The organism is Arthrobacter sp. SE2, assembly GCF_058244265.1.
This window is the reverse complement of sequence record NZ_JBZAYA010000006.1, coordinates 222172-277738: the sequence shown is the minus strand read 5'-3', so window position 1 is coordinate 277738 and position 55567 is coordinate 222172. Positions and strand designations below refer to the sequence as shown.

At 63.3% G+C, this 55567-nt stretch carries 56 protein-coding genes (1 of these 56 cut by a window edge); 20 read left to right on the top strand and 36 right to left on the bottom strand.

Annotation, left to right across the window (positions count from 1 at the left end; all coding sequences use genetic code 11):
- Positions 1 to 122 precede the first annotated feature (122 nt).
- Complete coding sequence (locus tag AC4CS3_RS11280; RefSeq protein ID WP_236810890.1) at positions 123 to 416, bottom strand: HPr family phosphocarrier protein; 294 nt, start codon at positions 414 to 416, stop codon at positions 123 to 125.
- Between the two features lie 164 nt (positions 417 to 580).
- On the opposite strand from AC4CS3_RS11280, the gene AC4CS3_RS11275 reads away from it, so the two are divergent.
- Positions 581 to 1372, top strand: coding sequence for a GntR family transcriptional regulator (locus tag AC4CS3_RS11275; RefSeq protein ID WP_490783542.1), 792 nt, complete (start codon positions 581 to 583; stop codon positions 1370 to 1372).
- Between the two features lie 94 nt (positions 1373 to 1466).
- On the opposite strand, the gene qcrB is transcribed toward AC4CS3_RS11275, so the two are convergent.
- The 4 genes from qcrB to ctaE form a co-directional block, all read right to left on the bottom strand.
- Entirely contained in the window at positions 1467 to 3140 is a 1674-nt protein-coding gene (gene qcrB / locus AC4CS3_RS11270; protein WP_490783541.1) for a cytochrome bc1 complex cytochrome b subunit, read from the bottom strand.
- Positions 3118 to 4188 (bottom strand): cytochrome bc1 complex Rieske iron-sulfur subunit, encoded by a 1071-nt coding sequence (gene qcrA / locus AC4CS3_RS11265; RefSeq protein WP_437770034.1) that lies wholly within the window; start codon positions 4186 to 4188, stop codon positions 3118 to 3120. Before qcrA ends, qcrB begins: the two co-directional genes overlap by 23 nt.
- 99 nt (positions 4189 to 4287) lie before the next feature.
- Positions 4288 to 5076: a cytochrome bc1 complex diheme cytochrome c subunit gene (gene qcrC / locus AC4CS3_RS11260; protein ID WP_490783540.1), complete on the bottom strand. Its 789-nt coding sequence runs from the start codon at positions 5074 to 5076 to the stop codon at positions 4288 to 4290.
- Positions 5077 to 5164: 88 nt separating this feature from the next.
- Positions 5165 to 5803 carry an aa3-type cytochrome oxidase subunit III gene (gene ctaE / locus AC4CS3_RS11255; RefSeq protein WP_236810900.1) on the bottom strand — a complete coding sequence of 213 codons (639 nt, stop codon included), beginning with the start codon at positions 5801 to 5803 and terminating at the stop codon, positions 5165 to 5167.
- Between the two features lie 148 nt (positions 5804 to 5951).
- Between ctaE and trpD the strand changes: the two genes are divergently transcribed.
- Entirely contained in the window at positions 5952 to 7010 is a 1059-nt protein-coding gene (trpD, locus tag AC4CS3_RS11250) for an anthranilate phosphoribosyltransferase (RefSeq protein WP_490783539.1), read from the top strand.
- A gap of 23 nt (positions 7011 to 7033) precedes the next feature.
- On the opposite strand, the gene AC4CS3_RS11245 is transcribed toward trpD, so the two are convergent.
- Both AC4CS3_RS11245 and AC4CS3_RS11240 read right to left on the bottom strand, forming a co-directional pair.
- Positions 7034 to 7315, bottom strand: coding sequence for an Lrp/AsnC family transcriptional regulator (locus tag AC4CS3_RS11245; RefSeq protein ID WP_078108932.1), 282 nt, complete (start codon positions 7313 to 7315; stop codon positions 7034 to 7036).
- Between the two features lie 61 nt (positions 7316 to 7376).
- The gene (locus AC4CS3_RS11240; RefSeq protein ID WP_490783538.1) at positions 7377 to 7775 is read right to left on the bottom strand and encodes a DUF3054 domain-containing protein; all 399 of its coding nucleotides are present in this window, start codon (positions 7773 to 7775) and stop codon (positions 7377 to 7379) included.
- Between the two features lie 154 nt (positions 7776 to 7929).
- Here AC4CS3_RS11240 and AC4CS3_RS11235 point away from each other — a divergent pair, with 154 nt between their 5' ends.
- Together AC4CS3_RS11235 and AC4CS3_RS11230 are read left to right on the top strand one after the other, a co-directional pair.
- The gene (locus AC4CS3_RS11235; protein ID WP_490783537.1) at positions 7930 to 8304 is read left to right on the top strand and encodes a VOC family protein; all 375 of its coding nucleotides are present in this window, start codon (positions 7930 to 7932) and stop codon (positions 8302 to 8304) included.
- 133 nt (positions 8305 to 8437) lie between these two features.
- Complete coding sequence (locus tag AC4CS3_RS11230; RefSeq protein ID WP_441414357.1) at positions 8438 to 8857, top strand: VOC family protein; 420 nt, start codon at positions 8438 to 8440, stop codon at positions 8855 to 8857.
- 63 nt (positions 8858 to 8920) lie between these two features.
- Here AC4CS3_RS11230 and AC4CS3_RS11225 read toward each other — a convergent pair whose 3' ends face one another.
- Positions 8921 to 10447, bottom strand: a complete 1527-nt coding sequence (locus AC4CS3_RS11225) for an LCP family protein (RefSeq protein WP_490783536.1) — start codon at positions 10445 to 10447, stop codon at positions 8921 to 8923.
- A gap of 119 nt (positions 10448 to 10566) precedes the next feature.
- On the opposite strand from AC4CS3_RS11225, the gene AC4CS3_RS11220 reads away from it, so the two are divergent.
- The 3 genes from AC4CS3_RS11220 to AC4CS3_RS11210 all read left to right on the top strand — a co-directional run bounded on the left by AC4CS3_RS11220 (position 10567) and on the right by AC4CS3_RS11210 (position 16189).
- The gene (locus AC4CS3_RS11220) at positions 10567 to 11199 is read left to right on the top strand and encodes a LysE family translocator (protein WP_441414359.1); all 633 of its coding nucleotides are present in this window, start codon (positions 10567 to 10569) and stop codon (positions 11197 to 11199) included.
- Between the two features lie 119 nt (positions 11200 to 11318).
- On the top strand, positions 11319 to 13364 hold the full coding sequence (locus tag AC4CS3_RS11215) for an Ig-like domain-containing protein (RefSeq protein WP_490783535.1): 2046 nt from the start codon (positions 11319 to 11321) through the stop codon (positions 13362 to 13364).
- A gap of 20 nt (positions 13365 to 13384) precedes the next feature.
- Complete coding sequence (locus AC4CS3_RS11210; protein WP_490783534.1) at positions 13385 to 16189, top strand: LuxR C-terminal-related transcriptional regulator; 2805 nt, start codon at positions 13385 to 13387, stop codon at positions 16187 to 16189.
- On the opposite strand, the gene AC4CS3_RS11205 is transcribed toward AC4CS3_RS11210, so the two are convergent.
- From AC4CS3_RS11205 to AC4CS3_RS11175, 7 genes are all read right to left on the bottom strand, one after another.
- Positions 16177 to 16584 carry a GbsR/MarR family transcriptional regulator gene (locus AC4CS3_RS11205; protein ID WP_490783533.1) on the bottom strand — a complete coding sequence of 136 codons (408 nt, stop codon included), beginning with the start codon at positions 16582 to 16584 and terminating at the stop codon, positions 16177 to 16179. The two genes, AC4CS3_RS11210 and AC4CS3_RS11205, sit on opposite strands and share 13 nt — an antisense overlap.
- Before the next feature lie 114 nt (positions 16585 to 16698).
- Complete coding sequence (locus tag AC4CS3_RS11200; RefSeq protein WP_490783532.1) at positions 16699 to 17451, bottom strand: efflux permease Rv1217c-related protein; 753 nt, start codon at positions 17449 to 17451, stop codon at positions 16699 to 16701.
- Positions 17448 to 17618: a hypothetical protein gene (locus AC4CS3_RS11195; RefSeq protein WP_490783531.1), complete on the bottom strand. Its 171-nt coding sequence runs from the start codon at positions 17616 to 17618 to the stop codon at positions 17448 to 17450. The genes AC4CS3_RS11200 and AC4CS3_RS11195 overlap by 4 nt, the downstream gene beginning before the upstream one ends.
- A 97-nt stretch (positions 17619 to 17715) precedes the next feature.
- A complete protein-coding gene (locus AC4CS3_RS11190; protein ID WP_490783530.1) occupies positions 17716 to 19185 on the bottom strand; it encodes an MFS transporter in 1470 nt (489 codons plus the stop codon).
- Entirely contained in the window at positions 19182 to 19748 is a 567-nt protein-coding gene (locus tag AC4CS3_RS11185; protein WP_490783529.1) for a cysteine hydrolase family protein, read from the bottom strand. Before AC4CS3_RS11185 ends, AC4CS3_RS11190 begins: the two co-directional genes overlap by 4 nt.
- Positions 19749 to 19753: 5 nt before the next feature.
- On the bottom strand, positions 19754 to 20203 hold the full coding sequence (locus AC4CS3_RS11180; protein WP_490783528.1) for a MarR family winged helix-turn-helix transcriptional regulator: 450 nt from the start codon (positions 20201 to 20203) through the stop codon (positions 19754 to 19756).
- Between the two features lie 75 nt (positions 20204 to 20278).
- The gene (locus tag AC4CS3_RS11175) at positions 20279 to 21145 is read right to left on the bottom strand and encodes a PhzF family phenazine biosynthesis protein (RefSeq protein WP_490783527.1); all 867 of its coding nucleotides are present in this window, start codon (positions 21143 to 21145) and stop codon (positions 20279 to 20281) included.
- Positions 21146 to 21310: 165 nt separating this feature from the next.
- Here AC4CS3_RS11175 and AC4CS3_RS11170 point away from each other — a divergent pair, with 165 nt between their 5' ends.
- Entirely contained in the window at positions 21311 to 21952 is a 642-nt protein-coding gene (locus AC4CS3_RS11170; RefSeq protein ID WP_490783526.1) for a dihydrofolate reductase family protein, read from the top strand.
- 104 nt (positions 21953 to 22056) lie between these two features.
- Here AC4CS3_RS11170 and AC4CS3_RS11165 read toward each other — a convergent pair whose 3' ends face one another.
- On the bottom strand, positions 22057 to 22317 hold the full coding sequence (locus AC4CS3_RS11165) for an META domain-containing protein (protein WP_490783525.1): 261 nt from the start codon (positions 22315 to 22317) through the stop codon (positions 22057 to 22059).
- 513 nt (positions 22318 to 22830) lie between these two features.
- Between AC4CS3_RS11165 and AC4CS3_RS11160 the strand changes: the two genes are divergently transcribed.
- Complete coding sequence (locus tag AC4CS3_RS11160) at positions 22831 to 23418, top strand: SMI1/KNR4 family protein (RefSeq protein ID WP_490783524.1); 588 nt, start codon at positions 22831 to 22833, stop codon at positions 23416 to 23418.
- A gap of 44 nt (positions 23419 to 23462) precedes the next feature.
- Here AC4CS3_RS11160 and AC4CS3_RS11155 read toward each other — a convergent pair whose 3' ends face one another.
- Genes AC4CS3_RS11155 through AC4CS3_RS11140 form a run of 4 tightly spaced genes read right to left on the bottom strand, consistent with a single transcriptional unit; the run spans position 23463 to position 28226 of the window.
- Positions 23463 to 24341, bottom strand: a complete 879-nt coding sequence (locus AC4CS3_RS11155; RefSeq protein WP_490783523.1) for a TniQ family protein — start codon at positions 24339 to 24341, stop codon at positions 23463 to 23465.
- Positions 24338 to 25366 carry a TniB family NTP-binding protein gene (locus tag AC4CS3_RS11150; RefSeq protein WP_490783522.1) on the bottom strand — a complete coding sequence of 343 codons (1029 nt, stop codon included), beginning with the start codon at positions 25364 to 25366 and terminating at the stop codon, positions 24338 to 24340. Before AC4CS3_RS11150 ends, AC4CS3_RS11155 begins: the two co-directional genes overlap by 4 nt.
- On the bottom strand, positions 25357 to 27438 hold the full coding sequence (locus tag AC4CS3_RS11145; RefSeq protein WP_490783521.1) for a transposase: 2082 nt from the start codon (positions 27436 to 27438) through the stop codon (positions 25357 to 25359). Before AC4CS3_RS11145 ends, AC4CS3_RS11150 begins: the two co-directional genes overlap by 10 nt.
- 17 nt (positions 27439 to 27455) lie before the next feature.
- Positions 27456 to 28226, bottom strand: a complete 771-nt coding sequence (locus AC4CS3_RS11140; protein ID WP_345046066.1) for a TnsA-like heteromeric transposase endonuclease subunit — start codon at positions 28224 to 28226, stop codon at positions 27456 to 27458.
- Positions 28227 to 28474: 248 nt separating this feature from the next.
- Here AC4CS3_RS11140 and AC4CS3_RS11135 point away from each other — a divergent pair, with 248 nt between their 5' ends.
- On the top strand, positions 28475 to 28729 hold the full coding sequence (locus AC4CS3_RS11135) for a hypothetical protein (protein WP_490783520.1): 255 nt from the start codon (positions 28475 to 28477) through the stop codon (positions 28727 to 28729).
- Positions 28730 to 28786: 57 nt separating this feature from the next.
- Here AC4CS3_RS11135 and AC4CS3_RS11130 read toward each other — a convergent pair whose 3' ends face one another.
- Entirely contained in the window at positions 28787 to 29218 is a 432-nt protein-coding gene (locus AC4CS3_RS11130; protein ID WP_490783519.1) for a hypothetical protein, read from the bottom strand.
- A gap of 826 nt (positions 29219 to 30044) precedes the next feature.
- Here AC4CS3_RS11130 and AC4CS3_RS11125 point away from each other — a divergent pair.
- Positions 30045 to 30629 carry a histidine phosphatase family protein gene (locus AC4CS3_RS11125; RefSeq protein ID WP_490783518.1) on the top strand — a complete coding sequence of 195 codons (585 nt, stop codon included), beginning with the start codon at positions 30045 to 30047 and terminating at the stop codon, positions 30627 to 30629.
- Positions 30630 to 30718: 89 nt separating this feature from the next.
- Positions 30719 to 32032, top strand: coding sequence for an alkaline phosphatase family protein (locus AC4CS3_RS11120; protein ID WP_490783517.1), 1314 nt, complete (start codon positions 30719 to 30721; stop codon positions 32030 to 32032).
- Between the two features lie 28 nt (positions 32033 to 32060).
- On the opposite strand, the gene AC4CS3_RS11115 is transcribed toward AC4CS3_RS11120, so the two are convergent.
- From AC4CS3_RS11115 to AC4CS3_RS11080, 8 genes are all read right to left on the bottom strand, one after another.
- Positions 32061 to 33176 (bottom strand): AI-2E family transporter, encoded by a 1116-nt coding sequence (locus AC4CS3_RS11115; protein WP_490783516.1) that lies wholly within the window; start codon positions 33174 to 33176, stop codon positions 32061 to 32063.
- A gap of 66 nt (positions 33177 to 33242) precedes the next feature.
- The gene (locus AC4CS3_RS11110) at positions 33243 to 33695 is read right to left on the bottom strand and encodes a DUF1003 domain-containing protein (RefSeq protein ID WP_490783515.1); all 453 of its coding nucleotides are present in this window, start codon (positions 33693 to 33695) and stop codon (positions 33243 to 33245) included.
- A 49-nt stretch (positions 33696 to 33744) separates the two neighbouring features.
- A complete protein-coding gene (locus tag AC4CS3_RS11105; RefSeq protein ID WP_490783514.1) occupies positions 33745 to 34914 on the bottom strand; it encodes a carboxylate-amine ligase in 1170 nt (389 codons plus the stop codon).
- Positions 34915 to 35013: 99 nt separating this feature from the next.
- Entirely contained in the window at positions 35014 to 35217 is a 204-nt protein-coding gene (locus AC4CS3_RS11100) for a hypothetical protein (RefSeq protein ID WP_059389943.1), read from the bottom strand.
- Positions 35218 to 35597: 380 nt separating this feature from the next.
- Complete coding sequence (locus tag AC4CS3_RS11095; protein WP_490783513.1) at positions 35598 to 36203, bottom strand: DUF1326 domain-containing protein; 606 nt, start codon at positions 36201 to 36203, stop codon at positions 35598 to 35600.
- A gap of 78 nt (positions 36204 to 36281) precedes the next feature.
- Positions 36282 to 36620 (bottom strand): YciI family protein, encoded by a 339-nt coding sequence (locus tag AC4CS3_RS11090; RefSeq protein WP_490783512.1) that lies wholly within the window; start codon positions 36618 to 36620, stop codon positions 36282 to 36284.
- Positions 36617 to 37960, bottom strand: a complete 1344-nt coding sequence (locus AC4CS3_RS11085) for an RNA polymerase sigma factor (RefSeq protein WP_490783511.1) — start codon at positions 37958 to 37960, stop codon at positions 36617 to 36619. Before AC4CS3_RS11085 ends, AC4CS3_RS11090 begins: the two co-directional genes overlap by 4 nt.
- 44 nt (positions 37961 to 38004) lie before the next feature.
- On the bottom strand, positions 38005 to 38331 hold the full coding sequence (locus tag AC4CS3_RS11080) for a YciI family protein (RefSeq protein ID WP_439181410.1): 327 nt from the start codon (positions 38329 to 38331) through the stop codon (positions 38005 to 38007).
- Positions 38332 to 38544: 213 nt separating this feature from the next.
- Between AC4CS3_RS11080 and AC4CS3_RS11075 the strand changes: the two genes are divergently transcribed.
- From AC4CS3_RS11075 to AC4CS3_RS11040, 8 genes are all read left to right on the top strand, one after another.
- Positions 38545 to 39423: an FAD binding domain-containing protein gene (locus AC4CS3_RS11075; protein WP_490783510.1), complete on the top strand. Its 879-nt coding sequence runs from the start codon at positions 38545 to 38547 to the stop codon at positions 39421 to 39423.
- Positions 39424 to 39428: 5 nt separating this feature from the next.
- Positions 39429 to 39965: a (2Fe-2S)-binding protein gene (locus AC4CS3_RS11070; RefSeq protein WP_490783509.1), complete on the top strand. Its 537-nt coding sequence runs from the start codon at positions 39429 to 39431 to the stop codon at positions 39963 to 39965.
- Positions 39962 to 42355: an aerobic carbon-monoxide dehydrogenase large subunit gene (locus AC4CS3_RS11065; protein ID WP_490783508.1), complete on the top strand. Its 2394-nt coding sequence runs from the start codon at positions 39962 to 39964 to the stop codon at positions 42353 to 42355. The genes AC4CS3_RS11070 and AC4CS3_RS11065 overlap by 4 nt, the downstream gene beginning before the upstream one ends.
- 1 nt (position 42356) lies before the next feature.
- Complete coding sequence (locus AC4CS3_RS11060; protein WP_490783507.1) at positions 42357 to 43298, top strand: XdhC family protein; 942 nt, start codon at positions 42357 to 42359, stop codon at positions 43296 to 43298.
- 21 nt (positions 43299 to 43319) lie between these two features.
- Complete coding sequence (locus tag AC4CS3_RS11055; protein ID WP_490783506.1) at positions 43320 to 44240, top strand: AAA family ATPase; 921 nt, start codon at positions 43320 to 43322, stop codon at positions 44238 to 44240.
- Positions 44233 to 45477, top strand: coding sequence for a vWA domain-containing protein (locus AC4CS3_RS11050; protein WP_490783505.1), 1245 nt, complete (start codon positions 44233 to 44235; stop codon positions 45475 to 45477). Before AC4CS3_RS11055 ends, AC4CS3_RS11050 begins: the two co-directional genes overlap by 8 nt.
- A 104-nt stretch (positions 45478 to 45581) precedes the next feature.
- Entirely contained in the window at positions 45582 to 47105 is a 1524-nt protein-coding gene (exaC, locus tag AC4CS3_RS11045; protein ID WP_490783504.1) for an acetaldehyde dehydrogenase ExaC, read from the top strand.
- A gap of 83 nt (positions 47106 to 47188) precedes the next feature.
- Positions 47189 to 47776, top strand: a complete 588-nt coding sequence (locus tag AC4CS3_RS11040; protein ID WP_490783503.1) for an adenylate kinase — start codon at positions 47189 to 47191, stop codon at positions 47774 to 47776.
- A 94-nt stretch (positions 47777 to 47870) separates the two neighbouring features.
- On the opposite strand, the gene acs is transcribed toward AC4CS3_RS11040, so the two are convergent.
- From acs to AC4CS3_RS11005, 7 genes are all read right to left on the bottom strand, one after another.
- A complete protein-coding gene (gene acs / locus AC4CS3_RS11035) occupies positions 47871 to 49904 on the bottom strand; it encodes an acetate--CoA ligase (RefSeq protein WP_490783502.1) in 2034 nt (677 codons plus the stop codon).
- A gap of 84 nt (positions 49905 to 49988) precedes the next feature.
- Positions 49989 to 51011, bottom strand: coding sequence for an alcohol dehydrogenase AdhP (gene adhP / locus AC4CS3_RS11030; protein WP_490783501.1), 1023 nt, complete (start codon positions 51009 to 51011; stop codon positions 49989 to 49991).
- Positions 51012 to 51343: 332 nt separating this feature from the next.
- The gene (locus tag AC4CS3_RS11025; protein WP_490783500.1) at positions 51344 to 51586 is read right to left on the bottom strand and encodes a hypothetical protein; all 243 of its coding nucleotides are present in this window, start codon (positions 51584 to 51586) and stop codon (positions 51344 to 51346) included.
- A gap of 105 nt (positions 51587 to 51691) precedes the next feature.
- Complete coding sequence (locus AC4CS3_RS11020; protein WP_490783499.1) at positions 51692 to 52813, bottom strand: ring-opening amidohydrolase; 1122 nt, start codon at positions 52811 to 52813, stop codon at positions 51692 to 51694.
- The gene (locus tag AC4CS3_RS11015; RefSeq protein WP_490783498.1) at positions 52803 to 54212 is read right to left on the bottom strand and encodes an amidase; all 1410 of its coding nucleotides are present in this window, start codon (positions 54210 to 54212) and stop codon (positions 52803 to 52805) included. Before AC4CS3_RS11015 ends, AC4CS3_RS11020 begins: the two co-directional genes overlap by 11 nt.
- The gene (locus AC4CS3_RS11010) at positions 54209 to 54907 is read right to left on the bottom strand and encodes a GntR family transcriptional regulator (RefSeq protein WP_490783497.1); all 699 of its coding nucleotides are present in this window, start codon (positions 54905 to 54907) and stop codon (positions 54209 to 54211) included. Before AC4CS3_RS11010 ends, AC4CS3_RS11015 begins: the two co-directional genes overlap by 4 nt.
- A gap of 25 nt (positions 54908 to 54932) precedes the next feature.
- Positions 54933 to 55567: the 3' portion of a CaiB/BaiF CoA transferase family protein gene (locus AC4CS3_RS11005; protein WP_490783496.1), read on the bottom strand. 604 nt of this gene lie beyond the right edge of the window; only the last 635 of its 1239 coding nucleotides appear in the window; the start codon falls outside the window, past its right edge; it ends in the stop codon at positions 54933 to 54935.

Genomic DNA, 55567 nt, shown 5'->3' with positions numbered 1-55567 from the left:
ATCTAATCTTGACTACTTAGCCAACAGGTGTTGCAACGACCCCTAGAAACCGCCAATTGGTGGGGCCCGCCGTCGTTGTATCCGGATTTCACCCGAGGCGCGCGCTCGGCACGATTGCCGGCTCACTGCCCTTCTACGGCCTCCAGGACGGCCGAAAGCGCAGCCAAGGCATCGTTGACCTCATCAAGCGTGCGGCCGGCTTGCAGCGCTTCTCCGGAGACCGACAGCACCACCTCGCACCCGTGGCCGAAATCTTCGGTCATGACTTCGAGCAAAGACCGGGCATCCACCGCTTGCTGGCCGGGCTTACGAATCGTCACCGGAAGGCCCGTGGCCGTCACAGCCCGCACGAACATGGCAGCAGCCCGTGCATGGAGACCGATCTCTGCGGCGACGATGGCTTTGTGCTCGGGCAAACCGGCTCCTTTGATTCGGACGGCCAGATGCCGACTGCGATTTTGATCCATACAAGCGTAGCGCCGCAACACGACGGCGCCGTTCGCGGAGATCAGCTGGTCTAGACCTGCCCGTGGATTGGCCTACGCTTATTTCATGAGAGATTTCGTGGCCGGAGACCGTCGTGCCCGCTGATGCAGCACGTATCGCGGGGGAGATCGACCGCAAGAGCGGCACTCCCATCTACGTTCAACTGCGCGAGATCCTGCGCAGCTACATCTCCGAGTCCTGCAAGCCCGGCGCGGCATTGCCTTCGGAGCGCGACCTCTCCGAACGATTCGGACTTGCCAGGATGACGGTGCGTCAAGCCATTGATGCCCTCGTCGGCGAGGAAGTCATTGAGCGCGTGGTTGGATTGGGAACTTTCGTCCGCAAACCGAAGCTGGACCTCCAGGTGAAGCTCACGTCGTACAGCGAAGAAATGCAACGCCGCGGCATGGTTCCGGCGGCCAAGGTCCTGAGCTTTGAACAGATCTCGGCCAGCGCCTTCCTTGCGAGGGAACTCCAGCTGGAGGAGGGGACGCCATTGGTCCGCTTCAGACGGCTCCTCCTCGCTGACAACGAGCCCATGAGCGTGGACGAGAACTTCATCCCTGCCCATCGCGTGCCAGGTCTCTTGGACGATGCGCCCCCCACGTCGCTGTACAACGTGCTGAGTGAGAAGTACGGACTGGTGATGGAGTGGGGAGAGGACATGATCGAAGCAACGGCAGCGTCGCCATCAACGGCGCGGCTATTGAACGTAGACGTCGGCACTCCGTTGCTCAAGATTCAGCGCCACGCTTTCGTCGCCCGCGCCATGGTGGACTACTCCGTGTCGTACTACCGTGCGGACCGGTACAAGTTGTGGGTCCCGTTGCAGCGCCCGGGCGTCCGGTCCACCCGGAGCCAATCGACGGGGTATCGCACCCACTAGCTCAAAGCATCCAGAACCGCCCGCGTGAAAGCCCGGAGAACGAGATAAGGCCCCGTCCACATGGACGGGGCCTTATCTGTGCTATCTGCTGGAACTAGTGGCTAACGCTCTTGACCTCTTCGCCGGACTCGATGGCCTCATGGTGGCCGTGTCCGTGCGCAGCTTCAAGCTCTGCCGGCGTTGCCGGAGCAACACGGTCTTCGAAGAACCACTTGGACAACGCCGCGCGGCGCTTCTCCTTCGGCGTGACGACGCCATGCTCGTTCGGCTCGGCCGGCAACGGGGAAGGCGATTCGAAGCCCACAAGCTTGTAGTGCTTGTAGTCGTCCAGTGGTGCGTGAACCTCGATGAACTCACCATGCGGCAAGCGCACGATGCGACCCGTTTCACGACCGTGCAGGGCAATCTCGCGGTCCTTGCGCTGCAGCGCAAGCGCCACACGCTTCGTCACCATGAACGCAATGATCGGGCCGATGAAGAACAGCGTGCGCAGCCAGTAAGTGACGTCGTTCAGGGCAACGTGGAAGTGCGTTGCGATGAGGTCCGAGCCGGCTGCGGCCCACATGACGCAGTACCAGGTAAACCCTGCGACGCCGATGGCAGTGCGGGTAGGAGCGTTGCGAGGACGGTCCAGAACGTGGTGCTCACGGTTGTCCTTGGTGATCCAGCGTTCGATCCACGGGTACATGAACAGCACCGTGAAAATGATGCCGGCGGGAACCAATGCGGGCAGCAGCACATTCAGCGTCAGCACGTGGCCGAAGATGATGTATTCGAAGTGGAAGTCGTTGACAACGCCAGGCATGAGTCGCAGGGCGCCATCGACGAAGCCGATGTACCAGTCGGGCTGGGTACCCGCCGACACGGGGGAGGGGTCGTACGGCCCGTAGTTCCAGATCGGGTTGATCGTGAACATCGCAGCCATGAGCGCGACGACACCGAACACGATGAAGAAGAAGCCGCCGGCCTTTGCGGCGTAGACCGGTCCCAGGGGGTAACCGACGACGTTGCCGTCGTTGCGGCCCGGGCCGGGGTACTGCGTGTGCTTGTGCACAACCACCATGAAGAGGTGGATGACGATCATGAGCAGAATCATGGCCGGCACGAGCAGGATGTGCAGCACGTACAGGCGGCCGATGATGGCTGTACCCGGGAACTCCCCTCCAAAGAGGAAGAACGAGATGTACGTGCCGATCACCGGGATCGACTTGATAACGCCGTCGATGATTCGCAGGCCGTTGCCGGAGAGCAGGTCATCGGGAAGGGAATATCCCGTGAAGCCTTCAGCCATGGCCAGGATGAGCAGGACGCCGCCCACTACCCAGTTCATTTCACGCGGCTTGCGGAAAGCGCCCGTGAAGAAAACGCGAAGCATGTGAACACCGAGCGACGCCACGAACAGCAAGGCCGCCCAGTGGTGGACCTGGCGGAAGAACAAGCCGCCGCGAATGTCGAACGAAATGTTCAGCGACGAGTTGTACGCGACGGACATTTCGACGTTGGTCAGCGGGGTGTAGGAACCCGAGTAGTGGGTCTCAGCCATGGACGGGTCGAAGAAGAACGTCAGGAAGGTACCGGACATCAGGAGAATGACGAAGGAATACAGCGCCACCTCACCGAACATGAACGACCAGTGGTCGGGGAAGACCTTCCGGCCGAATTCACGAAGGATTCCGGATCCGCCGACGCGCTCGTCAACGAAGTCCGTGATCCGGCCAACCTTGGTCTTGGGTACGAAGGGGACTTCAGCTGTTGATGAGGCGCTCATGCTCGTCACGCTCCCAGTAACTCGGTCCTACAGGTTCTTTGAAGTCGCTCGTTGCTACGAGGTAGCCCTCAGCGTCCACCGCGATGGGCAGCTGGGGGAGCGGACGGCTGGCGGGGCCGAAGATAACCTTGCATTCCTTGGTGAGGTCGAAGGTTGACTGGTGGCACGGGCACAGCAGGTGGTGCGTTTGCTGCTCATAAAGAGCAACAGGGCAACCGACGTGGGTGCAGATCTTGGAGTAGGCAACGATTCCGTTGTAGCTCCAGGTCTCGCGGCCCTTGGAAATGGTCAAGTCATCCGGGTTGAGGCGCATGAGCAAAACGACGGCTTTGGCCTTCGCGTTGAGCTTGCCCTCCTGGAGTTCGTTGAGGCCTTCCGGGATCACGTGGAATGCAGAACCGATGGTCACGTCCGATGCCTTGATCGGAGTTCCGTCAGGGTCTCGGGTGAGGCGCTTGAGCTTGCCGTCCTGGGGAGCCCACATGGTGTGTGCGAGCGTGTTGTCGGGACGGGGACCAAGGTCACCAAACACTGCCAAAGCCGGAAGAGGCGCCAGTGCCACGGCACCCAAAAGGGTGTTGCGGATCAGCGGGCGACGCTTGATGCCGGTTTCCTCGACGATGTCCTCGACGATTCGCACGGCCGCCTGCCGGTCTTCCTCGGTGCGGATGGCGTGGCGCTCTTCCGAAACCTCGTGGTCCGGCATGAGGGCCTTGGCCCAGTGCACGATGCCGGTGCCGATGCCGAGCATCGCAAATGCGGTGCCCAGGCCAAGCAACAGGTTTTGGGTGCGGATCGTTGCGATCGTGGAGTCTTGCCCAAGATCGATGGCAAAGTACGACACCAGGAAGATCACCGTGCCGATGACGGAGATGCCAAACAGTATGGCCACCTGTCGCTCGGCTCGCTTAGCGGCTCTCGGGTCCGTGTCAGCCAGGCGCAAACGGTGCGGAGGAAGCCCAGGATCCTGGAACTTCTCCACATCATTCTGACCAGCCGTAGCTACGGTGCCCGAGTGGTTCGGACTGCCGTCACTATGGTTGCCCATAATTCGCCTCATCCTTCTCTCGTTGTCCCGGCCGTAACCGGGTTAATGTTCAATTCAAAACTGCTGTGGGGACAGCAGAAGTTTTTGTCGTGCGCTGGCCTAGGACGTACGGGACGTCAGCCAGATGGTGAAGGCGATGATGACGCCAAGGCCTGCAACCCAGACGAAGAGACCTTCGGATACGGGACCGAGGCCTCCGAGGTCGTTTCCACCCGGCGAGCCGTTGGTTTCGATCTTCTTCAGGAAGGTGATGATGTCGCGCTTGCCCTCAGGAGAGATGTTGGCGTCGTTGAAGACGGGCATGTTCTGCGGACCTGTGGCCATGGCTTCATAGATGTGCTGGCCGGAGACGCCAGCCAGGGCCGGTGCGAACTTTCCACGGGTCAAGGCACCGCCTGCGGCTGCAGCGTTGTGGCACATCGCGCAGTTCACGCGGAAGAGTTCGCCACCCTTGGCGGCATCTCCCTTTTCGTCGAGCAGTGATGCGTCGGGAATTGACGGGCCAGCGCCGAGCGAAGCGACGTAGGCCGCCAGCTGCTGGGTCTGCTGGTCGTTGAACTGCCGCGGCTTTTCCTGGGCCTGGGGTCCGTTCATCTGCATGGGCATACGGCCGGTGCCAACCTGAAAGTCAACTGCAGCAGCACCTACGCCGACCAGCGAGGGGCCGTCCTTGGATCCGCTGGCGCCCATGCCGTGGCAGGTGGCGCAGTTGGCGGCGAAGAGCTTGCCGCCTTCCTGGGCGTCGCTTGCGCTGAAGGTAGTGGTGTCTGCCTTCGCCTGGTTGACCGCTGTGGCAACGGCGTAGAGCCCACCAGTGACGAGGAGTCCCATCAGCAGCAGCGCAATGGCTGCCAGTGGATGACGTCGCTTCTGCGAGAGTGCCTTCACGTGGTGGTTCCTTTATTCGATCCTGCGTCGGCTCCGCGAGCCGCTTCTTTAAAATTCATCCTCTTGTGGAACAAGAGTGGGTGCCGGGCTACTTCAGGACGTAGATGACCAGGAAGAGGCCGATCCACACAACATCCACGAAGTGCCAATAGTACGAGGTGACGATTGCCGAGGTCGCTTCAAAGTGTCCGAACTTCTTGGCGGCGTATGCGCGGCCAATGATGAACAGGAAGGCGATGAGGCCGCCGATGACGTGGAGGCCGTGGAAGCCGGTTGTCATGTAGAACGCGGAGCCGTAGGCATTGGCCGAAAGCGTCACGTGCTCGGACACAAGCATCGCGTATTCGGTGGTCTGCCCGGCAACGAAGAAGGAGCCCATGATGAACGTCAGGATGAACCATTCGTTCATGCCCCAGCGGGTGAACTGCAGCACACCGCCTCGACGGCGCGGCTCAAGTCGCTCGGCAGCGAAGACGCCCATCTGGCAAGTGAAGGAACTCGACACAAGGACGATCGTGTTTACAAGCGCAAACGGGAAGTTGAGCTTGCCGGTTTCTTCCGCCCACAAGGCGCCCGACGTGGAGCGCAGCGTGAAGTACATGGCGAAGAGACCGGCGAAGAACATCAACTCACTGGAAAGCCACACAACGGTTCCAACGGAAACCAAATTGGGGCGATTCAGCGTCGGGTGCGCCGGGGTACTGGGGGCATGGGTCGCAGATGTCACAAGGACATTATGTCTGTAAAAGTCCGGACTTCCCAATGCGAACCGCCATTTGGGGAGACTTTTTCTACAAACACGCGAATTCGCGCGGAAAAGTTCCCGCCCTCCTTAGCATTGGTCACGGAGCAGGGTGGATCGCTAGCATCAAGTGGTGACTTCACAGGCATCTGCAGAGCAGGCAAGCAACTCGTGGCCCGGACTCATCTCCGCATTGATCAACGGGCATGACCTCTCGGTCGAGAACACGGCATGGGCCATGAACACGATCATGTCCGGAGAAGCCGCGCCTTCCCAGATTGCCGGTTTCCTCGTTGCCCTGCGCGCCAAAGGGGAAACGGTGGATGAAGTCACCGGACTGGTTGAGGCAATGCTCTCCAACGCCAAGCCCGTGAGCATTCCGGGCGAAAAGCTTGACATCGTAGGCACCGGCGGCGACCGGCTGAACACCGTCAATATCTCGACGATGGCTGCACTCGTCGCGGCCGGCGCGGGAGCACGCGTCGTAAAGCACGGAAACAGGGCGGCATCGTCGTCGTCGGGCTCCGCAGATGTCCTGGAAGCCTTGGGCGTGAGGCTCGACTTGCCGATCGAACGCGTAGCCCGCAACGCCGAAGAGGCGGGAATCACATTCTGTTTCGCCCAGGTATTCCACCCGTCTTTCCGGCATACCGGTGTTGTCCGGGCGGAACTTGGCATTCCCACGGCCTTCAACTTCCTGGGACCAATGACCAACCCGGCCCACGTCCAGGCTTCAGCCGTGGGTGTTGCCAACGCCACCATGGCTCCCTTGATCGCCGGGGTCCTGGCGCGCCGGGGGAGCCGCGGATTGGTGTTCCGCGGGCAAGACGGACTCGATGAACTCACCACCACCGGACCATCCACGGTGTGGGAAATCAGGAACGGGCAAGTCGCCGGGCAGCGGTTCTCGCCGGCCGATCTTGGGATCGCCGCGGCGACCGTCGCCGATCTCCGAGGGGGCGACGCCAAGGCGAATGCCGCCGTCGTGCGCGAAGTACTTGAGGGGAAGCCGGGCCCGGTCCGCGATGCCGTATTGCTCAACGCCGCCGCAGGCTTGGTGGCCTTCGATACTTCTGCCGACGGGTCGTTCCTGGAACGAATGAAGTCGGCCTGGCTGCGGGCTGCGGAATCCATTGATTCCGGAGCGGCTTCAAGGGTCCTTGACACATGGGTCGGACTCAGCCAAAGCTAGGCGCGGCGCCAGGATTCCGGCTGTTACTGCTCGAAGCCCAGCGAAAACGCTGCGTCCAGATCATGCTGTGAGTATGCGCGGAAGGCGATGTGCGTGGTGGTGTGAACCACTGCGGGAACCTTGGAGAGTTTGTCGGCGATGACGTCCGCCAACTCCTCGTGCTTCGCTACACGCGCCACGGCAATAAGGTCCCATTCCCCTGTGACGGAGTAGACCTCGCTGATCCCTTGGATGGCGGAGATCTCTTCGGCCGTCTCCGGGATGCGTGAAGCGTCGGTCTTGATCAGGACAAAAGCGGTGATCACTGGGGGCGGCCTTTCCGAAGTGCAGCAGTGGACGTAGCAAGCCTAGTCCATCGCCGGGTGCTTAGGACTGGCGGCTCCGTCGACGGACCCGCACCACAAGGGCGATCACGGCGCGGTAGCCAAGCAGCAGGATCGCCAAACTGACCAAGGCGACAATGATGAACGCGAGCACCACGGTCTGTCCGGTGGCCGCACGCAAAAGCATGCCCCCGGCCACGGTTCCGATCCATATGCCGACGCCGGCTGGCCAGGTCTTGAAGGGTGCCCTCCAGGCCCGCACAACGAGCCAGCCGATCACGGCACCGGCAAGAAACGGCCAAGCCGTGGCAAAGACCCCGGTCAGCACGTCAGCGCGCTGGTGTGCGTCGCGGCCGATGGCGGCGAAAACAAGAATGAGGATGGCGTCGGCCAGTCCGGCGAAGAGGGCAGTGCGGACCAGGGCGGATTTTGCAGCAGGCATGGAATCGACACTATCCCGCACTGATGCCGAACTCGAACCGGACGGCCTGCGTGTGCCACCGGGCTCTTGAACCAGCACCCCTTGAACCAGCACTGAGTACCGCGGAAGATGTGGCTACGACCCTTGAAGCGACGCCGATCCCCGGAGGTACAACATGAGGTTGATCCAGGTTGCCCAGCGGGCGGTGGACCTCGACCGGGCATCCGCGTTTTACTCCCGGCTGCTGGGCAGTGAGCCGACTGGAAGATTCGATCCGCCCGGCCTGCTCTTCTTCGATCTCGACGGCGTCCGGCTTCTCCTGGATTGCGGCGCTCCGTCGTCGCTGATCTACCTTGAAGTAGCCGATCTCCGGCTCTCTCTTGGAGAACTCCGCGCCTCCGGGGCAAAGATCGTCCAGGAACCACAATTGGTCTACAGCCACGTCGACGGGAGCCTTGGGCCGGCCGGGACCGATGAGTGGATGGCCTTCATCAAGGACAGCGAGGGCAACACAGTGGGCCTCGTCGGCCGCGAGCCAAGTGGCAGTTAGGAAGCTGGCCCCAGGAAGCGGACAGCCGCCGTCGGGCAAGAAAGAATTCGGCTGTAGATGGTCCCGGCCGGCGCTGTTAGCATGACGAAAAGGTAGCTGATCGTGCTGCCCCCAAACACTGAGGAGCCATGTAATGACCACGAACCTCAACCCCTACATCAGTTTTCGGGACAACGCCAAGGAGGCGATGGCCTTCTACCAGTCGGTCTTCGGAGGCGAGCTGACCCAAAGCACTTTCGCGGAGTTCCACGCGAGCGAAGACCCCGCCGAAAGCGACAAGATCATGCACTCGGCACTCAAGACAGACAACGGATTGCTGCTCATGGCCGCGGACACCCCCAACAGCATGGATTACAGCCCGGGAAACAACATCTCGGTGTCGCTTAGCGGCGACGACGAAGCGGAACTTCGCGGCTACTGGGACGGACTGGTCGACGGCGGAACGGTCACCGTGCCGATGGAGAAGGCACCGTGGGGGGACATCTTCGGGATGCTCACTGATAAGTTCGGCATCGCTTGGCTGGTCAACGTTTCGGGAGATCAGCCTCAATAACGCGAAAACAGAAAGCGCCCTCCGCCCCGCAATGCGGGACGGAGGGCGCTCTGTCTTCCGGGGCTATCCGACCGGGTTGGTCGTCTGGCAGGTCTGATCCTGGGCGGTCTGGGCAACCACATCGTTGGGCTTAGGGGCCGGAAGTGTGGGCTTGTCCCCGGAAGCGAAGTCTTGCCCGGCGTAGAGCTGGACTCCCTGGACGCTGGCGACCTGCTGCACGCTCGTCGCCGGCAACCCGAACATTGCGGCGACGTCCGCAGCAACGTCGGCGAATCCGGCACCGTAGTAGACCATGGTCTGTGGCCTGGCATCGGCTTGGATCTTGGCCAGCTTCGTGAATCCACCGGCGGAGAGCAGCGATCCGATCTCCTGGCTTCTGCCGGTCACGCCCGTTCCATTGGCGACGGTGACCGGTTGAAGCGCCTTGTTGTATCCGGCCTTCGGAGCTTCGGTCGATGGAGCAGGGGACGCCGCGGCGCTTGGTGCGGGCTGGCTGAGGTCGGGGCTCTTCGTCAAGGCAGCAAAGAAGTTGCTCGCCGCCGGTTGGTCGAGGTCGAGCCGGTTGGGGTCGGACGCCGCCGGGACGTTGGGCACGGTGATGAAGTTGACCTTCGCCGGGTCAATGTTCTTGAGCCTGCCCGCGATGGTCAACAGGGCCGGAACCGAGGCGAGACCGTTGTCGACGGTGAGGTTCTTGGTGACGGTATCGGCGATGCCGAGCATCTTCTGGGGGTTTCCGAGTGTTCCGTCAGCTTTGAGCTTCCGCACGAGGGAACCAAGGAACGATTGCTGCGCCTTGATCCGTCCGAGGTCTCCGCCATCGGAAAATGCATGGCGGGTGCGCAGGAAGGCCAGGGCCTGGTCGCCTTCCACCTGTGAGGTGCCCTTGGGCAAATGCAATCCGGAATCGGGGTCGTTGACGGCAGTGCTCACGCAGACGTCGACGCCGCCGACGGCCTTCGATAGTTCGGTCACTGCGTTGAAGTCGGCCATCATGAAGTGGTCAACTTCCAAACCCGTGAGCTTGTTGACGGTGTCAACAGCGCAGCCGATGCCAGCCTCGGCCATGGCGCTGTTGATCATCGCATTTTGCCGTTCGGGGTATTGCTTGCCGGTTTTGTTGTCAGTGCAGGCCGGAACATCGACCAGCAAGTCCCGGGGGAAACTGATGACGTTGACATGGTTGTTGTCCGCGGAAATATCCAGCAACATCATGACGTCCGATTGCCCGTAGCCGGAGGATTGGTCGGTGGTGCCGAACTGCCCGTTCTTCCCGCTCCTGGTATCAGTGCCCAGGACGAGGATTTGAAGCCGGTCCTTGCTGTCGTCCACCGGTCCTTCCGTCCTGACGCCGCCGGCGCCGAGTGCGGATGATGAGATGTTGGACTGAAGGCGCCATACCCAATACCCTCCGAACGCGATGACTGCGATCAGCAAGACAGCCACTGCGGCGCTGGTGATTTTGAACCAGCGGGGCGAGCGGCGAAAGCTGAACCGCCGGCTGCGGGCAGCCAGCTTTCCCTGGCCCGGGTAGGCAACAGGGGTTGACTGACCCGACTCCGGGCTGGGTGCATCGTGGCGAGTGACCAAAAGGGGAACTACCTCTCCGGGGGAAATACGGACGGCCCTATTGTAGCCGGGGGGTCTGGGAAGCTTCCGTGAGGCCCGCGGTACCCAGTGCAGATACCGCGCAATGATTCAATGGAAACATGACTCTGAGTTCACTTGCGGCGTTCGTCGGATTGTGCTTGATTTTGGCGCTCACGCCGGGCCCGGACTCGTTCCTCGTCCTGAGGTACAGCCTGTCAAACGTCAAGGCCGGCCTCTCGGCCGGCCTCGGTTCTTCGCTTGGCAGCATCTTTTGGGCAGGGCTTGTCGGCATTGGATTGGCAGCCCTTCTGGAGCAGTCGGCCGAGGCCTACAGGGTAGTGAAAATCATTGGTGGCCTGTATCTGATTTACCTCGGGATCAGCGCCTTTATCCACAGCCGGCGCGGACAGCCTACCCGCCACGAACAGGATGCCCCGGAGAACGGCCCCAAACTGCGCTCGAGTTTCTTCGCAGGACTTGTTTCGTGCATGCTCAACCCCAAAGTCGGCCTGTTCTTCCTCGCTGTGGTGCCCCAGTTCCTTCCTCCCGGGGAAGCATCCTTTGGGCAGACGATGATTCTCGGAGTCATCGACTTCGCAATTTCGATGCTCTACCTCGGAGTCCTGTCTTTGGTGGCAACCAAAGCCGTTCTCTGGCTGAAGAAGCCATCTGTGACGAAAGCACTCGAACGGACCTCTGCCGCGATCCTTACGGCGCTTGGCCTGGGGACCGCGGTTTCAGCAAACAGCTGAGCTGGGGTGACCTATTCGTTGTGAATAGTATTTGATCCCGCGGACGGGACTTCCAGCTTCCCGTACCTAGTGTTCCCGGCATGAGGCCTCTTTCAGTACGCAAGCCATTGGCTGTGCAAATGTCCATGTTCCTGCTCGCGGGTGCCGTTGGCGCTCTCGGGCTCAGCGCTCCTCCTGCAAATGCTGCGTCAACAGCTCCATCTGTCGCTCCGGATCCAACTCCCACCAAACGAGACTTCGCCAACGTCAATGGAGACACGTGGATCGTACCGGCCGGCGTGCGCTCCATCGATGTCCGGGCATGGGGCTCCGCCGGCGGAGGTGGCGGACCCATCAATATTCCTGGCACCGCCTTTGTTGTGAGCAAGGATGGTCCTGGCGGAGCAGGGGCCGACATTCGTGCCACGCTGCAAGTGACCCCCGGCGAGACACTCAAGATTTACGCTTCAACACCTGGCGGGGGGACAGGGTCGCGGCATAACCCAGGCGGCGGCGGATCGGGATTCATTCGCGGAGGTTCAGGGGGCACCGGTTCCCTCGCTGGATCTGCCGGTGGCGGGGGCGGCGGCGCGAGTGCCGTAGTCAACGGGCAAGGGACTCCGCTCGTTGTCGCCGCGGGTGGCGGCGGGGGCGCAGGCCACGGAGCTGCTTTCGTCAATTGCAATGGCGGTGCTGGCGGCGCCGCCAACCAAAATGGCCAGTCAGCTGACGGGTGGTGTGCGGGCGGGGCACCTGGGGCCCACTCTGGCGCTATCGGGCCTGTCGGCGCGGCGGGAACCGGCGGCGGCGGAGCCGGAAATTCGTCCAGCGGCGGCGGAGGAGGCGGTGGCGGCGGCGGTTGGCTGAGTGGTTCAGGCGCTTCTGGCAGCCGCGTAGGTGGCGCCGGAGGCGGCGGCGGCGGTGGCGGCAGCAGCTACGTTGACCCCGCTGCAAGCAACGTGGCCAGGGGATACAACGCAAGCAGCGGTGGGGTCAGCGTCTGGTACACCCCCGACTACGCAACAAGGACCAGCGTCGTCGCGACGACGAATCCTTCCATCTTCGGCACTCCCGGCGGCTACGTCGCAACAGTCGTCAACTCCGACCTTGGCGGGGTGGTTCCAAGCGGCGAGGTTGCAGTTACCGACAAAGGCGGCACGGAGCTTGCAATAGCTACTGTCGACGCCGCTGGAACTGCCAACATCAGAGCAATCGACCTCCCCTCGGGTTTCCACGATCTCACTTTCACATACCGGCCACGCAACACCGATTCCTACAAATTGCAGTCCTCTACGGCATCCCTGACCCAACTCGTACAGCCTCTCGCAACGCGGATCGTCAATACGACGGTTTCCGCCGAGCTGCTGAGCAAGCCCGCTACGATAACGGGCACGGTGTCTGCTGACATGGCCGCGGCGATCGCGAAGGTCGCGACTGCGTCGAGTGCTTCTTCTCCTGCTGTGCCGACAGGGCAAGTGACGTTGAGTTTGGACGGCAGCGTCCTCGGAACGGCGCTTCTGGATTCACGAGGCGACTTCACAATCGAGATCCCCTGGGCTGAGGGCAACCGCACAGTTCAACTAAGCTACGACGGCGACACCAACTTCAGGCCCGCAGAACCGGTGACGGTTCAAGTGAACGCCGCGCGGGCCCAAGCGACCGTCCTACTTGTTCCATCGTCAATTTCCGTCTTGGAAGGCCGGGCCGTGGACGTACGGGTAAACGTCACGGCGAGCAGCGCGCTCCCGGTGCAGCCTGGGGGAACCATCATTTTGACAGTTGACAACCAGCTCCCTCTGCCTGCGGTGACTCTGGTCTCCGGCTCGGCCGCTGTCACCCTTCCGGCGCTGTCCACGGGGAACCACGAAATAAAAGTGGACTACTCAGGCGACACCTATTTCCTGCCTGCTTCGGGAGCGCCGGCTTCAGTTACCGTGACGGCTCCGGTCGTGCCAACGGTTCCGGCATCACCCGGAGCGCCGGGCACGGCATCGTCCACCGTGGTCCTGCCCGCGGCGTCGACGGCGTCGTTTGGCAACCTGGCGTACACCGGGTCCAACGGTCCGGTCTTCGCCGGATTGGGACTCGGGGCCGTTGCCGCGCTCGTTCTGGGCTTGTCCCTCCTGCTCTGGAGCCGACCTCGACACATTGGCAGACCCCGCGGGCCGCAGGGAAGAAAAGGCTGATCTGCCAATAATATGGCGGCATGACGTCACGCACGGTCGTACATCCCGCTCTATCAGACGATGACACTCCCGCCGCTGTACTGAGACGCACACGCCAGTACGGTGGCGGGATTGTTGTGCTCACTGGGATTCAGGGGATAGGAAAAACGACGTGGTGCTTGCAGTTCATGGATGCTCTGAGGCGGGCAAACGTGGTGGCGTGCAGTGCGGACACCTTTGAAAGTAGCCTTCCGCTCTCCTTTGTTGACAAGCTCCTCGTGGCCTCAGGCCAACGCCAGCTCGAACCCCTCTCGGATCCTGTCATTGCCGCCCGCCAACTATTGTCTGCGCTGGCTTCCCGGCCGAAGAACATTCGTTGCATTGTCATAGACAACGCCCAGTGGATTGATGAACGCTCCGCCAAGGCCCTGCGGTTCGTGCTGCAGAGACTCGCAGACGACAGGATCACAGTCGTCTTGGCAGGTGTTTCAGGAGCGGGTACCGCCGCCATCGATCGGATGGTGAGTGATGACCTGTCCTGGGGCTTTATCAAACGGGTCACACTGGAACCGCTGAGTCCTGAACAGGTCCAGGACTACGTGGCGCGGGTCTGGGACCGAACGATGTCGGCGCGCACTGCGGAACGGCTTCGAGGGAGCACTGGAGGTACTCCCTTGTTGATCAACGCCGCAATGGAGCATGCCGCCGGGCCCGAATATTCTGCCCAGAACCCCTGGCCCGACGCGGTTCCGTATATCGCCCCCGGAAACAATCCCTTTGCCGGCATGCTCGACGCATTGGAGCTTGGACCTGCCCGATCCGTTGTCGAGTTCGTGTGTGTCAGTCGCGACCCGATTGAACAAGAGCGCGTGCGGCGGATTGGCGATGCTTTGAATGAACCAACGGACGTCGCGGCAGCACTGGCGAGCGGGCTGGTCCGGGGCACACGGATCGGGCAGACAGTGCAATTGCGCCCGTTTCATGATCTGCTCGCTGTCGGGGTGCGGGACAATCTCAAGAGCCACCGATTGTCTTCCATCCATCGCGCAATTGCAGGCGAAGTCGATGATCCGAGACTTGCTATGCAACATCGATTGCTGGTGCAGGAACCCGGGACGGTCGCACTCTATACGGATGTGACCTCCGGCGTCGATCACGCTTTGGCCGATGGCCAGCCGGAACTCGCGTTGCAATACCTACGCTCGGCGATGGACAGGTTCCACGGAAGCCGCCGGGACGACTGCATCATCGAAGCCTGCGTCCTTGCGTCCGTCCACCATTGCATTGCCGAAGTGATGGACCTTCTGCCTCAGGTGCAATCCATGCGTCCCGGCGCAGTGCGGGACTTCGCGCTGTTGCAGTTGCTTCAAATGAGGCCGGATCTGGACCGGGTCGGCCAATTTGCCGAAGAGCTAATCGCGAAAGAACTGAACCACCCTGACGAGGCCCTGCTGCGGGCCCACATTTCGTTGGCAATAGTCGTCTCACGCATGGTCTCCGACGATAAGTCCTCCACCGCCGTCGCTGTCGCCCAAGCGCACCGATACCTGGAGCAGCTGAGCCAGTCCAAAGGGGCGGTCCACGACCCTAGGCTTCGGCACCTGCCCTCAGGAACGGACCTGGGCCTGCAATTCGATGGATTCAACCTCATCGGTGCAAGCGGCACCCAGGATCCAAACCGGATCTCGAAGGCTTTCGCGTCGCTCAGTGCACGGATCGCTGGTGCGAACGACAGTCCTGCCTTGGCCGACGCATTGACCTGCAGAGCCGGCTTCCTGAGCGTGACTGGCGGCATCGAACAAGCCACGGTCGATCTGGAGAGGGCCATGGAAGTCTCGGCTTCGACCGGGGCGGGCCTGGCAATCGGGCACACCAGGGTTGTGCTCGCATACTGCTATTTCCTGCTGGGAAGGGTGCAGGAAATGCTGACGGTGGTCCGCACGGCGCAATTGCTTTCCCTGGATGTCAGCGATGTTTCCTCCCGCCCCCTCGTTTTCTCGATGTCCGCGGTCCTCGAGGCAGTACAGGGCCGTTCGGAATCATACGAAGCTGCGTTGCGCCGCGCGGAAGAAGTCCGAATCAGCGAATATGACACTTTCGGAGTCGAACTCAGCGGCCTTGCAAAGCTCGAACGAGCCCGTTCCTTGGCCGAATGGCAACAACAGCTGGACGCATCAGAGGCGATCACATTAGCCACGCCATCGACACACAGTTACAGGATTGACGCCTTGGCTGGACTGGGTCGTGCGGAGGAAGCGGACAGGCTGTTGCAGGCCTGCAAGGATATGAATGGTAGCGGATGGTGGCCGGTGTATGGCTCGCTGGACTGGTTGGAAGGCAGGGTCAGCGAAGCGTATGGACTATCCAGCCGGGCGGCCAAGTTCTACCGGCTCGCGGCGAAGGAATCGCGCTTCCCTTTGTCGCAGGGCATTGCCCACCTCGACCTTGGCCGGCTGCTCATCTCGATGGGAACCACGAAAGCCGGTGCGACCGCCCTGAGGGGTGCCGTAAGGATCTTCCTTGTACTCGGCGCCGCGCCGTACCTCAGCCGTGCGATGAAGTTGCTCGACGGGCTGAGCGACAGGCCCGCCAATCCGTACCTACAGGCATTCGAGTCCCTTACTGGACGGGAACGGGAAATCGCCTTCTATGCCGAACGAGGCATGACCAACAAGCAAATCGCCGCCCAGCTATTTGTTTCGCCCGCCACGGTGAACTTCCATATCCGGAATGTCCTGGCCAAGCTCGGCCTCCGCTCTAGGCGGGAACTCGGCCAGCTATTCAGTGCCGGCTTTGAAGGCTCCGCTCCGAGCCAAGCCCGCACGCCCTTGCGTCATCCCTTCTGATCATCGCGGCGTTTCTCCCATTCGGTCATGAGTTCGGGGAGCCGGGCATGCAGGAATCTGTAGAAGCTCGCCATTTCCTCCAGCCGGCCGGCGGCCGTGGAGGTGCGCTCACCAATTGCTTTGCATGCGGCGTCGGCGAGGTCTGCGAGCGCGCGGTAGACCGGACGTTCATGGGCGAAGGCTGCCAACCAGGAATTGGGCGGAACCTCGTAACGGTCCCGGCGACTGCCGGGCTGGGCCACCCTCCTCACGATTGCTATGGATTGCAGATAGCGCACCGCACCGGAGATTGCTGCCGCGCTGACACCGAGCACCTCACCTAGTTCGAGTGCCGTCAGGCCCCCGTCTTCCGCGACAGTCAGCGCCATGAGAACGCGCGCAGGCATTTTGGGCATGCCGCTGCAGTAAGGATGGCGGCCGATTGTTCGGCCGCCTCGCGAAGTGCTCGTTCGTCTCTGGCCATTCGTTGCTTTCCTTTCTCGGCCTGCCGGTCCGGCCGTTCCTCGGCGCTAAGCCGTGTTCAGTTCTCGCCGCTTCATGCCCGCAGTCGCCACAATCGCGACCATCACCGCGATGCACAACATCCATGGGCCTCCGCTCCAGTCCGTGGAGGTGCCGATCGGCACGGGGGAGTGGGTGAACGGTGAAATGTCGCGAATCCATTCAGGCATGCCCACGAGCCCGCCGAACAGCCCGAATACAGTGCCGAGGCCCAACAACGTCCACCCCAGGCCAACCGTCCACCCGGGCAGCGCGACGAACACGAGCCCCAGCACACTGAGGTACAGCAATGCTGCCGGCAGCTGGGCGGCTGCCGCAGCGAAGGAGTCGCCGACGCGCGCTGAGTCATCGCCCACTGCCACGGCGCTGAGCCCGGACGCCGCAGCGCCGCTGAGAAGCACCAGCACGATTGAAGCGGCGCCCACAAGGGTTTGCTGGCCCCAGCCCTCCTCTTCGGCCGGCGAGTGGCGTACCGACAGGAAGGTGTTCATGAGGCCGGCGAGCACGGCGATGAACGTGAAGATTTCGAAGAAGACGAATTGATCAAGTCCGCCTCCTTCGGGTGTTCCCCGAAGCACCAGAATGCTCGGGTTGGCGACGGCGAGCTGCAGGATGTTCTCGCGTCCCGCGGGGTCGCCGTACGTCTTTTCAACCGCGGAGACGGAGAAGAGGGCCAGGAGTGCGATGCCGACAATCCAGATCAGCAGCTGCAGGCGGTCGCGCCGTCGTCGCTGAAGGAGCAAAGTGACCAAAGTTCTCATCGCACGCTCGCCTCCTTGGCGGCTTCCCGACGTCGGGCCTTGCGCGAGCGGCGCACCGCCAGCGACGCTTCAGCCGGATTGAGCTCATCGCCATAGTGCCGCAGGAACAGTTCCTCGAGCGACGGCGGAGCGACCCTCAGGCCTTTGACGTCGAGTTCCGTCAGCAAATTTGTGAAAGTTCTTAACGGAACCTTAACGCGGTGGCGGAACGCTCCGGCAGGGTTTGCATCTGACGCGACGTGAGGTTTTGGCGTTCGAAGTATGTCAATGCTCGGCGGCGACGGCCGGAACGCTGCGATCAAACGCCGTCAGGAGCACCATCGATGCTCCAATGGCGACCAGAATCCAGGCCAAATTGTGGAAACCGGCGTCGGTGGCGGACGGCCCGAAGGCGATGCCGATGAGGCTGGAGGAGCCGATCGCGCCCAAGTACATTGACGTCCGCAGCAAGCCCGAGGCCACTGCGATCTCCGCGGCAGTCGTTTGCAGGTACAGCGCCGCCTGATTGGCGAAGCTGCTGAAACCGTTGGTCAGGCCAAGCAGCAAGGTCATGCTTATGAGCAGCGCGTCGCCGGAGCCATGGTTCACGAGCAGCATCACCCCCGCGGAGAGCGTCAAAGCGACGCCCGCAAGGATCAACGGCCAGCGGACCCACGCCCGACCGGAGACGACCCGCGCCACGACGATGCTCAGCAGGCTCAGCGGAATCAGAATCAACCCCACCGCCGCAGCGTTGAGCCCCATGCTTTGTTCCATCCACTGGCTGGCGCCGTACATCGATGCGTAAGTGGCCAGAGCGGCCAGGATCGCACGCAGGTAGGTGCGCTGCAGCGGTCGGTTCCTGCCCAACATCCGCACGTCGATCAGCGGACTCCGCGCATGCCGTTCCCGCAACAGCAGCACCCATGCGAGGACCACAGCCAGCACGGCTAGCCACCAGGCCGGCGTCGTGAGCGCCGAAAGGAACACCAGCAGCGAGATGATCGCACCAGCAAACAGGGCGATCCCCGGCAGGTCCAGCATTGTGAGGAGGCTGCCCAGGCCCTGTTTGCGGACCGGCGCGTCTTTCGCCACTCCAAGCAACGTGAAGGTGAAGGCCAGCAGAGCCAGCGGAATGTTGACTGCGAACAGGGCCCGCCAGCCGAACGCGCCGGCCACCACTCCACCAAGGGGCAAGCCGACGACGGCGGTCACCTGGGCTGCGATCGAAAAGTTGCCCAGGACGCGGCCCGGGACGCCGATGCCGGACTCATCGGCCCGCCGGCGGACAAGCGCCATCGCCGTCGGGTAGCACGCTGAAGTCCCGACGCCGATGAGTGCCCGCGAAATGAGCAGCACGCCCAGGTTTGGAGCCAACACGCCTACGACCCCAGCCAGCAGGAGGATGGCGACGCCGGAGAGGAAGACGCGCCTGGGCCCGAAGAGGACGGAGATATTCCCCATGGTCGGTTGGGCCACTGCGCTGCACAGGTACAGGACGGATATGAGCCCGGCGGTGGCTCCCGGACTTGAGCGAAAGTCTGCCCCGATGCCGACCAGCGCGGTGGCGATCATCGAGCTGTTGATCGGGTTCAGGGTGGAGCCAAGCAGCAGCGGTGCCGTGAATCTCCAACCCAGCGGGTTCGAGGGCCGATCACCCTGGCCTGAAGCCTCGGCCCGAGTCGCGGACCGTGGGGGAGTAAGCGGTCGCTTGCCCGTGTCAGCTGGGCTCGACGCCGCGTCCGGCGCGGTCACGACCGGGTGGTTTCAAGCACGTCCAGGATTTCTTGGGTCGTTCCGGTCTCGCCCAATCGGGGAAAAATCGTTGTGACCGAGTTTTCGTGGGCGTTCATCGTCAGATCGGTCATCGCGTCGAGGGCGAGAGTGACGTTAAGGCCGGCTTCGTGGGCGCTCCGCGCAGTGGATTCCACGCCAATGCTGGTAGCCACACCGGTGAGCACCACCTGGGTCACACCAAGGTCTTCCAGGAGTGTGCCCAGGCCGGTGTTGGTGAAGGCGCCCCACGTTTTCTTCGTGACCAGATGATCGCCTGGTTGCTGATTGAGTTCGGGCAGGAGTTCGGCGAAATCGGCGGGGAACTCCCTTCCCGCGGTACTGCCTTGATCTGTCCGGCCGGGCGCGCCGCCAGTGACGTTGACCAGCACCACGGGCAGTCCGTGGCTACGGAAGGCATCCGCCAGGGTCGCGGAATTCTGCACAACCGGCTCGACTGGATGGGCTTTCGGGGAGGCAACTATTCCCCGCTGAAGGTCAACGACGATGAGGGCGGTCTGTGGGTCCAGCGTGGTGATAGTCATGTTTCTCACGGCTCCAAAAGGCGTTTGAGTAGGTGGATGGCGCCGGGCAACTGTTTCCGCTCATCCGGCGTGAGTTTGGAATGGATGGTCCGGTACAACCAATCAGCCTTGGCCGCCCGGCTGGCGCGGATGCTCTCCCGGGCTTCGGCTGTGAGTGACAGGATCCTCTGACGCCCGTCGGCAGGATCGGGGCCGCTCTCAACAAGTCCTGCGCCGGAAAGGGCGGAAATGATGGCTCCCATGGACTGGGGACGCATGCCCTCGGCGCGGGCCAGCGCTGACAACGTGGCCTGCCCGTCACGCTCCAAGTGGATCAGCACGGCCTTTTGTGCATTCGTCAGGTTGTCCACCTGGGACTGCTCGCGCAGCCGCCGTGTCAACTGGCCAATGAGGACGCGAAGCTCTGCGGCAACTTCGAGCATGCCGGTCGTGTCCGCATCCGGGTGGGGGTTCATAGCAATGACGCTACCAGATAGTAAGGCAAACTGAATAGGTTGCCTTACTATCTATGTTTTTCGAGGCCTTACTGGCTACGAGGGATCGGCGATCTCCACGGCTTCACCACTTACGACAATTCCGCCCTGCGGAGGAATGTCGACAGTGAGCACACTCGCACGGCCGACGTGGCTGCCTTGGTGCACAATCACCCGGCTCGGCGTCTCCACAAGCGAAAGCAACCGCAGGTATGCGCCAAAAGCCGCGGCCGCTGATCCTGTCGCCGGATCTTCAGTGATGATTCCTACTGGGAAAAGGTTGCGCGAGTCGAACTCGCCTGTACCGATCTCACAGAGCGTCGTGACGGTGCCTGCCCAGCCCTGGGCATCCATCAGCGCACGCATGGCTTCGGGGTCGAAAACGAACGAGTCAAAGGTGCTCCGTTCGGTGAAGACGAGAACGGGGTGCCAGTTTCCGGCAAAGGCAACCATCGGAGGGTAGCCCGGGTGCAGTTCGCCTTGGCCCACGCCGAGCAGTCCGCGCAGGGAATCCAGAACACCATCGGGGAACTCGGCGACCCGGGGTTCCACGCTCGTGAAGCTTGCCGTGACCGTGTCGCCGTGGCCCGCCGTCGTAATCACCACGGGCCCCACCTCCGTATCGAACACAAAGGTTCCGGTACCGTCGCGCCCTGACAGGGCGACAGCCAAAGCGATAGTGGCATGGCCGCAGAACGGTACCTCGGCGATGGGGGAGAAGTACCGCACACGGTTTCGGCGGGCGTCCCCGCCAACAGTCTTCCCGGTGACAAAGACCGTTTCCGCATAACCGATCTCGGCCGCAATTGCCTGCATCCGGGCGTCGTCGAGGCCGGTTGCGTCCAGGACTACTCCGGCCGGATTTCCTCCTCCGGGAGTGGCGGTAAAGGCGGCATAGCGGAGTACGTCCGGAGTCTGTTCCATCCGGATATCGTCGCACGGAAGGCGCGGTCATGATCGAACCGCTCTTGCCACTATCTAGCGTTCGACGGCGTTACCGGACCAAGGGCGTAAAGGCTTGGGACAATGAGGGCACGTAGCGTGGATCCAGAAGGGGTCCGCAGCCGTTGTTCGACGGGGTGAAACGACATGAGGCTGACGACCACGACCAACGTCTCAGTTGACGGCGTGATGCAGGGATTGGGCGGAGCAGACGAAGATTGCCGAGGCGGCTTTGAGCGCGGGGGATGGGCGATACCACTTCTGGACACCGAAACCGGGGACTATCTCAGCGAGGTCTACGGCGGTGCGTCCGCGTTCCTCTTCGGGCGGCGGACCTACGAGATCTTCGCGCCCTACTGGGGCATGATGATCGATCCGAGCATCAACCCGATTGCCGCCGCATTGAACAGCCGGCCCAAGTACGTCGCGTCAACGAGCCTTGCCGACCCGCAATGGGCGGGCACCACGGTCTTGTCCGGCGACCTCGGCACGGCAATCGGCGAACTGAAGGCACATCACGACGGCGACCTCCTGGTGCCGGGCAGCGGCGTCCTGGTCCGATGGCTGCTCGCCAACGACCTGATCGACCAGCTCGACCTGCTCACCTATCCAGTGGTCGTCGGCCATGGCACACGGTTGTTCCCCGAATCCGGTCCGGACCTTGCGCTCGAACTGGTCAGCTCACGGACCACGTCCCGGGGCATCACCATCCAGACTTATCGACCGGCTGGGCGTCCTGAGTACGCCACGTCCACTGTCGATCCCGAGGACGTGTTTCAGGGCAGCTGATGTGTGGCAAGGATCCTGGTGGGGGAGGAGCCCCGTGATGGACTAGCGGCGCCTCCGAAGTGAATTCCGCCTGGCGGGCAGGGTAAAGCCACAACGAGCCGCCGCTATTTGCTTTTGAAGCTGAGCGTGTCCGCTCCGGTCGTCCAGGTCAGAGTGTCGTGGACGAACGACATTTCGATCGGGCGACTTAGGAATTGCGTGACCCACTGCTCCTGAGCAGAAGACTCGCCGCCGCAACCCATCGCTCCGACTGCGTGTTTGCCAAGTGTGAGCGTGTTCCCGGTGATCACCGCCGGTCCGCTGATCGGATTGCACGGGGTTTTCGCTGCGAACTGAAGCCCCCCGCTGACGGAATACAGTTCCACTCTTAGCCCGCCTGCCGCCACCCACGGCTGGGTAGCGCCGTTGGATGTCCCCGAAATGCTGACGTATTGCGAACATGGGGCGGACGGCAGGAATGACGTACGCGTCGCCACGGGAGGCGTGGAAACGGTCGGGGAAAGCGTTGTGACGTCCGACCTTGTTTTGCCTACCAGGCCCGATGCACAATGTCCTGTCTCATCCAACGTGATGCACGGAGCGTCCAGATTACGCGGGTGCGTCAACTGTAGTGAGACAGATTCTCCCGATTTGTCTCACTACAGTTGACGCAGATTGGAGAATCTCAATGCGTACCAGGGTTCAAGTTCAGTGCCTTGGCGGAGCATTCTTCAGCTTCGGTCGACGTGCCTAAGGGGAACTGGAACCTTGATGGGCTTTTATGATCGATTCCGTCTACTCTTGCGGCATGCAAAGTTCACATCCTGCACGCGGCCTCGGCGCTGAGAACCTAGGTCGCGTTCCACCCGTCCGGGATCTCATCTGCTCCGGCGGGCGCGATGAGTGATCTTGCGGCGGTCCTTGGTCGTATCGAGCTTGGCTTGAACGCTCTGGGGAGACAGGCAGTGTTAGAGAAATTGCTTCCGGGTAAACCTGGGTCCCGGGTCAGGGACTGCATCAATTCAGTTGCCCTGCCTTCCAATGCCCAGGTCGAGTCGCTGTTCGGGTGGCGCAACGGAACGAACACACAATCCGTGACGTCGCTTGATGACATTCATGTCTTCCCTGGCTTCTACTTCCTTTCGATTGAAGATGCGACAGCCAACTACCGAGCTTTCCGCAATGATGATCGTTGGAGTCATGGATGGCTGCCCCTGTTTGCAAACGGAGGGGGCGACTTTTACGTGGTTGACCTCGCAAGTGATTGCCCAGGATCCGTTCGGCATTTCCGGATTGACGAGGACGAACATCCTCTCGAGTTCGAATCGATCGCGGCAATGGCAACCACAATGGCTGCAGCCTTTGAAAGAGGCACCTTCTTCGTCGACTCTGACGGCTACCTCGAAATGGACGACATCGCTTTTGCCGCGTTGGCCGCGGAACTAAACCCGCTTGTTCCTTGGTGGAACGAGACCATTCAAGGCTAGGTAACGATCAAGTACGGTGTGACGGTCTCCGGGCCCAAGGTCCATCATGGCTTGGGCGGGCTGATGGTGTCGGGTCCGCGGAATCCGGGTAGCCAGTCTGTGTCCATCCAGTGCCGTAGGGGGTCTGAGGCTCCGCGGGGGTGCCAGCCGTCAGTGAGTTCAATGCTGATGCGGTCCAGGAATTGGTCGGGGTGGCGCGAGTGGGCTATTTCGTCCCAGTGTGGTGAGCTGATCGCGGCGGTGAGGGTGACGATGGCGGGGTAAAGCGAGGCGGCTACGATGGCGTGGCTGTTGGCGTGCCGGGGCTGATCGGCTGCCAGTTCGTCGTAAATTCCGGTAGTGGCAGGGAAGTGATGTAACTGGTCGTACCAGGTCCAGTTGATGACGCGGGCGACGTGGAAGGCTTTGCGGACTGTGGAGCGCCCGTGGCTGGTGATGAGGTTTTTGTGGTGGTGCCAGGCGGCGGTGATCTCCGGGGCCGCACGGATGGAGAACTGGTCCGTGAAACCGGCGACGCCCTCGCCGGTCCAGAGTCCATGACGCGGGCAGATGACCATTTCGTGGGTGGTGTAGATCTGCACGTACCGGCCGGCGCCGTGGGCAAGTGCGCAGCGGTGGCAAGCGGCAGTGTGGGTTGTGCGGATGGGGCGTCCGGCCAGTTTCTGCCGCAGTGACGGGGCGGGGTCGTGCTGGCCAAGCTGCGGCATAGCGAGGACCAGAACGGCGGGGTCGTTGTTCGCCAAGACGGCAAGAGTTTCGAGCCATGGCCGGCGGCTGCTCTTCAGGAGCGTTCTGAGCTGTCGGGGCTGGAGGGAGTTGGCAGTTCCGAGCCGCCGGATAAAGGAGGGAGTGGTCTCGTCTTTGTAGACGCGGACCGGGCGTGGCAGCGGCCGCGAAGGGATCCGCACTGCGGCGGTTGTCATCGTGGGGCTGCAGTGGTCGTGGCCGGTCGTGGTGCGAGGGATTCGGCTGCGTGGTCGATGCTGGTCTCGTTCAGCAGTTCGCGGTCGATCTTCTCGGTGCCGGTGAGGATGGCCATGATGGCGGCTTGGCGGATCAGGTGGGAGAGGCTACTGATGCTGCCGCCGGTGCGGTAGTGCAGATGCTGGGCCTGGGCGGTGAGGGTGCCGGGTTCGTGGTGGTGCAGGCGCAGGCCGTTTTCGAGGGTGGCGACCAGGGCTTCCCATTCTTCGGTGAACGGGAACGGGCCGGTGGTTTTGAGAACGGAGCGGGCGGAGATCTGCCGTCCGCGGAGCCCGGTGAACAGGCCGGAGTTTTCGACGTTGATGCCGGCGTAGACGAAGGTGGCTGGCATGTGTTCGGTGAAGTATTTGAGGTGGTCTGACATGTCTTCGCCGGCGCTGGTGGCCAGGTTCAGGTTGTGGATCTCGTCCACGATGACGAGGTCTGTCTTTGCGTCTGTGAGGACCTGGCAGACGGCGTCGGCGATGTCGGTGACGTTCTGGCGGGGGCGTTGGGGCAGTCCGAGGAAGTTGGCGAATTCGCTGGCCAGTTTCCGGGGCGAGCCTTTGGGTGGCGTGGTGATGTAGACGACGGGGATGCGGTCCTGTCTGGGGTACTTCCGCTTGATCAATAGCTCATGCGTTTTGCCGAGGAGTTTGATGGCGGTGGTTTTGCCGGAGGCCCAGGGGCCGGAGACTACCAGTCCGCGCCGGGCGCTGATCTCACGCTGGTTGAGCATCATCAACAGCCGGCCCTGGTTCGTGATGGAGCGCACGGTTGAGGTTTCCACGATGACCAGTTCGGAGTGGTAGCTGATACGTTGCTCGTCGTAGCGTTCACGCTCGATGGCACTCATAGCCGCCAGTACCGCCGGGTCGGGCGGATCCATCTCGGGCGCGACTGAACTGACGAAGCTCCGCCAGCCCTGCAAAGTCGTGGTTGGCGCGCGGCTGGCGCTGGGAAGTTCTGCTGTTTCTACCACCATTCGTCGGCCTTTTCCTGGGGGTTGTATATCTTCAGCGGAATGACCTTCGCCAGCTGCGGGGTATCCGCTTCTCGTTCCGTGGCTGGTCCGGTCACTGGGTCCGGCGTCGGGGGCTTTTCCAGAGCAGGCTGAACGGTGTGTGGCCGCGGACGTTGGGCCACCACGGCAGCAGTATTGCGGGCGGCGGCCCGCTGGTCTTTCCTGTTCCTCGCCCGCGGTTTGGCCGGGGGTGAGGCTTTGTCGAGGATGCTGTCCACCGCAGCCTTGATGGTTTCCTCTGAGGGGTTCGTGATGCCGCGTTGCCCGACGATCTGGCGTCCGTAGTCCCAGATGTCGTCCCCGAAGGGTTGGGGAGAGGCGGACAGGTGTCGCCAGTAAGCGGTGATCCAGCCGCCGTCGTGGTGGTTGCGGATCCAGACACAACCGGCGTCATAGGGGTCGTATCTGACCTCCCATAGGTCCTTGAGCGCTTTCATCCCGGATTTCTGGCCGCGGTAAGGATTCAAATCGGCGGTGTCGTAGACCCGGTGGCGGATTTTGACACCATAGCTGTTGATCACCCGTGTTTCGGCGGGCAGGAGTTCCAGATAGTCCTCGGCGCCGAGCGGTACCGGGATATAGCCGCTGACCGCAAGAAGGGCCGCGTATTTCTCGTTCGGCGTCAGTACCCGGGAGGGTGTGAAGGGGTCCCGGAGCCCGTCGTGGGGGCGGTTTTGCCAGCCGGTGACGATCCATTCATCGAGAAGGTCCTGGATCTCCAGCAAGGAGAACACGGCCTGGTGCTCGGCGTTCTTGCCGCGTCGTTCGACGGAGGAACCCAGGTAGCCGGTGACGTATTGGGCGAAGAGTGTGCCGATGGACTGCAGGGTGCGTTCAATGACTGGCTTGTCGGTGGGCGTGTCGGGGTGTGCTGGCTGCAGGCTGATGCCCTGGCTGCGGCACGCGCTCTTGAAGGTGTTGGAGAGGTAGGCCTTGCCGTGGTCACAGACAATGGTTTCCGGAACGATAATCGGTTTCGCGGCGGCGTACTCGAGTCGTTCGTCGATGGATTTCATCGACCGGTAGGGCAGGGCGGAAGCGGCCATGGATGCCGCTTGGGCCCAACCAGGCCGCATCAGCTCGGGGGTCAGGCACCGCGCGAGCAGCAAGGCCGCGTCAACAGCCTTCGTTGCCGGGCGCACGACCGCTGCCGGGATGCTGCGAGTTGCGATGTCGACCATTGCGGTCAGTTCGACGCGGCCGATGACGCCGTCGTCGAGTTCGACGGCGATGTCCAGGGGAGTGGAGTCAATCTGCATCAATTCCCCGGGCCTGACCGGGTAGACGGCGCCGAAAGGTCCTTCCGGTTGCTGGGCAAGTGTGCGCCGGGTCCGGGCTGACCCGGTTGCGTGGCGCCCCTCGGCAAGCCTGCCGATGAGGCGGTGGAATGTGGCCCTCGACGGCAGAGGGACAACGTCCGGCCCGTGATCGGCTTCGAGTTGCTTGCGTACTTGGCGCATCAAACGGTCCGTGGTTCCTGATGACTGATGGGTGTTGCCTTCCAGCACTGAGAGGATGGCATCGACCACCCGCTGGTCCGTCCGGCCTGCCAGGGGCGTTTGGCGGATGAGCCGCCGGTCAACGAGCCCGAGGATGCCCCTTTTCTCGTAGGCATGGCGCAACCGCTGCAGCGAGCCGATGCTCATGGTTTCGCCCAATTCGTGAAGCTCCGCCAATTTGGCCTGCTCGCGTTGCCGCAAGGATGTGAGTTCGACGTCGAAGGTCCTTCTGGCGGTCTGGCCCGGATCGGCATTGCAGGGGATGCCGTCCAGGACTTCGGTCATGTGGCTTTCCATCCACCGCGCTCTTGCCTGCACGTCGGAAGGGAGCGATTCGAACAGCGGTGACGGGCCTGCGATCCGCCGCCGCGTTGGCTGAGTTCCCACGATCCTGAAGGTCTTGTCTGCCAGGAGTGATCCGACTTTGATCGCGACAGGTGCCTCGCCGGCAACGGCAAGCATGGCGACCTCACCGTCAAGAGCAGTTAGCCGGTAGATGACCCCTCGGAGCTCAACGTCATCACCGAGGGTCAATACGGCCCGCCCGCCCATCACGGTGCTTCGCCGTTCAGCCAGACCATCGTGCCCTGATGGAGGACCCGGGCGCAGATGTCAGTGCCGATGCGATGGGTCCAGAGAAGGTGGAACAACGGTGCAAGGATCGTGACAGGGTCACCGGTTGCAGCAGCCAGGCTACGTATTGACATCGGGCCGTCGGCGGCGAGCCTGTCCAGGAGCTTGGCTGCTGTCGACGGCCGAACACACCTCGGGTGCCGGTATCCGGACAGCCACCGCAGATTTGCCAGAAGAACAGCCGGCAACCCTCCGAGGCGCCTGTACGCCCAGCCGACCGTCGCGCACAAGTCCTCCGTCGCATGAAAAATGTCCTGATCCGCCGGAGTCACCCTGTTGTCAGGCCGGACATCGATCACGGCGGCCGAGCCATCCGCCAGCCGGACGAAGTAGTCCGGCACGTGTGAACCCTGGGGGAGGGAGGAAGGCAGGGTCATGCGGAAGGGTTGGGATGAGAAGCCGGCGACATCAGGGTCGAAGTCCAGAAGCATCAGATTGTCACGTTCGCACCAGGATTCGAAGCCGACGTGCCGCTGGTTCGTGGCGCACCACCAGAGACCGGCGAAGTTACGCTGTCCCTTGAATGCTGTCAGACGCCGAATCGGCAATGAGTTCTCAAACGGGATCATCCAGCAATCAGCGAGATAACCAGTCCTGGACGCAGAGGAAAATTGCTCCCTGTAGGTCAGGGCGCCTGGAGCAAGATCGCGTCCGGCACAAGCTTCGGACGCCGCCGCAGCGTGTCCCATGCCACAACTGTAATGAGACAAAACCGGCCAATGCCTTAAGTGAGGTGAGACACGCCGCACCAATGCCTTAACTGCAGTGAGACAAAAAAGGCAATGCCTCATCTGTAGTGAGATTGCCTCACCTTAGGTGAGACAGGACACACAAGAAGTCACTAGCTCCAAGTGCCCGGAAATCTGCAAATTCTGCAATCGAATCACTTCTACTTTACATAATGTAGATTATCGGCGTTATAACAGCGGGAGTGGAAGTGGCTGCGAGAACTTCCGGGCGCCACATCCACCCCGGACACCTCAGAACGCGCCTCAGCAAGTTGTTCAGCACCCGGGCCGCACGGCTCGGGACCCTCCACGAACTCACCAAACTCGCACCAGTGGCCATCATCGCCGAAACGCTCGGCTATTCCCCGACCACCATCGAGCGCCACGCCACCGACTCGGCAGCCGCCTACGCCCAATACGTCGCCGCAGCGAGAACCTCACGCCAGGACACAAGACGCAAATAGCTCGGCATCCGGAGGCCATCGGGGAAACGCCCATTTCGGACGTATCTTCAGGGAGCTCTATAACGTTCCGCTGGGCCAGAGATCGACCCTTACGTGCTCGGGCGACAAATCGGCAGGGTCGGCGACACTGACCCGGAATTGGGTCATCCCCTTTTGGGCCGGAACAACAACTTCCATATCGGCATCTCCCACTGACAGTGTCCCCTCTGGAGTCGATAGGACGCCCCCACCCACTGCGTGATAGCCGGCCTCCGGCACCACCTCGTTCTGATGCAGGGCTATCGACACCGTCACCTCTGCGAAACCAAGATCAATATCCTCAACGTCCTGGGCGTGCCGCACCATGATGACCAGTGCTCCCGAGGTCCAACAGAAGGGCCGATCCGGTTCGATCTCGGGAAAGTCCTCCGTCTGACCAGGGCCCGTGACCACAGCGATCCCCCAGTGCCACGGACGTCGAAGAGAGGTCACGAGTATGGGCTGCTCCATAGACGAAGTGTCTCACGCACCCTCCTCCCGGCCCATGAACACCCGCGCATGCCAGTTAAACAGCGGGAGTGGAAGTGGCTTGATATTACTGGACAGACGATCTCCAGGATCGGGTTCGATTTTGCGATAACTGTCTTAGCATACGACGGCGCCGAAATCCGTATTGAATCGGAGTTATCGATCCGGGGTCCGGGCTGAGATATTTGTGCCGTCGATCCTGTACATCCCAGTGAGTCGATCCTGTACATCTCAGTGAAAGGGCGCTTCAGGTACTCTGTCTTCTCCACAGCTTCATGAGAAATACGATCGCTGATGAGATCACCGGCGAACCGTCCCTGGAGCCCGACATTGGGAACATCCTTCGCACCGCGAGCCCATCAAACTCACAAAACTCACAGGTACTCACACGCCGGGGCGCGCTGGCATCGGGCCAAACTCACAAGATACACAACGACTCACAGGAGCGCCGATGGACAGCCCTTCCCCCTTCGGCCGGTGCTACTCCCCCGGAAATACTCGGGCGCAGTGGCGTGCTGGACGAGTTTGAGTACGGACTGCCTCTGGTTTCCGGGGCCCCGGACCTGTTGACTATTTTCACGGGAGCACGCGGCATCGGAAAGACCGTCATGATCGGCAGCCCATGATCTGGCCCGCGAACAGGGCTGGGCAGTCATTTCCGAGACAGCGACCGAAGGCTTTATGGGACTCCTCGGGGAATCCATGCGGGAACTTACTGGAGAGCATCGCACAGATCCTGAGGATTTTCGGTGGAATCACGGATTCGGGGATTGATCGAAGCCGCATTGGTCAAGGCAGAATGGAGGGCATGCCCCTTACTACGTTCGCCCTCGTCCGCCACGGCCAAACAGACTGGAATGCCCAGCGCCGGCTGCAGGGATCGACCGATATTCCGCTGAACGACGTCGGCCGTGGCCAAGCGCGCGACGCCGTCGCCGTGCTGTCCGGTTACGAGTGGGACGTCGTTGTTTCGTCACCGCTGAGCCGGGCCGCGGAGACCGCCGAGCTGATCGCCGCAGGGTTGGGGCTCAGCGTGGACCGGCACGTGCCGGAGCTCACCGAGCGCCGCTTTGGACCTGCCGAGGGCCTGCATGCAGGACCTGAACTGGACGCACTTCGCATTCCCGGTGGCTTCCAAGGGGCGGAAACCGAGGAGGAGGCAGCCTCCCGCGGTCTTGCCGCGCTGGAGGCGCTGGCCGAAGAGTTCCGCGGCCGCCGGGTCCTCGTTGTCGCCCACGGAACGCTCCTCCGAGTGAGCCTCGGCCGCGCCATCGGCCGCACTCTGGAGAGCATCGACAACGCCGTGCTCAACCTCGCCCACCACCACGCCATTGACGGCTGGCAACTCGAACACTTCAATGGTGAACCCGTCCTGGCTACCATTCCCGGCTGAGCAGGACCGAGCCCGAGGCATATCCACCAAGACAGCGGCGTGGGAGACTGTTCAGCACTGACAGGAACTCTTCGAAGGGGATGGTCACCGTGGCGGTAACAGGTCTCAACGCCGTCCAACACATCGTCGTCTTGATGCTTGAAAACCGATCGTTCGATCACATGCTTGGATACCTCTATGCCGATTCGGCCAATGTTTCCCCCGCAGGGCACCCGTTCGAGGGCTTGACCGGCACGGAGTCCTGCCCCGGTTCCGATGGCAGGCCGGTGGGCGCCTACCAGCTGACTCCTTCGACCACCGACCTCTACTTCATGCCGGGCGCCGACCCCGGAGAGGGGTACCAGGCAACGAACGAGCAGCTCTATGGCAGCGCCGGCGCGCCGAAAGCGGGGACAGTTCCCTCCATGACCGGTTTTGTGAGCAACTATGCCGGCGCCATCAAGGACAACCTAGCCAAGGGCTGGCATGTGGTGCCGGGAACAACCGAGCACATGATCATGGGCTGCTTCACCCCTCAGACACTGCCGGTGTTGTCGGCGATGGCGAAGGGATTCGCCGTGTGCGACGCCTGGTTCGCGTCAGCTCCCACCATGACGATGCCCAATCGGGCCTTCGCCTGCGCCGGCACCAGCCAGGGCAACTTGGATGACAAGGCCAAGCGGTTCACTGTGCCGAGCATCTTCGGCCACCTGGGCAACCATGGCATCCCCTGGAAGATCTACGGCGAAACCAAGCAGCCCCTGACGAAACTCGACTTCGACGACACCCGGCACGCTCCGGCGTCGAACATTGGCCTGTTCACTGACTTCCAAGCCGACGCGGCGGCCGGGAAGCTCCCGGCATACGCTTTCCTTGAGCCGTCCTGGTCCTCGACGGGCAACAGCGAACACCCCAACTACAACGTCGCTCTCGGTGAGCAGTTCCTGCTCGACGTCTATCGCGCCGTCCGCGATGGGCCGGCCTGGGACTCAACCCTGCTCATCATTACGTATGACGAACACGGTGGCTGCTACGACCACGTCGCCCCGCCATGGGGCGCGACGCCGCCGGACGACGCCCCGGGGGAATTCGGTTTCGATTTCACCCGTTTCGGGCTACGGGTACCGACGGTACTGATCAGTGCGCTCATCCCTGCCGGCACCGTGTTTCGGGCCCCCGGTTCTGTCCCGCTCGATCACACCAGCATCCTTGCGACGATCGAACATCGTTGGAATCTGCCGGCCCTCACCCGCCGCGATGCGGCGGCGCCCGACGTCGGCGGGGCCTTGAGCCTCACCGTCCCCCGGACCGACGACCCCCTCGCAGGGGTTCAGGCACCTACTCCCCCGCCGACCGCACGGGCGTTGGCAGAACAGCCGTCCCACCTGGAGCAATTGCACGACGAGCTTCTCGCGCAACCATAGGATCGAGCTTTGGCTGTGTGAGTCCTGTTCAGGCCACGGTTCCGTCGGCGGCGTCGATGGTGGCGGGCGGGGTGTCGCCTCGCCCGGTCCACGTCTTGATGGCAGTCCACGCGACGGCGGCGGTCGGTACGGCTAACAAGGCCCCGACAATGCCTGCGAGCATCGTCCCGATGGCCAAGGCGAGCAAAATGGCCAGTCCATGGATACTCAGGACCTTGCCCATCAAAACGGGTTGGAGGAAATGGTGCTCAAGCTGGTTGGCCGCGATGAGGACGGCGAGGACGATGAGGGACGTCACCGGACCGTTCGAGATCAAGGCGACACCAACAGCGAGGGTACCCGCAGCGGTGGAACCAACGATGGGAATGAACCCGCCGATAAACACAAAAACGCCGAGTGGCAGGGCAAGCGGGACACCGAGGATGGCCAGCATTGTCCCTATGATCACGCCGTTCACTGCTGCTATCAGAGCCGTGCCGCGGACGTAGCCTCCCAGAACGATGGCGCTTCGTTCCGCGGCCAGATGGGCCTTTCTGCGGTGAGCCGCCGGAAGAAATCCGAAGATGAAGTTCCTGATCTTCTCGCCGTCCTTGAGGAAGAAGAACAAGATCACCACCATAAGAACCAAGCCGGCCAGGATTTCAGCGACCGTCCGCGCGCCGGTCAGCGCCTCGGCACCAAAGCTACTGCTCGTGAAGAAGCGCTGGATGGAATCGGCCACGGAGCGGAGCTGCTCGTCGCTGACTTTGAAAGGGCCGTTGTTCAGGAATTGGTGCAATTGCTCGATGCCGGCAGTGAATTTCACGGCAAGCTCCTTGGATTGCGCCCTGATAAGAAAGACGATTCCGGTGATGACTCCGCCGAAGACTGCAAGGATCCCCACGAACGACGCCGCGACGGCGAGGGCCCGGGGCCACCGGTGTGCAGTCAGCCAACGCACAAGAGGCGAAATTGCCGAGGCGAGAATGAGCGCGATTGTGACCGGGATCATGACGAGCGGCACGCTGGTCATCGTCCAAAGAATCACCGACACCAGGGTGATGACCAGGAGCATCTGCCCTGAACGGATCCCTGCCCGGCCAAGGCCGTCGGACCACATCGCTGACATCGTGGGTTTGGTCGGCGAATTGTTGCTTTCAGTCATTGGATTCCTTCCTGGTGGTGGTTCCGGCAGTGAACGCCACGCCGTCGTGCCTTCAGACGTGACGCGCTAAGAACGGTCGGAGCCCCTCCCCGCAACTGTGTCGATCTTGATGTTCCCTGCGGCTGCAAGTACCTGAAGTTCCCGAAGAATCTCCAGTTGCTGGCTGTTGATGGACATGAGCAGGTCGATCTCCTCTTTGGATTTCACGTTGGTGTCATGATCGTGCCGGGACATCACCGCCGCAATCGCATCCTGACGCTTGGCGGCGATGAGAAGGATGGCTCCTTGCAGCCCAGCCAGCATCGAGAGGAAGAGATTCAACAAGATGTACGGATACGGATCCCAGGCGTTGTTCGCCAACGCCCAGCTGTTGATGGCTGCCCAAAGGATCATGAACCCGACAAAGCCGCCGACGAACGGCCAACTGCCCATCCCGTTCCGCATGACATCCGCGGCGCGTTGACCCTTCGTCAATGATTCCTTGTGGTTTTCGTGCCAGGTCTTTCCCTTATCGCTCATGCCTCACCCTAACGGCGCACTCCGATGGAGCCGCAATTTCGCCCGACCGCTAGCTCGCCACGAGCACGGCAGTCCCTGCGTCCGTCGAAAGGTATGGTTCGCCGGTGTGTTGGTGATCCACGGGTTCGAGGTGGGTGACGCCCGTTGCATATGCGACGACGCCGGCGAGACTGCCGGTGCGTTGGTGGGCTTGCCGTTGCCGCGCGGCTCCCGTGCCTTGGCTGAGGATCCGTTGCAATCCCTCCTTGGCGTAGAGTGCGTCCCCGGTCTCTTCGAGGGCATCACGGACGTGGGAGTGGAGGGTGGCGAGGACATGCTTTGCGGTGTCGGGCTTGTGCGTTTTCGGGTCGAGCAGCTCCGCGTGCAGGCCGAACCGGCTGGCCCGCCACGTGGCTTGGCGCAGGACGGCGGCAGAAACCATGTCCGGACGCTGTCCGGACTTCCATTCCCTGGCGGCTGTATCCACCAAGGCGCGCACCAAGGCCGCGATCAGTACCGTATCCCGGGCATCAAGGCAAACATCCGAGACACGGATCTCGACCGTAGGGTGCCGGGCAGACAGGCGAGCGTCGAAATCCGGGCTCATGATCACACCGGTTCCCGACAGGTCCGCCACCAAGGAGTGATAGGCCGCGGCAGATCCGAAGACATCGGTGGGACCGGCGCTGGACCATCGGTTCCAAGCTTGGGTCCGGAAACTGGCGTAACCGCTGTCGGCCCCGTTCCAGAACGGTGAATTCGAGCTCAGTGCAGTCAGCACCGGAAGCCAGGACCTGATCCGGTCCAGCACTGCGACGCCTTCCTCATCCGAGTCAACGGAAACATGGACGTGATATCCGCAGGTCAGCTGCTCTCTGGCAGTCATAGCGAACTTTTCCAGGAGGGCGTCGTAGCGCTCGGTGTTTGTTGCATGCGGAATGACCGCCAGCGGCGACGTCGCGAGCGCAGCAATTCTTGCGCCCGCCTTCCGAGCGAGCGAATCGGCGTAAGAGCGTCCGGCACGTATTTCAGCGCCGAGCGCACTCAGGCTGCTGTGCGGGGAGGTGATGACTTCGATTTGCTCCTGCTGAAGCTCGATCGCCAACGTCGGGCCGAAAGGAGGAGCCACCCCGTGGGCACCGGCGCTATGAAGGCGCAAGATATCGCCGGCGAGGGGTACGGGACTGCCGTTGTCAGGATCTACGATCAGGAATTCTTCTTCAACACCAAAAGTACGCACTTGCCAAGTGTGGGCCACAAAAGCTACCCCCAACGACCACAAGTCGCAGGACCTCTAGAATCAAACGTCTCTGGTCAGTTCCGAGACGCTCAATTGCTGCTAGCTGGCCGGCGTCACGACGTCTTCCAGGACTGACCTGTCGAAGAATCGGATCTCGCCGGTCGCCTGGAAAAAGACGGGAACTACCGATGTGTTTGCGTCCTTCGAGGTTTCATAGATCTCCGGTGCGCTGCCGTGTTTTCGGGCGATGGTTCCTACCAACTCGGTGCCGCGAACCCTGACGGTTCGATATTTATAGCTCATGTGGACCCCTATCCTCAGCCAAGGCAAACGCTACTCCTGTGGCGCGCGGTCGGCAGCAGGGCCGGGACCAGCTGCGTTGAGCTTGATTATCCTTCGTCGCAGAGCAAGTGGTACCAGCTGTGGGCGAGCACTTCGAGGGCGTGGTCGGCGGCGGTCGCTGCTCTGTCAGGGCCGTCCGCGCGGTCGAGCGCAACCTCGTCCCGTTGCGCGAACGTCCCGCCTTTGCGCCGCTCCTCTCCAGACGCTCGCTCACCTTTGGGGTGTTTCCCGCGGACGCTCGCTCACATGATGTGAGCGAGCGTCCTTCCTTTTGGCCACATATCTGAGCGAGCGTCACAGTTGACGCAGACCGCGGTCATGTGAAGGCCAAGAAGCGGTACTTAGGCCGACCAGGCAAAGGGAGCCGAGAAGGAGTTCTTTCCGGCGTTATCCCACGTCATCCCGAACACGTCCACGCGGGCCGTGCTGGACGTGCCGGCCGCCAGGGTGTCCGCCGGGAATCCTATCCCGCTGATTTTCACTCCGAGTCCCGTGGCATCCAGCGGGGACACGAAGTCCTCCACGGCCATGTCGACAGCGCTGCCAACGCGGACCTGGTGCATGCGCCCGTCGTCGGTGTAAGCGATTTCCAGGGACTCCATTCCCGCCATTTCACCGATCAACGGGGTCAGGCCCTCCATCGGTCCGCCGAGTTGGCCACCAAAGACAGCGCCGAGGGCTTCCGCCTGCTCGGGTGAGGCGGCGGCATCCATCAGGACACCGAGCTTCCATCCCCCGTCACTCATGAGGGCAGGCGTATCGACGACGAGGCAGACCGTCAGGCCTCCGACGTCGACACCGTTCACCTCACCGGTGTCCACATGGAAGGCAAGGGCCACGTTGCAGCGGTCGTTATCAGCCGGTGCGGTCAGCCCGGAAGTGGAACACGGGCAAACCATGTCGCAATTGCAATTCTCAAAATACGTACCCTCGACGTGCCAGGACATCTGGGGCTCCTTTCGGCGAGGCATCCCCAGAAAAAGTCTCCTCGCGGCCCAGAACAGTGTCAACGCTCTCAGCATCGCTCACGGGTCCATGGGTCGCACCTCGATCGGCCACAGCCTGGCCTCTCCGAATTTGCCGGCGATTTCCACAGCGCGGTCCATGTCCACGCAGTCGACAACGTAGTAGCCGGCCACGATTTCCTTCGTCTCGATGAACGGACCGTCCGTCAGCGTAGCTCCGCCGCTGTTGTTTCTTACGAACTTCGCTTCCTCACCCAGCTCATGTGCCTCCACGAACTCTCCGGAGGCCCTGAGTTCCTGCTGCACCGAGGCATGGGCTTGCATGATCGCCTCGATCTCGTCCGCGGGCAGGGCGTTCCAGGTGTCGAAGTTGTTTTGAATCAGCAAGAGGTGTTTCATTTTTGCTCCTTGACGGCGGGTGTCGTGCGGCTGTTCCGCTTGGCTTCAGATAAGGACGAGGACGCAGAACTAGTCTCCTCAAGGCGTTTGCCAAGGTAACGGCGCTCGGCCTCGGATGGTGCAAGCTCCCGGGCCCTCTGGTATTCATCCCGGGCCTCCGAGCTTCTGCCCAGGCGGCGCAGGAGGTCCGCTTTCGCGGCAGGCAGGAGGTAGTACCCCGCCAGCGAGCGGGTTCGGTCAAGTTGCTCGATGAGGGCAAGGCCGGCCTCCGGCCCCTGGGACATTGCGACGGCGACAGCCCGGTTGAGCTCGACGACCGGAGACGGAGCGATCTGCGCAAGGGAGTCATATAGCAAGGCCACCCTGGCGAAGTCTGTGTTGCCTGAGTTGCTGGCGGTCATATGGCACGCCGCAATGGCGGCCTGGACCCGGTAGCTCCCCGGCCGGGAACGGCGTGAAATGCCGAGCCGTTCGGCAAGGGCGAGGAGCGCGACGGCCTCGGCGATTTCAGCGTGATCCCACGATTCGCGGTTCTGTTCCTCCAACGTCACCAAATCCCCTGCCGCGTCTGTTCGCGAGCGTCGCCGTGCATGGTGGAACAGCATGAGCGCCAGGAGGCCCACGGCCTCCGGCTCTTGCGGGGATCCTGCGAGCAGCGAGACGAGCAAGCGGTTGAGGCGTATCGCTTCCCGGGCAAGGGGTTCGCGGATCAATGATTCGCCGCCGGTGGCCGAATAGCCTTCGTTGAACATGAGGTAGAGCACGGCGAGGACCCCGGACGTGCGTTCAGCCCTCAGCTCCGGCGGCGGCACCAGATACGGGATTCCTGCGTCCCGAATCTTGGCCCGCGCGCGGACGAGCCTCTTTGACATGGTTGCTTCCGAGACGAGGAACGCACGCGCAATCTCGCCGGTGGTCAGCCCCGCGACGGTACGCAGCGTCAAGGCGACCCTCCCGTCGAGCGGGAGAGCCGGGTGGCAACAAGTGAAGATCAGCCGCAAGCGGTCGTCCTCCGCGCCCGGATCGCTGGTGATCGCTTCGTCCAGGCTTTCGAGTTGAGCGATGATCGCGATTTCACGGACGGCCCTCTTTTCGCTGGCCGCACTCCGCATGCGGTCGATCGCCCGGTTCCTCGCCACGGTGGTCAGCCACGCTCCGGGATTCCTCGGAACGCCGTGCTCCGGCCAGTCGACCAAGGCCTTTGCGAACGCATCCTGGACGCAATCTTCTGCCAGGCTCCAGTCGCCCGTCACACGGATGAGGGTTGCGGTGATGCGGGCGGTCTCTTCGGCGGAGGCGGCCTCGACGGCGGTCCGGGCGTCCGTCAGTCCTGGTGCCACGTCATCCCTCCCACGATCATCGACGCCGGCCGCCCGGCGAACCGCTACAGCCCGAGCGGCCACACTGGCCTGATCTCGATCTTGCCGAATCTCGCCATGGGATGCTTGGACGCCACCTCGATGGCCTCATCGAGATCGGCACACGCGATGATGTCATAGCCCGCGATCCATTCCTTTGTCTCGGCAAACGGTCCGTCCGAGACAACTACCTCGCCCGCCCGCACCGTGACGGTGGTCGCGTCCTCGACGGGACGCAGTCGGTCACCGTGACGGCTCACTCCCCGGGCTTCCATCTCGGCCACCCATTCCACGATATTGTCCTCGGCGGGGACATATTCCGGCGCTGCCGGGTCGTTGCAAATGAAAAGCATGTACTCCACGATGACTCCTTCTTATCGGTTGATACACCATGACGACGGGCGGGACGTCGCGAAAAGGACACTGTTTGGGAAATTCTTTTGCGAGCCGAAATGGCCGCGATCTTGGCGCCCTTGACCATGTTGACACTGACAATGACGCGGGCAAGACTGATCATAGGTCCGCGTCCTACGAGGTGCAGGACGTCTGGCCCTAAGGGGTGGACAATGCAGATTCCGGCTCCATTTGAGTATGAGCGCGCGAGCGACGTCGCAAACGCGCTGACCCTCCTCGAGCGCCACGGTCCCGAGTCGCGCATCATCGCAGGCGGACACAGTTTGCTGCCGATGATGAAGCTGCGTCTGGCGCGGCCCGAGTGGCTGATCGACATCAACGACCTGACGGAACTGGAATTTATCCGCCGGGAAGATGGGCAGTTGCGTGTGGGCTCATTAACCCGCCACACAGCGCTCCTTGAGTCCAGCGACGTCGCCAGACTCTTTCCGATCATCCACGACGCCGAGCAGGTGATCGCGGACCCTGTGGTCCGCAACCGCGGCACGATCGGCGGCTCGCTCTGCCAAGCGGATCCGGCCGAAGACCTTTCTACTGTCTGCGACGTCCTGCGCGCCGAGGCCGTAATCCGCGGGCCCGACGGCGAACGGATCGTCGCAATGTCGGACTTCCACCGCGGCCCCTACGAAACGGCCGTGGCCCAGAACGAGCTGTTGTACGAAGTCCGCTTCACGATCCGCCCGCGCTCCGGCAGCGCCTATGAAAAGGTGGAACGCCGGGTGGGTGACTGGGCAGTCGTCGCGGCCGGGGCCGCCGTCGGGCTCTCCGCAGACGGCACCGTGGAAGAGGCCGCAATCGGGTTAACAGCGGTCGGGCTGGACGGCACCGTCCCAGAGGCCGAGGCCGTGCTTCGGGGACACCAACCGCATGAAGACCTGTTCGTCGAGGCCGCCCGCATCGCAGCCGCTGCTTGTCACCCGGTGGACGACCAGCGTGGACCGGTCGACTACAAACGGCACCTGGCCGACGAACTCACCCGCAGGGTCCTGCGCCGTGCTTGTGCGCGCGCTGCAGGTGCACAGGAAGGCTGAAGGCAATGCAGATCAGCATGACGGTCAACGGGGACAAGGTGACCCGCGAGGTCGAGCCCCGCGTGTTGCTGGTCCACTTCATCCGCGAAAACCTTGGATTGACCGGCACGCACTGGGGATGCGACACGAGCAACTGCGGAACCTGCGTCGTCCTGATGGACGGACAACCGGTGAAATCGTGCACCGTGCTGGCAGCCATGGCCGATGGACACGACATCCGGACCGTCGAGGGGCTGGCCGCCGGCGGCACGCTCGATCCGGTGCAGCAAGGATTCATGGAGGAACACGGCCTGCAATGCGGGTTCTGCACTCCCGGCATGATGCTCACCGCCAGGGCCCTTCTGGACCGCAACCCGCATCCCGACGACGGCGAGATCCGCCAAGCCATTTCCGGCCAGATTTGCCGGTGCACCGGTTACGCGACGATCGTCCGCTCGGTGAAGTGGGCCGCCGCCCACCCGCCCGGTTGGGATACCGAGACGGCCACTGGGACGGACGACGGCGGTGCCGGAGGGACCATCGCGGAAGAGGTGACGGCATGACCACCATCCAGGAGCATGCACCCAACCCGGCGGCCGGAGACCCGGCCCGCCCGATTGGGTTCGGCCGCCTCCAGCGCAAGGAAGACCCGCGGTTCGTCCGCGGCAAGGGCACTTACATCGACGACATTGTGCTGCCCGGCATGCTGCATGGAGCCATCCTGCGCGCCCCCGTTGCCCATGCCCGGCTGGTTTCAATAGATACCACCGAAGCGTTGGCGCATCCCGGGGTCCTCGCCGTCATCACTGGCAAAGACCTGCAGGCCCTCAACCTCGCGTGGGCGCCTACCCTGTCGGCGGACGTCCAGGCAGTCCTCGTCACCGACAAGGTCCGCTTCCAGGGCCAGGAGGTCGCCTTCGTCGTCGCCGAGGACCGCTACGCCGCCCGGGACGCCCTCGAGCTGATCGACGTCGAATACGACATGTTGCCACCCGTGATTGATGCGCGCCACGCCCTCGACCCCGGCGCGCCGGTCATCCGGGACGATATCGAGGGCCGGACGGACAACCGGATCTTCGACTGGGAGATCGGCGACGCCGCTGAAACCGAGGCGGTGTTCGCCGCTGCCGACGTCGTCGTGGCCCAGGAAGTCGTGTACCCGCGCGTGCACCCGGCGCCCATGGAAACCTGCGGCGCCGTCGCGGACTTCGACCCGGTCGACGGCAGGCTGACCCTCTACGAAACAACCCAGGCCCCGCATGCCCACCGGACCCTGTACGCAATAGTCGCCGGCATTCCAGAGCACAAGATCCGGATCGTCTCCCCCGATATCGGCGGAGGCTTCGGCAACAAGGTGGGCATCTATCCCGGCTACGTCCTCGCCGTCGTCGGCTCGATTGTCACAGGCAAGCCGGTGAAGTGGGTGGAGGACCGCTCGGAGAACCTGATGTCGACGTCGTTCGCCCGCGACTACATCATGCAGGGCGAGATCGCGGCCACCAAGGAAGGCAAGATCCTGGCAGTCCGGACCAACGTGCTGGCAGACCACGGCGCCTTCAATGCCACCGCGCAGCCCACCAAGAACCCGGCCGGTTTCTTCTCCATTTTCACCGGGAGCTATGACCTGCAGGCGGCCTACTGCAAGGTCACCGGTGTTTACACCAACAAGGCGCCCGGAGGCGTGGCCTATGCCTGCTCCTTCCGCGTGACGGAGGCGGTCTACCTCGTGGAGCGCATGGTGGACATCCTGGCCAGGAAACTGGAGATGGATCCGGCAGAGCTTCGGCTGAGGAATTTCATCAAGCCGGAACAGTTCCCTTACGCCAACAAGACCGGCTGGGTTTACGATTCGGGCAACTACGAGCCTGCCATGCGCTTGTCCATGCAGATGGCCGGGTACGAGGATCTCCGGCGCGAGCAGCTCGAAAAGCGGGAACGTGGCGAGCTGATGGGCATCGGCGTCTCCTTCTTCACCGAGACCGTCGGGGCCGGACCGCGCAAGCACTTCGACATCGTCGGACTCGGCATGGCCGACGGCGCCGAACTCCGCGTCCATCCCACGGGCAAGGCCGTCGTCAGGATCTCGGTGCAGAGCCAGGGCCAGGGCCACGAAACCACTTTCGCCCAGATCGTGGCCGAGGAGCTCGGCATCCCCCCGGAAAACATTGACGTCGTACACGGCGACACGGACCAGACGCCCTTCGGCCTGGGCACGTACGGGAGCCGCTCGACACCGGTCAGTGGAGGCGCAGTGGCGCTTGTGGCGCGCAAGGTCCGGGAAAAGGCGAAGTTCATTGCCGCCGCGATGCTTGAGACCCGGCCCGAGGACCTCGAGTGGGAGAAGGGCCGCTGGTTCGTCAAGGGCGATCCAAGCGCCGGCAAGACGATCGCAGAGATCGCCTTCGGCGCGCACGGCACCGTGGCCCTGCCGGAAGGCATTGACGGCAACCTCGACGCTGAGGTGACCTATGACCCTCCCAACCTGACGTTCCCGTTCGGCGCCTATATCTGCGTCGTGGACGTCGACGCCGGGACCGGCCACGTCAAGGTCCGGCGCTTCATCGCTGTGGACGACTGCGGGACCCGGATCAACCCGATGATCATCGAGGGCCAGGTCCACGGTGGGCTGACCGACGGCGTCGGGATGGCGCTCATGGAGATCATCGCGTTCGACGAGGAAGGCAACTGCCTCAGCGGCTCGTTCATGGACTACCTCATCCCCACGGCAATGGAAGTCCCGGATTGGGAGACCGGATTTACCGTCACGCCGTCGCCACACCACCCCATCGGCGCCAAAGGCATCGGCGAATCCGCCACGGTCGGATCGCCGCCGGCCATCGTCAACGCCATCGTGGATGCTTTGACACCGTATGGAGTTACGCACATGGATATGCCGTGCACGCCAGCCCGGGTGTGGGAGGCCATGCAGGGCCGGGCCAGGCCACCGGTGTGACATGCCCCTGCACGGAGAAGACTTGGCGGCGAGGGCGCAGGAACTTCTGGAACGCCGGGAGCCTTTTGTGCGTGCCACAGTAGTGCGCGCGCAGCACCCCACCAGCGCCCACGCCGGGGACACTGCCCTGGTGCTGGCCAACGGGGAAATCGACGGGTTCCTTGGCGGCACCTGCGTCGAGGCCTCCGTGCGCGAATACGGCCTGCAGACGCTGTCCAAGCACGAACCCCTGTTGCTACGCGTCGTCCCCGGCGAACCGTCCCGCACCCGCGAGGATGGCGCCGTGGAGGTCGCAAACCCCTGCCTCAGCGGCGGCGCCGTCGAGATCTTCCTCGAGCCGCAGATGCCCGCTCCCCGGGTGGTCGTCGTCGGCGCGACCCCCGTAGCACAGGCCTTGGGCGCCTTGGGTGCCATCCTCGACCTCGACATGGAACTCACCGACGGAACAGCCGCGGAACCGCGGGCCGACGACGCCGCCCTCATCGTCGCGTCGCAGGGCCGGGACGAGGAGCCCTCCTTGGAGGCCGCACTCCGGCTAGGGGTCCCATACGTCGCCCTCGTCGCCAGCCGCACGCGCGGCGCCGCCGTCCTGGCCTCACTCGACGTCGACGACGACCAGCGCGCGCGGGTGCACAGCCCGGCCGGGCTGCTGCTTGGCGGCCGGACGCCTGCCGAGATCGCGCTGTCGATTCTGGCGGAGCTTGTGTCCGTGCGCCACCTTGGCCGGACTGCAGACATGACGACGGCGGAGACTGCGACGGCGGATCCAGTGCCGACGAACGCCGAGCCCGCGAGTGCAGTGGACCCCGTCTGCGGCATGAGCGTCGCGGCTGTGGAGTCTACGCTGCACGCCGAGTACGCCGGGACGACGTACTACTTCTGTTCCGCTGGATGCAGGAGGGCCTTCCTCGCCGATCCGGAACGCTATGCCACTGCGTCGTGAGCCCCGGCTGGGACGTGACCGATGAGCGGACCGGTGCGGGCGGGTGCGGAAGACGAGGTGCGCCGTCTTGTCCCGGACGTTTCCGCGCTCATGTCCGCGCTCGACGACGGCGACTACCTTGCCGACGTCGGACTGGCGACCGCATTGTTCCTGTCCATCCGCTTGCCGCAACCCATCCTGCTGGAGGGCGAGGCCGGCGTCGGGAAGACCGAGGCGGCGAAGGCGCTGGCCAAGGTGCTCGACACTCCCCTGTATCGCTTGCAGTGCTACGAGGGCATCGACGTGGGCGAGGCTATGTATGAGTGGAACCATCAGCGCCAACTTCTGGGCATCCGCTTGGCTGAAGTCCGGGATGTCCGTGTGGAGGAGGCCGATCTTTTCGGGGAACAGTATTTGCTGCGCCGCCCGCTGCTGAAGGCGATCGAGCATCCCGGCCCGCGTCCGGCCGTCTTGTTGCTGGACGAGATCGACCGGGCCGACGCGGAGTTCGAGGCTTTCACTTTCGAGCTGCTGGCCGAGGCCGCCGTGACGATTCCGGAGCTGGGCACCATCCGCGCCACGCACCCGCCCGTCGTCGTCCTGACCTCCAACCGGACCAGGGACCTGCACGACGCATTGACCCGGCGCTGCCTCTACCACTGGATTGACTACCCCCGCCCGGAGCGAATCGCCGCGATCGTCCGCCGCAGGGTGCCCGGGAGCGCCGAGCCGCTCGCCCTGGATGCCGCAGCGGCCATCACGAGGCTGCGGTCCCTGGACATGGCCAAACCCCCGGGGATCGCGGAGGCAATCGACTGGGTGTCGGCCCTCACGGTGCTTGGCGTCGAACGACTGGACCCGGCTGCGGTGAAACAGACCTGGGGTTCGGTCCTGAAGAATCGCGACGATCTGGACATTGCGTGGGCCCGCGGCCCGGCATGGGTGGCCGGCGGCCATGACTGAGTATGCGCCCAGGGATGGCCGGGCCGGCGTCGATGCTGCGGCGTTGGCGGTTGGCTTCAGCACGGCGCTGCGCCGTGCCGGGCTGCCGAGCTCCCCGGACCGCGCGGCCTGGCTGGCCCAGGCCCTCAGGATCGTTCCCCCTGCTGCCCGTGAGCTGCTGTACTGGACGTGCCGGGTGGCGCTCGTCTCCTCGCACGAACAGCTGCCGGTATTTGACGCCGTCTTTGCGGCCGCATTCGACGGGATGCTCGATCCGGCGGACACCCGCGGCGATGCCAACAGTCCACCGACGATCGGCGCGGCGGAGCGCACCCGGGCGGCTCCAAGCGAACGACCCCTGGCCCATGCGGACGGTCGCGTCCCGGCGTCGCGGGCACCCGTCGCCGCCCCCGTCGTAGCGAACGACGACGAATCCAACGCACCCGGGTTCGAGGCAATCCTGGCCATGGCCTCCCCTGACGAGCATCTGCATGAGAAGTCCTTCGCCGAGCTCACCCCCGAAGAAGCTGCCCACGTGCGCCAGCTGGTGCGGCGTATCGTGCTGGCTACCCCGGAGCGCCGAAGCCGCCGGACACGCCAATGGGCACACAGCGGTGCAAAGCTCGACCTCCGGCGCACCATCCGCGCAGCCCGGCGCACCGGCGGCGACGCAAGCTCCTTGGTCTATGCCCGCCGTCGCCAGCGTCCGCGCCGCCTGGTGTTCCTGTGCGATGTATCCGGCTCCATGGAACCGTACACACAGGTCTTCCTTTCCCTGCTACAGGGCGCAGTAGCCGGTGCCCAGGCCGAGGCGTTCGTGTTCTCCACCCGGCTGACCAGGCTCACCCGGCAGCTTTCGAACCGGAACACAGACAAAGCCCTGGCCCTGGGAGCCGCCGCCGCCCCGGACTGGGCGGGCGGCACCCGGCTCGCGGAGAGCCTCCGGCGCTTCATCGATGGCTATGGACGCCGCGGCTTGGCCAGGGGCGCGGTCATTGTGGTGCTCTCCGACGGTTGGGCCCAGGACGCGCCGGAACTGGTGGACGCCCAGATGGCGCGGCTGCGGCGCCTCGCCTACCGGGTCGTCTGGGTCAATCCGAGGAAGGCCGGTTCGGACTACCAACCGTTGGCGGGTGGCATGGCCGCTGCGCTGCCCTATTGTGACGCCTTCATCAGCGGGCACAACTACGCGGCTTTGACGGAAGCTGCAGCCGCCATTCGCGCCGAGCGGTCACGCCCGGCAAGGAAGCAGGGGTAGCGCAACGTCAGTAGGGCCGCGGGCCCCATTGCAGCCTGGTCGCAACCTTTGAACCCCTAGCATGGGGGCCAGGACGAAGACGTCCGTTTTCCAGAGGAGTGACCATGACTGTTTATGTACAGCCCGGCCAAGAAGGATCCAAGGTCCAGTTCAAGGACCGCTACGAGAACTGGATCGGCGGCCAATGGGTGGCTCCAACTACCGGCCGATACATCGAGAACGTCTCCCCGGTGAACGGAAAGCAATTCACCGAGGTGGCTCGCGGCGCCGCTGCGGACGTTGAGCTCGCCCTGGACGCCGCGCACAAGGCTGCACCGGCGTGGGGCAAGACATCAGCCACTGAGCGCGCTGCAGTGCTGAACAAGATCGCAGACCGGATCGATGCCAACCTCGAAATGCTGGCCGTCGCCGAAACCTGGGACAACGGCAAGCCCGTCCGCGAAACCCTGAATGCGGACATCCCGCTCGCGGCGGACCACTTCCGGTACTTCGCAAGCGCAATCCGGGCACAGGAAGGCCGGCTATCCCAGCTGGACGAGGACACCACGGCCTACCACTTTCACGAACCCCTCGGTGTGGTGGGGCAGATCATCCCGTGGAACTTCCCGATCCTGATGGCCGTGTGGAAGGTGGCTCCCGCCCTGGCCGCCGGCAACGCGGTGGTCCTGAAGCCTGCCTCCAACACCCCGGCCTCCATCCTGGTCCTGGCGGAACTCATCGCGGACCTGCTGCCGGCCGGCCTGCTGAACATCGTCAACGGCTTCGGCTCCGAGGTGGGAAAGCCGCTGGCCTCCAGCCCGCGGATCCGCAAGATCGCGTTCACCGGCGAGACCTCCACCGGGCGCCTGATCAGCCAGTACGCCAGCGCCAACCTGATCCCCGTAACCCTGGAGCTTGGCGGCAAGAGCCCCAACATCTTCTTCAACGACGTTGCCGACTCCAACGACGCCTTCTACGACAAGGCACAGGAGGGCTTCACCCTGTACGCCTTCAACCAGGGCGAAGTCTGCAGCAGCCCGTCCCGAGCCCTCGTCCAGGACGGTATCTACGACTCCTTCATGGCCGACGCCGTGGCCAGGACGCAGAAGATCATCCAGGGCAACCCGCTGGACACCAATACCCAGATCGGTGCCCAGGCATCGGTAGGACAGATGGAGAAGATCCTCTCTTACATCGACATCGGGCACGAAGAGGGCGCCAAGATCTTGGCCGGCGGTGCACCGACGGAGCTTGACGGGGACCTTGCCGGCGGTTTCTACGTCCAGCCCACCATCTTCGAGGGCCAGAACAAGATGCGGATCTTCCAGGAGGAAATCTTCGGCCCCGTGGTCTCCGTGGCCCGCTTCACGGACTACAACGACGCGATCACCATTGCCAACGACACTCTCTACGGCCTCGGCGCCGGTGTCTGGTCCCGCAACGGAAACGTCGCGTACCGTGCAGGCCGTGAAATCCAGGCCGGCCGGGTCTGGGTCAACAATTACCACGCCTACCCCGCCGGCGCTGCGTTCGGCGGCTACAAGTCCTCCGGCATCGGCCGCGAGAACCACGCCATGATGCTGGACCACTACCAGCAGACCAAAAACCTCCTGGTCAGCCACTCCGAAAACAAGCTCGGATTCTTCTAGAGCCTGATCGACGAGCACAGCAAGCTTTCAACGGCTGCAAGCTTTCAACAACTGCACAACGAAGGGCTACTTGAATGACGAGAATGCTGATTATTGGGCCGCCCGGTTCCGGCAAAGGCACGCAGGCGGAACGGATCTCCGAACGCCTCGGCGTCGTTGCGATCTCCACCGGAGACATCTTCCGCGCCAACGTGAAGGGCGGGACGCCCCTTGGCATCGAAGCCACGAAGTACATGGATGCCGGTGACTTTGTCCCCGACACGATCACCAACGAGATGGTGCGCAGCCGCCTCAGCGAGGACGACGTCGAAAACGGCTTCCTGCTCGACGGGTACCCGCGCACCACGTCACAGGTGGACTACCTCGATGAGATCCTCGCCACCGGTGAGCAGAAGCTTGACGTTGTCCTGCAGCTGACCGCCGATGACGACGAACTGGTCCATCGCCTGCTGGGCCGCGCCAAGGAGACCGGCCGCAGCGACGACAACGAAGCCGTTATCCGCCACCGGCTGGACCTGTACCACGAGCAGACCGAAGCCGTAGTGACCAAGTATGCCGAGCGCGGCATACTGAGAAAGGTTAATGGCCAGGGCGGAATCGAGGATGTCACCGACAAGCTAATGGGCGCCATCGAAAACCCAAGCAGGGTGTCCATAGCCGGCGGACGGTAATCCTGGAACCACCGGCATCAGTGATCCCGGAACAGTAATCGGCCCTGTCGGATTCCCTCAACGGAATCCGGCAGGGCCGAGCTGTGGTGGGCTCTTACAACGAAGGCTTCAGCGACTGCGCGATCTGGGACATGATCGTTGGATCGGAGAGGGTGGTGGCGTCGCCGGGTTCGCGGCCTTCGGCGACGTCTTTGAGGAGGCGGCGCATGATCTTCCCGGAACGGGTCTTGGGCAGTTCCGGGACCACGAGGATGTGCCTGGGCTTGGCGATGGGGCCGATTTCCTTGCCGACGTGGTTGCGCAGTTCGGCGACGGTGGCGTCGCCGCTGTCCTGTCCCGACGGGGCGGATTCGCGCAGGATGACGAACGCGACGACGGCCTGGCCGGTGGTTTCGTCGGAGGCCCCGACGACGGCGGCCTCCGCCACCCAGGGGTGGGAGACGAGCGCGGATTCGATTTCGGTGGTGGAGAGCCGGTGGCCGGAGATGTTCATGACGTCATCGACCCGGCCCAGGAGCCAGATATCGCCGTCGTCGTCTTTCTTGGCCCCGTCGCCGGCGAAGTACATGCCCTCGAAACGGGACCAGTAGGTCTCCTTGAACCGTTCCGGGTCCCCCCAGATGCCGCGGAGCATGGCCGGCCAGGGTTCGCGGACCACGAGGTAGCCTCCGTGCCCGTCCGGGACGGACTCCCCGGCCTCGTCCACGACGTCGATCGCGATGCCCGGCAGCGCCACCTGCGCCGAACCCGGCTTGGTCGCCGTGACCCCCGGAAGGGGCGCGATCATCTGGGCGCCGGTCTCGGTCTGCCACCAGGTGTCCACGATCGGGGCAGGGTGTTCCTTCTTTTCCCCGTTCTTGCCGGCATTGGAGCCGATGACCTCCCGGTACCACATCCACGCCTCGGGGTTGATGGGCTCCCCCACCGAACCCAGGACCCGGATCGAGGACAGATCGTACTTGCCCGGGATCTCCTTGCCCCATTTCATGAACGTCCGGATCGCGGTGGGGGCGGTGTAGAGGATGGAGACCTTGTACTTCTCCACGATTTCCCACCAGCGGCCCTGGTGCGGGGAATCCGGGGTGCCCTCGTACATGACCTGGGTGGCGCCGTTGACCAGCGGTGCGTAGGCGACGTAGGAGTGGCCGGTGACCCAGCCGACGTCGGCGGTGCACCAGAACACGTCCGTGTCCGGGTGCAGGTCGAACACCGCCCTGTGGGTGTACGCGGTCTGGGTAAGGTACCCGCCGGTGGTGTGCAGGATGCCCTTGGGCTTGCCCGTGGTCCCGGAGGTGTACAGGATGAAGAGCGGGTGTTCGGCGTCGTGCCCGACGGCGGTGTGCTCGCCGGACGCGGTCCCGACCGTGTCCTCCCACCACTGGTCCCGGCCCTCGTGCCAGTCCACCGGCTCACCGTTGCGCCTGACCACCACCACGTTCTCCACGGTGTGGCCGGGGGCGGTGAGGGCCTGGTCCACGGCGGGTTTGAGCGGGCTGGGCTTGCCGCGCCGGTAGGTGCCGTCCGCGGTGACCACAAGCTTGGCCTCGGCATCATCGATCCTGGAGCGCAGCGCGTCCGCGGAGAAACCGCCGAACACCACCGAATGCACGGCCCCGATCCGGGCACAGGCCAGCATCGTGATCACCGCTTCCGGGATCATCGGCAGGTACACGGCCACCCGGTCGCCCTTCGCTACCCCGACGGATTCGAACGCGTTCGCGGCTTTCTTCACCTCTTCGGTGAGCTGCGCGTACGTGTAGGAACGGGTATCGCCCGGTTCACCCTCGAAGTGGATCGCCACCCGGTCCCCGAGCCCGTTCTCCACGTGCCGGTCCAGGGCGTTGTACGCGGCGTTGACCTGCCCGCCGACGAACCACTTCGCGAACGGCGGGTCGGACCAGTCCAGGGCCTGGCTGAAGTCCGTCTCCCACTCCAGCAGTTCGCGGGCCTGCTTCGCCCAGAACGCGGGACGGTCCGCAGCCGCTTCCGCGTAGACTTCGGCGCCGACTACCGCATTCGCGGCGAACTCAGGGGTGGGCGCGAACTTCCGGTCCTCGTGAAGAAGGTTTTCGAGGGCATCGCCGGGATGAGGTGGCCTGTATGATGCTTCGGTGCGGGCGTTGGACATAGCTAAGCTCCTTAGGTCTCACTAAGCTGTTCTGTTGAAATGCACACGAGTCGATGTCCGAGCATCGTCCGCGGCTGAATTCGATCAGTATTTAATGACCACGCGGCCGTCGATCTTGGCGTGCTTCATTTCGTCAAGGACCGCGTTGACCTCGGAGAGTTCCCTCGTGGACACGGTCGGGTGGATCTTGCCCTGGGCGTAGAAGTCCAGCGCTTCCTCCAGGTCCTGGCGCGTTCCCACGATCGAGCCACGGACGGTCAGGCCCTTGAGCACAATCTCGAAGATCGGCGCAGGAAAGTCTCCCGGCGGAAGCCCGTTGAAGACGATCGTCCCGCCACGCCTGGCCATGCCGATCGCCTGCCCGAACGCCGAAGGATGCACCGCCGTGACCAGGACACCATGGCAGCCCCCGGTTTCCCGCTGGATGACTTCCGCGGGATCTTCGTGCAACGCGTTGACCGTAAGCTCGGCACCGTGTTTTTTGGCGAGGGCGAGCTTGTCGTCGGCGATGTCCACCGCGGCAACCCGCAGGCCCATGGCCACCGCGTACTGGACGGCGATGTGGCCCAGGCCGCCGATGCCGGAAATGGTGACCCATTGGCCCGGCTTGGCCTCGGTCATCTTCAATCCCTTGTAGACCGTGACGCCGGCGCACAGCACCGGGGCAACCTCCACAGGGTCCGAACCTGCCGGAATCCTCGCCGCGAACCGGCTCTCCACCAGCATGTACTCCCCGAAGGAGCCATCCACGCTGTAACCGGCGTTCTTCTGGGCCTCGCACAGCGTTTCCCAACCGGTCCGGCAGAACTGGCAATCGCCACAGGCAGACCAGAGCCAGGCATTGCCCACCAGATCCCCGACGGCCAGGTCGGCCACGCCCTCACCGAGGGCCACCACTTCGCCCACGCCTTCATGGCCGGGCACGAACGGCGGTGAAGGCTTGACCGGCCAATCGCCCTCCGCGGCGTGCAGGTCCGTGTGGCAGACCCCGGTGGTCATGACCCTGACCAGCGCTTCCCCCCGGCCGGGAACAGGAATGGGAAGGGACTGGATCTGAAGGTCTTTACCTAATTCAGTTACTACGGCTGCTTGCATTGTCGTCGTCATTGGCGAAATCCTTGCGTCGTTAAAGCGTTGAGCAAATGGAGAATGAAATTTGGGCGCCGGGGCCGAAAGGCGTCGGCTCACGTTCCGAGTAGCCGCTGACCACAAGGAGTTCGCTGGCATATCGCTGTCGTGGCCTGGACCATCGCGGCCTGATGCCCGAAACACAACCATCGCGAGCCCCGTTGCGGGCAGGTCGATGGAGCGTTGGCTTCAGCCTAGGGGCGGGAGGGTTGCGAGCAGGTTGCAGCCTTGTGAGTCAGTTCACATGCAGCTCCACGCTCCACGCTCGGATTCCGCGCAGAGAAGCCGTCATTAGTCACGCAGCGTCGGGCCTAGGAATATCGGGGCCTTGCGATTCGGAGGTCTTCGCATCGGTGATAGAGGCGCCGCCCGAGTCCTTTGTGCTGCATGAGCCAGACGCCCGTGCCGTCGGGCATCGTTGCGTCTACGGTTCCCGCCGTCAACATCTCCGCATCCCTGTACACCTGGACTTGCTCGCCGGGATGGAGGGCCGCCCAATCAGTGACGAAACCATCTGCCCGCGTGGGAGGGCCGCCGTTTGTTCGCTCTCCCAAGTAGCAAGTCGGTTCGGAACTATTAGCGCTTTCAGGCGAGTTCATATCGGTTCCTTCGAAAGATGGGCCCCAATGCGTAGACAGGGTGCAACAGCGGCGAGTCCTTCATTCCGTCGCCCTCACAATGATGGCCAGCGGGTTGCCGTTGGGAGGGCCCTGATGTGAATTCCGCTCACCACCGCTGACGAAGACCGTGGTGTGTCCGGTCAGCGAGGCCAGGAGAAAGCCGCCCATTGCCTTGGCGACGTGGTACCCGACCTGGTCGTCCAGCATGGTGATTCGCCGGCCGTCCAGCTCCGCTGTTTCGGGCATGATCATCTTCGCCAAGGCGTACACAACGGCTTTTGAGGTTTCACTGACGTCGCAGCCGGATCCTATGCCTGCGGATTCGAGGGCACCGCTTACAGCAGATGCGTCGATAATGGTCCGCATCGACCGGTGCCCGATACGCAGTGGGCTGGACGAGTCGGTTGAATTGCCCAGCAACAGAACTTCGGCATGTGTTTTCTCGCCCCCGGAAGAAGTCATGGCGACGTCCGAGAACACCGACCAGTCCCTGCGGACCATCGAATCGTGTACTTGATCGTCGTCTGCCTCGCCCAAGGCGAGGGCGACGCCGAGCGCGGATCCGTCGTTGGAGTAGCAGATGGCGCCCTCAGCTCCAATAGAGACGTCCCTGGTGACAGTTTCATGGCCACGGGAGTTCGCGTCCGCGATCGACTCGGCGGTCAGGGACGGCGCCTTGACGAGGACGAGGTGGACATCGGACGGATCCGTCAGCCCGGCATCCTCCATGGCAGTACTGACGGCCGAGCGGACCTTGGAGATCTGCCCCATCCGCCCGACTTCCTCGGGGAGGATTTCCTCCGAATGCGACAGCCCGACGACGAGGCGCGGACTGCCGTTGTCCGGTTTCGGCGCGGGATCGGCCGTCCGCGTGAAGAGGGCAACGTGGGGCGTGATCACGCCGGGACTGCCCCCGGAAAGCACGATGCAGACCCGATCGGCGATCTCAGCCGGGCTGCATCCGGTCCGCTCGGCGAGGAGTGTCCGGATTGCCAGGTCGGCGGTCTCCCGGCCGACGTCCCGGCCTAGGCCGGTCCCCTCGCTTTTGCCCACGACGGCGACGACGTCGGCGGGATCGATAGTTCCGGCGTCGAAGAGCTTGACGATCTCCGAGACATCGGCCGGGGTTCGCATCTGGCATACATGCACGTCAGTTCGCATCCGGGATCCTGTTCGTCAGTGTTGTGGTGCGCACCCATTCGGACGCTTGTTCCAGCGCCGCGCCGAGCGCGAGTGCGACGTCTTCCCTGAAAGGGGGCGCGACGATCTGGACGGAGATGGGCGCTCCCGAGTGGGCCGTGGCGACGGGCACGGACAGGGACGGGAAGCCGAAAAGGCTGATGGCCCGGCTGGGGGCCAGCAGGTGGAAGTTCCCTACATTGCCCTGTAGGTCCCGCGGTATGTCAACGCTCACCGGCAGAATGAGTGCCCGCTCCCCCGTGAGCCACTGGCGAAGCCGGGCGACAATCTGGTTCCTGTGTTCCCACAGCGCGGCCCGTTCGGCCGGGCCGGGTTCCGTCCGGTTTCCCAGTATGGCCCGCACGGGGGCGCCAATGAGCCCTGGTCGGGCAGCATCGAGGGCGGCGATGGTGGTCATGGCGTCTGCGGCACGGAGCCGGTCATAGACCTGCAGCCCGTCGGCGACTGCCTCGGGCAGGCCCTCCTGGACACGTGTTCCGGATGACCTGAGGGCTTCGACCGCGAAAAGGACAGTTCGCACAACCTCGGGGTCGACCGGTACGTTCCCGATGTGGGTACCCCAGCGGACTCCGATGTCTCGTGGGTCCAATTCGCGGTAGTTTCCCAGCGGCTCGTCGACCGCGATCGGGTCGATGCCGTCTGGACCGCTGATCACGGAAAGCACTGTGTGCATGTCATCGATGCTGCGGCCTATCGGGCCGATGACCTGGACGGCGTCCTGAAAGGAGACTGCCTCCACTCCAAGCGCATCGGAACCGGGAAGGGTTGGTTGCTCCCCCGACCTGGGGACGCGCCCCACGGTTGGACGCAGACCGACGAGGCCTGCGCACTGGGCCGGCCAGCGGATCGAGCCGCCGTAGTCGCTCCCGATGCCCACCAATGACATTTCGGCGGCAATCGCGGCGGCCTCACCGCCGCTGGATCCCCCCGGAGTCCATGCTCCGAGAGGGTTGAATGTCCTGCCGAATAGTTCGTTGTTCGTGTCCACCCCTAGGGCAAACTCCGGACAGTTGGACTTGCCCATGAGGATGCCACCGGCAGCACGCATTCTGGCCACGGCCGTTGCGTCTGTTCCAGCGCTCCAGCCTTTAAGAATCCGGGATCCACAGGTAGTCGGAAGGTCCGCGGTCGCGAGCATGTCTTTGACGGTGAACGGGATGCCGGCAAGCGGGCGGTCTGTCCAGGCCGATGTAGCGGATTCTTGCAGGGCATCGGCGCTTCGGCTGCAGACCAAGGCATTGAGTGGGCCGTTGCGGTGTTCAATCTGGTCCCCCGCATGCTTCACAAGGGCGTCACCGGCCAACCGTCCGGACCGCACCTGCGCCGCGAGCTCCCGCAAGGTTACAGGGGTGGTGGTCACCCTCCAGTGCCAATCAGATCATCGAGATTTTCAAGGAGAGACGCGTTGCCGTGGTGGGCGATCTCGTACAGGACAGCTTCCTTGTCGCCTGTTTCGATGCTTTTCAGCAGTTGGGCATGGCGCGGGTGCATGTCTTTGCGGTCACCAAACATCTGTTCACGGAACTTCAGGTTGTATCCCATGCAGAGTTCGAGCTGAAGGCGGAGTCCTTCGTAGGTGTTGATGAGCCGTCTGTGGCCCGGCAGGGAGACCAAGGCCAGGTGGAAGCGGCTGTTGGCCTCGACCGCTGCTTCATCGTTCATTTCCTCGGCCGCGACGCGCATGTCCTCGAGGGCATCGCGCATGGGCTGAAGCCGATTCGGGTCCAGGACCGGCATGCCCAGTTCCACGGCCATCCGCTCCAGGGCGAAGCGGAGGGAATAGATCTCCCGGACGTCTTCGGCCGTGATGGGGATGACGATAAAGCCCCGGCGGGGAAGGCTTTGGACCAGCCCGTCCCGTTGAAGTATCCGCAAGGCCTCTCGCAGCGGTGGCCGGCTGACGCCGAACATCTCCGACAGCCGTTCCTCGACGAGCCGTTCCCCGGGCCGGAATTCGCCTGACACGATCAGGCCCCTCAACCGCTGGACGACGGCGTCGGCCATCGTCGGGACGACGACTTTACTGGTGCCGTGGGCCGTTGCTTCAGCGCTCATGTTGTCTCCTGATCGTGTTTCGGGTTCATAGTCCGCCATTGCTAACGCTGTCCGGGTCCGGGTGGACGTGGACCGGACCGGTGATGATACCGGCCTCCCTCAGGCGGGTGATTTCCGACGACGAGACGCCAAGTTCCGCCGCGATTTCCAGCGTGTGTTCGCCCAGCATGGGTGCGGGGCGGCGCAGCCAGCCCTCTTCGCTGCCCTGGACCTTGACCGCCTGGCCAAGCACTTTCATCGTACCCAGTTCCGGGTGCTCGACTGTTTGTACCATGCCCAGAGCCGCGGTAATCGGGTGGTTCAAGGCCTGTTCCAGATCCAGCACGCGTCCGCAGGGGATGCCGGCGTCGTTGATGAGCGGGATCCACTCTTCCGCGCCCCGTGTTGCCAGGGCATCCTCGATGAGACGGCGCAGCTCGACGCGGTTGGTCATGCGGCCTGCGTTGTCGGCGAATCTGGGGTCCTCGGCCAAAGCATCCAGGTTCAACACGGTGCAGAGACGCCGCCACATCTTTTCGTTCCCCGATGCGAGGGTCACCGACGCGTCCCGGGTCTTGAACGTCCCCTGCGGGAACATGATCGGGTGGTCGTTCCCGTCGCGTCCCGGGACGACTCCCAGGCTGAGGTACTTCTGTGCCTGGTACGACATCAGTGTCAGGG

Excerpts from the sequence above, each read along its gene's own strand:
- qcrB (WP_490783541.1), bottom strand. The coding sequence starts at position 3,140 with ATGAGCGCCTCATCAACAGCTGAAGTCCCCTTCGTACCCAAGACCAAG.
- qcrA (WP_437770034.1), bottom strand. The coding sequence starts at position 4,188 with ATGGGCAACCATAGTGACGGCAGTCCGAACCACTCGGGCACCGTAGCT.
- AC4CS3_RS11240 (WP_490783538.1), bottom strand. The coding sequence starts at position 7,775 with ATGCCTGCTGCAAAATCCGCCCTGGTCCGCACTGCCCTCTTCGCCGGA.
- AC4CS3_RS11235 (WP_490783537.1), top strand. The coding sequence starts at position 7,930 with ATGAGGTTGATCCAGGTTGCCCAGCGGGCGGTGGACCTCGACCGGGCA.
- AC4CS3_RS11230 (WP_441414357.1), top strand. The coding sequence starts at position 8,438 with ATGACCACGAACCTCAACCCCTACATCAGTTTTCGGGACAACGCCAAG.
- AC4CS3_RS11220 (WP_441414359.1), top strand. The coding sequence starts at position 10,567 with ATGACTCTGAGTTCACTTGCGGCGTTCGTCGGATTGTGCTTGATTTTG.
- AC4CS3_RS11215 (WP_490783535.1), top strand. The coding sequence starts at position 11,319 with ATGTCCATGTTCCTGCTCGCGGGTGCCGTTGGCGCTCTCGGGCTCAGC.
- AC4CS3_RS11210 (WP_490783534.1), top strand. The coding sequence starts at position 13,385 with ATGACGTCACGCACGGTCGTACATCCCGCTCTATCAGACGATGACACT.
- AC4CS3_RS11205 (WP_490783533.1), bottom strand. The coding sequence starts at position 16,584 with ATGCCCAAAATGCCTGCGCGCGTTCTCATGGCGCTGACTGTCGCGGAA.
- AC4CS3_RS11200 (WP_490783532.1), bottom strand. The coding sequence starts at position 17,451 with ATGAGAACTTTGGTCACTTTGCTCCTTCAGCGACGACGGCGCGACCGC.
- AC4CS3_RS11185 (WP_490783529.1), bottom strand. The coding sequence starts at position 19,748 with ATGACTATCACCACGCTGGACCCACAGACCGCCCTCATCGTCGTTGAC.
- AC4CS3_RS11180 (WP_490783528.1), bottom strand. The coding sequence starts at position 20,203 with ATGAACCCCCACCCGGATGCGGACACGACCGGCATGCTCGAAGTTGCC.
- AC4CS3_RS11175 (WP_490783527.1), bottom strand. The coding sequence starts at position 21,145 with ATGGAACAGACTCCGGACGTACTCCGCTATGCCGCCTTTACCGCCACT.
- AC4CS3_RS11170 (WP_490783526.1), top strand. The coding sequence starts at position 21,311 with ATGAGGCTGACGACCACGACCAACGTCTCAGTTGACGGCGTGATGCAG.
- AC4CS3_RS11160 (WP_490783524.1), top strand. The coding sequence starts at position 22,831 with ATGAGTGATCTTGCGGCGGTCCTTGGTCGTATCGAGCTTGGCTTGAAC.
- AC4CS3_RS11155 (WP_490783523.1), bottom strand. The coding sequence starts at position 24,341 with ATGACAACCGCCGCAGTGCGGATCCCTTCGCGGCCGCTGCCACGCCCG.
- AC4CS3_RS11150 (WP_490783522.1), bottom strand. The coding sequence starts at position 25,366 with ATGGTGGTAGAAACAGCAGAACTTCCCAGCGCCAGCCGCGCGCCAACC.
- AC4CS3_RS11140 (WP_345046066.1), bottom strand. The coding sequence starts at position 28,226 with ATGGGACACGCTGCGGCGGCGTCCGAAGCTTGTGCCGGACGCGATCTT.
- AC4CS3_RS11130 (WP_490783519.1), bottom strand. The coding sequence starts at position 29,218 with ATGGAGCAGCCCATACTCGTGACCTCTCTTCGACGTCCGTGGCACTGG.
- AC4CS3_RS11125 (WP_490783518.1), top strand. The coding sequence starts at position 30,045 with ATGCCCCTTACTACGTTCGCCCTCGTCCGCCACGGCCAAACAGACTGG.
- AC4CS3_RS11115 (WP_490783516.1), bottom strand. The coding sequence starts at position 33,176 with ATGACTGAAAGCAACAATTCGCCGACCAAACCCACGATGTCAGCGATG.
- AC4CS3_RS11110 (WP_490783515.1), bottom strand. The coding sequence starts at position 33,695 with ATGAGCGATAAGGGAAAGACCTGGCACGAAAACCACAAGGAATCATTG.
- AC4CS3_RS11100 (WP_059389943.1), bottom strand. The coding sequence starts at position 35,217 with ATGAGCTATAAATATCGAACCGTCAGGGTTCGCGGCACCGAGTTGGTA.
- AC4CS3_RS11095 (WP_490783513.1), bottom strand. The coding sequence starts at position 36,203 with ATGTCCTGGCACGTCGAGGGTACGTATTTTGAGAATTGCAATTGCGAC.
- AC4CS3_RS11090 (WP_490783512.1), bottom strand. The coding sequence starts at position 36,620 with ATGAAACACCTCTTGCTGATTCAAAACAACTTCGACACCTGGAACGCC.
- AC4CS3_RS11080 (WP_439181410.1), bottom strand. The coding sequence starts at position 38,331 with ATGCTTTTCATTTGCAACGACCCGGCAGCGCCGGAATATGTCCCCGCC.
- AC4CS3_RS11075 (WP_490783510.1), top strand. The coding sequence starts at position 38,545 with ATGCAGATTCCGGCTCCATTTGAGTATGAGCGCGCGAGCGACGTCGCA.
- AC4CS3_RS11070 (WP_490783509.1), top strand. The coding sequence starts at position 39,429 with ATGCAGATCAGCATGACGGTCAACGGGGACAAGGTGACCCGCGAGGTC.
- AC4CS3_RS11065 (WP_490783508.1), top strand. The coding sequence starts at position 39,962 with ATGACCACCATCCAGGAGCATGCACCCAACCCGGCGGCCGGAGACCCG.
- AC4CS3_RS11060 (WP_490783507.1), top strand. The coding sequence starts at position 42,357 with ATGCCCCTGCACGGAGAAGACTTGGCGGCGAGGGCGCAGGAACTTCTG.
- AC4CS3_RS11055 (WP_490783506.1), top strand. The coding sequence starts at position 43,320 with ATGAGCGGACCGGTGCGGGCGGGTGCGGAAGACGAGGTGCGCCGTCTT.
- AC4CS3_RS11050 (WP_490783505.1), top strand. The coding sequence starts at position 44,233 with ATGACTGAGTATGCGCCCAGGGATGGCCGGGCCGGCGTCGATGCTGCG.
- exaC (WP_490783504.1), top strand. The coding sequence starts at position 45,582 with ATGACTGTTTATGTACAGCCCGGCCAAGAAGGATCCAAGGTCCAGTTC.
- AC4CS3_RS11040 (WP_490783503.1), top strand. The coding sequence starts at position 47,189 with ATGCTGATTATTGGGCCGCCCGGTTCCGGCAAAGGCACGCAGGCGGAA.
- acs (WP_490783502.1), bottom strand. The coding sequence starts at position 49,904 with ATGTCCAACGCCCGCACCGAAGCATCATACAGGCCACCTCATCCCGGC.
- adhP (WP_490783501.1), bottom strand. The coding sequence starts at position 51,011 with ATGACGACGACAATGCAAGCAGCCGTAGTAACTGAATTAGGTAAAGAC.
- AC4CS3_RS11020 (WP_490783499.1), bottom strand. The coding sequence starts at position 52,813 with ATGCGAACTGACGTGCATGTATGCCAGATGCGAACCCCGGCCGATGTC.
- AC4CS3_RS11010 (WP_490783497.1), bottom strand. The coding sequence starts at position 54,907 with ATGAGCGCTGAAGCAACGGCCCACGGCACCAGTAAAGTCGTCGTCCCG.